Source organism: Saccharothrix espanaensis DSM 44229 (genome assembly GCF_000328705.1).
In the GTDB taxonomy this organism is placed as follows: Bacteria; Actinomycetota; Actinomycetes; order Mycobacteriales; family Pseudonocardiaceae; genus Actinosynnema; species Actinosynnema espanaense.
In genome coordinates, this window is the sequence record NC_019673.1 from 3,889,543 (window position 1) to 3,947,213 (window position 57,671).

Genomic DNA, 57,671 nt, shown 5'->3' on the forward strand with positions numbered 1-57,671 from the left:
CCGGCGGATCACCTCGGCGGCCACCGCCGAGACCCACCCGACCTGGCACCCGGACGGGCGTTCGATCGCCTACGTGCAGGGCAATGCGGTGGAAAGCGTCGACCTGGCGACCGGGGCCGTGCGCACGGTCGTGCCCGCCGGGCCGGGGTTCGTCGGCGCGCCCTCGTGGTCGCCGGACGGCAAGCGCCTCGCGTTCCTGCGCGGGGGACAGGGCGGCCGGACGCTCCAGGTCTCGGAGGCAGGCGTGGTCCGCCAGGTCGGCGACTACCGCGACGTGTTCCCGTTCCCGCCGCGCTGGCGTGACGCCGACGAACTCGTCTACGGCGCGAACGGCCACATCGCGGTCACCAGGGTGAGCACCGGGGCGTCCCGCGAGATCCCGTTCAGCGCGACCTTCCAGCTCAAGCGCGACCGCTACGAGCGCAAGGCCCACGACTTCGACAGCAGGCGGCCCAAGCCGGTGCGCGGCATCGCCGGACCGGCGCTGTCCCCGGACGGCGGGTCCGTGGTGTTCAAGGCGCTCAACGACCTGTGGCTGCTGCCGGTCGGCGGTCGGCCGGAGCAGCTCACCCGCGACGGGTTCCACGAGTCCGACCCCGCGTGGTCGCGGGACGGCACCCGGATCGCCTACGCCTCGGACAAGGCCGGCAGCATCGACCTGTACGCGCTGGACGTCGCCACCCGCCGGGAACAGCGGCTGACGTCGTCGCCCGGCGCGGAGGTCGCGCCCGCCTGGTCGCCGGACGGCAAGGCGCTGGCGTTCCAGGACCAGAACGCCCAGACCCTGACCCTCGACCTCGCCTCCGGGGCGGGCACCCGGGTGCTCGGGCCGTTGAACGCGCCCGGCCGGCCGAGCTGGTCGCCCGACGGCAGGACCCTCGCGCTGGCCGTGTCGGCGGCCGACCGCAACCAGATCCTGCTCGCCGACCTGGCCACCGGCACCACCCGGACCGTCGAGCCGGGGCCGTTCGCGTCGCTGTCCACCCGCGGCGACGACGGCCCGGTCTGGTCGCCGGACGGCCGGGCGCTGGCGTTCTCGATGGACAGCACCATCCACGTGCTGCCGGTCGACCCGTCCGGCACGCCCACCGGCCCGGCCCGCCAGGTCACCGGCGAGGCGAGCGACGCGCCGACGTGGGGACCCGGGAACACCCTGCTGTACCTGAACAACGGCCGGTTGAAGAAGACGACGGCCACCGGCGGGCACCCCACCGACGTGCCGGTCGGGCTCACCTACACCCGCGACAAGCCCGACAGCCGGGTGGTCGTCCGGGCCGGGCGGTTGTGGGACGGCAAGAACGCCGTGCCGCGCACCGACGTGGACATCATCGTGGTGGACAACCGGATCCGGAGCATCGAGCCGCACCGGCCGGACCGGCCCCTGGCGGGCTGGCGGTACGTCGACGCGAGCGCGCTGACCGTCACGCCGGGCCTGGTCGACATGCACGTCCACCAGGAGATGCGGGCCAAGTACGTGGGTGACCGGCTGGGCCGGCTGCTGCTGTCCTACGGCATCACCACCACCCGGTCGACCGGAGACCCGGTGTACCGGGCGGTGGAGGACCGCGAGGCGCTCGACGCCGGCGCGCGCACCGGCCCCCGGTTCTTCATGACCGGCGAGATGCTCGAAGGCTCGCGCGTCGGCTGGGAGTTCGCCCGGCCGGTGCGCAGCGAACGGCAGCTCGGCCTGGAGCTCTCGCGGGTCCGCGAACTGGACTACGACCTGGTCAAGACCTACGAGCGGTTCCCGTTCGACTGGCAGGCCCGGGTCGCGGACCGGGCGCACGGGCTGGGCGTGCCGATCACCTCGCACTACCTGTACCCGGGCATCGCGCACGGCGTGGACATGAAGGAGCACCTCGCCGGGCCGACCAAGTGGGGCTTCGCGTTCGCCCGCGACGCGTCGGCCGGCGGCGTGTACGACGACGTCGTGCAGTTGGCGGCGCGCGGGGGGATGCCGTTCAGCACCACGCTGTTCAGCTCCGGCTCGATGCTCGCCGACGACCCGGGGATGGAAAACGACCCGAGGATCCGCGCCCTGTACACCCCGCAGGAGCGGCAGACCCTGCACGCGAAGGTGCTGTGCGCGCAGGGGCTCGGGCCGTGCGGGTTCCTCGACGGCAACGCCGAGCAGGCCCGTCGCGAGGTCGGCGTGGTCAAGCGGCTGCTGGCCGCCGGCGGGACGGTGCTCGCGGGCACCGACGCGCCGCTGGACACCATGGCGGTCAGCCTGCACCTGAACCTGCGGGCGATGGGCAAGTACGGTGTCGACCCGTTCGCGGTGCTGCAGAGCGCGACCCTGCTGTCCGCGCGGCAGCTCGGCGTCGAGCGGGACCTGGGCAGCGTCGAGGAGGGCAAGCTGGCCGACCTGGTGTTCACCGGCGGCGACGCCTCGCGCGACCTGGCGAAGCTGGCCGACGTGCGGATGGTGATGAAGAACGGGCGGCTGTCCACTGTGGACGAACTGCTGGCGCCGTTCACCGGCTTGGCCACGCGCGCCGAGTAGCCGAGCACCTGCGCCGTTGACACGGTCGCCCGCACGGGCGGCGGCGTCAACGGCGCGGTGGCCGTGGGAGGGGGTGCACGGCATGAGCGCCGAGCCGGCCGCAGGGTGGTCGTCTGGTGCGCGGATGATCATCGCTGTCCTTTCCGCGCGGTTCGCCCGGATCGACCGGTGACCGGGGGTGCTCATCGGCCTGATCGGCTTTCAGTGGAAGACCTGGTGCAGGAGGTGTTCCTGCGGGCGCGGCGGGCGTACGGCGACTTCGAGCGCCGGGCCTCGGTGCGCGCCTGGCTGTACCGGATCGCGACCGGCGTGTGCCTCGACGCGGTGGAGGGCCGGGCCCGCCGCCCGCTGCCGACGGGGCTGGGTCCGGCCGCCGACCCGTCCGCCGAGGTGGCCGGGGTCGACCTGCCGTGGCTCGAACCGGTGCCCGACGCGCTGGTCGGCGTGGACCCGCGCACCGTTGTCACCACGAGGGAATCGGTCCGACTGACGTTCGTCGCCGCGTTGCAGCACCTGTCGCCGCGCCAGCGCGCGGTGCTGGTGCTGCGCGAAGTCCTGCAGTGGCCCGCCGTCGACGTGGCGCGGATGCTCGACACCAGCACCGCCGCGGTGAACAGCCTGTTGCAGCGCGCCCGGGGCCAACTCGACCGGGTCGCGCCGCGCCGGGACGAGGTGGTCGAGCCCGCTGCGGCGAACCGCCGGCCGGCGGAGTACGTGGCGGCGTGGGAGCGCGCGGACGTGGCCGCGATCGTCGCCGTGCTCACCGTCGACGCCTCCTGGGAGATGCCACCGCTGGACGCCTGGTACCGCGGCCGGGACGACATCGTGCACCACCTGCGGCACCACTGCCCGGTGCGACCCGGCCAGGCCCGGCTGGTACCGGTCGCGGCCAACGGCCAACCGGCGTTCGCGACCTACGCGCCGGATGGCGACGGGTGCCGCCGCGCGGCTTTTCTGCAAGTGCTCACGCTCGCCGACACGGGTATCCGAACGGTGCACGCGTTTCTCGACGTCCGTCATTTCGCGTCGTTCGGACTGCCGCCGGTACTGCCCTGAGCCGGGCCTTTCCGGCTGGCGGGTTCCCGTTCGCGCGGGTGTCGGTGGCCGTTCGCGCGGGTGGCGGTCACGGCGGTTTGTTCGGGTTGCGCGGTCATTACGCTGTAGTGCCGTGGCGGACGGTGGCGGACAGGGCAAACCCGTGGACGGGCGGGCCGCCCGGTGGGCGGGTCAACGCGAGAAGCGGCGCGCCGAGGTCGTGACGGCGGCGCTGGCGGCCATCGGCGAGCACGGTCCCTGGGTGTCCACCGAGCGGATCGCCGAGCGCGCCGGGATCTCCCGCCCCCGGCTCTACCGCCACTTCGACGACGCCGACGACGTCTACGGCGCGGTCGGCCGGCGGATCTCGGAGCTGATCATCGCCGAGATGGTGCCGGTGCTGACCGGGCCGAGCGGCAGCGCGCGCGAGATCATCACCCGGATCGTGCGGACGTTCGTGGTGTGGATGACCGAGAACGTCTCGCTCTACCACTACGTCGTGTCCCGCTCGGTGGAAGCGGACCCGGACCGGCGGCTGTGGGCGGTCGACATCCGGGCCCGGATCAGCGGCCTGCTGGGCAAGGTGATCGGCGGCTACCTGGCGCTGCTCGGCCTGGACGCCCGGCTGGCCGACCCGCTGTCGTTCGGGCTGGTCGGCATGGTCGAGGCGACCACCGCCCGGTGGTCGGTCGAGCCCGGCGAACTGGACCGCGCCGAACTGGTCGAGCGGTTGTCGGACTGGGCCTGGGGCGTGCTGGACGACGTGCTGCGCGCCGCCGGGCTGGAACTGGACCCCGACCTGCCGCTGCCGCCGCTGACGATCCCGGAGTAGCCCGGACACCGAGCAGTGCTCACTCTGAGCACTCGGATTGGCACTCTGCGCATCCTTGCTGGTACGTTCATGTAACCCTTACTTTGGTGTACCGCTCACTTGCGAGGCTGACTCGTGACCACATCGGGAGTTGTCGCGCGAGGGCACTACTCGGCGGCGAACGACGACCGGCTGATGGCGTTGGTGCGGGCCGGCACCGTGTCCGCCTTCAGCCCCCTCTACGAACGGCACCTCGCGGTCGCCCGCGCGCGGGCCCGGCACCTGGTGCCCCGCTGCCCGGCCGAGGCCGACGAGGTCGTGTCGGAGGGCTTCCTGCGGGTGCTGGAGGTCTTGCTGGTGGGCGGCGGGCCGACCCGGTCGTTCCGGGCCTACCTGCTGACCACGATCACCCGCACCGCGCTGGCCCGCAAGCGCCGCGAGGCGCAGGAGCGGCTGACCGGCGACCCGGCGGCCGACGAGGCGGCGCACACGCGCGTCGACCCGCAGCCGTACCACGAGCGCGCCGTCGAAGGAGCGCTGGAACGCAGCTTCGCGCTGCGCGCGTTCGACCGGCTGTCCCCGTCCGCCCGCGAGGTCCTGCTCTACACCGAGGTGCTGGGCCTGTCGCCGGCCGGCGCCGCGCCGCTGCTGGACATCTCGCCCAACGCGGTGTCCTCGCGCGCCCACCGCGCCCGCGAGGCGCTGCGGGCCGCCTACCTCGACGCCCACGTCACCCGGCGGCCGCTGCCACCGGGCTGCGCGCACGTGGTGGGTGAGCTGGGCACCTGGGCCCGCCGGGCGCTGCGCCCCCGGCGCAGGTCCATCGTGGACGAACACCTGGGCAGGTGCGGGGGCTGTCGCGGGCTGGCCGACGAGCTGTCGTCGCTGAACACCATGCGGGGCGCGGAACCGCCGCCGGGGTTGCTGACCACCGGGTAGGTCAGCCGGCCCGGAACGCCGCCCGGTAGGCGTTCGGGCTGGTGCCCACGACCCGGCGGAACCGGTCGCGGAACGCCGTGGGTGAGCCGAACCCGGCCCGCGCGCCGATCAGGTCCACCGGGTGGTCGGTGTTCTCCAGCAGGTGCTGGGCCTGCCGGACCCGGGCCCGCAGCAGCCACTGCACCGGCGTGTCGCCGGTCTGCTCGCGGAACCGGCGGTTGAGCGTCCGGGTGCTGGTGCCGGCCCGGCGCGCCAGGTCGGCCAGGGTGAGGTCGCGGGCCGCGTTCTCCCGCATCCAGACCAGCAGCGGCTCCAGCGCCGAACCGCGCGGCACCGGCGGCGGGTCGTGCACGATGAACTGGGCCTGGCCGCCCTCGCGCTCCAGCGGCATCACCGACAGCCGGGCGGCGTCGGCGGCCACCGCCGAGCCGTAGTCGCGCCGGATCAGGTGCAGGCACAGGTCGAGCCCGGCCGCCGCGCCCGCCGAGGTGAGGAAGCGGCCGTTGTCGACGTAGAGCACGTCGGGGTCCACCTCGACCGCCGGGTACCGGGCGGCGAGCAGGTCCGCGCCCGCCCAGTGGGTGGTGGCGCGCAGCCCGTCGAGCAGGCCGGTGGCCGCGAGGACGAACGCCCCGGAGCAGATGGACGCGATCCTGGCGTTGCGCGCGGCGGCAGCGAGCAGCGCGTCGAGCACGGCCGGCGGCACCGGCGCGGTGGGGTCGGCGGTGCCCGGCAGGATGATCGTGTCGGCGTCCGCGAGGGCCTCCAGCCCCCACGGTGCCTGCACGGCGAACGCGCCCGCGTCCACGGTCGGCGTCACGCCGCAGACCCGCAGGCGGTAGGCGGGGCGGCCGTCGGGCAGGCGGGTTCTGGTGAACACCTCGATCGGCGTCGACAGGTCGAACGGGACGACCTTGTCGAGCGCGAGGACCGCCACCGTGTGCATGGCGACAACGTAGTTTGGCCGCCGTTCCACGCCAAGTCTTTGACCTGGCTGTCTGGATGTTTGTGCAGGTAGAGGCGTTGGCGAGAATCAGGTGGGATGTGGCAGTCCAGCCAGTTCCGGACGTTCGGAGCCGTCGTTAGCGTCGGTGTCGCCGTCAACCGAGGGAGGACTGATCCGGCGATGCTCGCGCAGATCGTGTTGTTCGACGGGTTCGACCCGCTGGACGTGACCGCGCCGTACGCGGTGCTGGCCGCCGGCGGTATGACTGCGGAACTCGTTTCCGCCGAGGGCGCCCGCGAGGTGCCGAGCGGGCTGGGACCCCTGACCCTGCGCGCCACCGGGCCGCTGGACCCGCGCCGCGCGGACCTGGTGGTCGTGCCGGGGGCGACCGGGCCGGCCGAGGTCGTCACGGCGGTGCTGGGCCGCGCGCTGGACACCGGGCTGCCCGCGCTGCTCGGGGAGTCCCTGGCCCGGCCGGGCGTCACCACGGCCGCCGTGTGCGGCGGGTCGGTGCTGCTCGCACTGGCCGGCCTGATCACCGGCCGCCCGGCCACCACCCACCACCTCGGCCTGGACACGCTGGCACGGGCGGGCGCGACGCCGGTCCGGGCCCGGGTCGTCGACGACGGCGACCTGGTCACCGCGGCCGGCGTGACCTCCGGCCTGGACCTGGGGCTGTACCTGCTGGAACGGGAGATCGACCCGGCGGCGGCACTGGTCGTGGAGGACCTGTTCGAGTACGAGCGCCGGGGCACGGTGTGGCGCGCGGCCGACCGGGTGGGCGCGTGACCAAGCTCCTGCTCTCGCTGCACGTGCTCGCCGCCATCGTCGCCATCGGGCCGGTGACGGTCGCGGCGAGCGCGTTCCCGGCCACCGCGCGCCGCGCCTTCGCCGCACCCGACCACGACCTCGGCCCGGTGCGCACGCTGCACCGGATCCGGGGTTGACCGCGGTCGCGGCCGGGGTGCTGGTGCTGATCGTCCGGCCGGGGTCCACCACCGGGGCGTGATCGCTTGACAGCCGCTGGCCGCGATTGCCAAGGTCTGCCAATGGTTTTCCCCGCTCCCGGCGCGGAAGTGGCGCACCGGCGCGCGTTGCGGCTGGACGAGAACGCCCGGTCCATCACCGACCGGTTCGGGTGGAGCGCGCTCGTGCTCGGTGACGACTCCGCGGTGGGCCGGAAATTCCCGGAGCGCTACGGCGACGAGCTCACCGCGCGCTCGGCGGGGCCGGTCCGAATCGCGTTCTTCGCCGGTCGGCCGGCCGCGGAATCGGTGGCCGGGCCGGAACTGGCCCGGCGGCTGGGCCTTTCCGACCACCTCCCGTGCCTGGTGGTGGTCGCCGAGGCCGGCGTGCACGTGCTGCCCTTCCGGGAGCGTTCCGCCGCCGACGTGCACCGGGTGCTCACGGGCTGGATGGAGGAGTTCCACCGGGCCAACGTTGGGCTGGTGGCCCGGTGGACGGCCGTGGAGCGCGAGATTCACCGGCTGGTGGCGGAGCTGTCGGGCTCGCTGTGGGCGGCGCGCGAACGATCCGCGCGGGTGCGTGCCGAGCGGGAGTCGTTACAACGGCTCGAATCGCTGGGTGCGGCACCGCTCGACTTGGACGCGGTCCTGGCGGACCGGGCGGGTCTGCCGTGGGCGCTGACGACCGCGCTGTACGCGTGCCGGGACCGCCTGCGGGAACTGGACGCCGTCGAAGCGGCGGGGGAGCGGATGGCCGCCGCCGCACGGGACCTGTCCGGGTCCGACGACCGCCGGGCGCTGTGCCGCGTGCTCGGCCGGCTCACCGAGGACACCGCGCTGCGCCGGCTGCTCACCCCGGACGGCGCGGCGGCGCTCACGGCGGCGCGGGCCGCGTTCGGCCGGGACGACGACGCCGACGTGCGCGAGTGGCGTGCGGACAACGGGAAACTGTTCACGCTTCCGGTGTTCACCGCCGCCCGCCAAGCGTGGCGGTGGATCGCCGACCAGGGCCGGCTGCCCCGCGAATCGCCCGCGCGGCACCGCGAGCGCGACTTCGACGCGTTCACCCGCGCCTTGGCGGCCCAACCGCTCGGCCCGGCGGCGGCCGACGGCGTGCTGGCCGCGCTCGCCGCCCACCACGGCGTGACGGACGAGGTGGAGTGGACCGCCGCGACGGCCGGCTTCCGCGCCTACCTGCTCGACGCGGTCGACCGGCTGCGCGCCACCGCGCCCGCCGGCTTCACGGCGGTGGGCCACTGCCTGCCGACCTTCGCCCCGCCGGTCCGGCCGCTGACCGACGACCTCCGCGACCGGCGCGACGCCCTGGTCCGCGCGCTGCGGCGGGACGTGCCCGGCGCGGTGGCGGACGACCGGCGGACGGTGCTCGCCGCCGTGCCCGTGCTCGTGGAGGAGCACCGGGCGCGGGTGGCGGCGACCCTCGCCGGGCCGGCGCCGGAACCGACCGGCGAAGCCCAGGCGCGTCGGCTGGCGGAACTGGTGGACCTGCTGGGCTCCTACGACGCCGCAGTACGTTCGGCCGTCCACCCGCACCTGTCCGAATCAGGGGTGGTCGCCGTGGAGGTCGCCACGAGCCCGGCGGACGCGCTGGGCGTGCCGCCGGGGGAGGACCCCGCCGAAGTGCTGCGCCGGGTCGCCGCGCGGACCGTCGCCGAGCACCGCGGCACCCATGCCTGACCGTTGATCTTCACGATGGTGTCAGTGTGGAATAAAAGATCAGTACCAGGTCCGCCGCCGGCGGGCCGGCCCCCGCTCGGCCGGGATACGAAGACCTGATGGCCAAGAGGCCATTCGGCAGATATCGGCCGTGGGCTGTTTTCCCTTCCGGTCATCAGCCGCCGGTCGGGCCGGAAAACGCGCGGTGACGCTCGGTGGTCGGGTGGTACGGATTCGTATCGCCCACCCCGGGTAGGTCCTGGCCGCAGTCCGGTCCCGCACATTTCCGGACCGCTGTCAACCCGCCGCTCGGTCGCCGCTCGGAACGGTATTCGGGGACCTTTGCGGTACCCATTCCGGTTTGTGGGGAATAGGTTGAGCCGGCCCGGCCCGACGTGTATATATCTGCGGAGGCGCTGCGGTTAATACCCGGGCGAGAAATGGCGGCGCAGTATGGCGGGTCTCCTACCAGCGATGACGCCGGCCCGGCGGATCGGCGGAGGCATCGGTTTTTCGAATGGCTCCGACCACCCTGCGCACAATCGCTGTACCGCCGTCGGCGCGCAGGGCGCGGGCGGCCACCCGGCCGGGCCGGTAGTCCGCAGGCCGGTCCAGGTCTCAAAAGGGGAGAGGGTTGGGATGAACACCAGGAATCCGCAGAACGTGGTCGTGGTGGGTGGAGGAACCGCGGGCTGGATGACCGCCTCGTACCTCAAGGCCGCATTCGGCGACCGGATCTCGGTCACCCTCGTGGAGTCCGGGCGGATCGGCACCATCGGTGTCGGCGAGGCCACGTTCAGCGACATCCGGCATTTCTTCCAGTTCCTCGACCTCAAGGAGGAGGACTGGATGCCGGCCTGCAACGCCACCTACAAGCTGGCCGTCCGGTTCGAGGACTGGCGGGAACCGGGGCACCACTTCTACCACCCGTTCGAGCAGATGCGGTCGGTCGGCGGGTTCCCGCTCACCGACTGGTGGCTGCAGAACGGCCTGACCGACCGGTTCGACAAGGACTGCTTCGTGATCGCGTCGCTGTGCGACGCCGGCCGCAGCCCCCGGCACCTGGACGGCCGGCTGTTCGAGCAGGACTACGTCGAGGGCGGCGAGGAGCCCGTCGGCCTGACCATGTCCGAGCACCAGGGCAAGACGCAGTTCCCGTACGCCTACCACTTCGAGGCCGCGCTGCTGGCCAAGTACCTCACCAAGTACTCGGTGGACCGGGGCGTGCGGCACATCGTCGACGAGGTGCAGGACGTCCGGCTCGACGAGCGCGGCTGGATCGACCACGTCGTCACCAAGGAGCACGGCGAGCTGCACGGCGACCTGTTCGTGGACTGCACCGGGTTCCGCGGCCTGCTGATCAACAAGGCGCTCGGCGTCCCGTTCCAGTCCTACCAGGACACCCTGCCCAACGACAGCGCGGTGGCGCTCCAGGTGCCGCTGGACATGCAGGCCCGCGGCCTGCGGCCGTGCACGACGGCGACCGCGCAGGAGGCGGGCTGGATCTGGACGATCCCGCTGTTCGGCCGGATCGGCACCGGGTACGTCTACGCCAAGGACTACTGCTCGCCCGAGGAGGCCGAGCGGACGCTGCGCGAGTTCGTCGGGCCGGGTGCCGAGGACGTGGAGGCCAACCACATCCGGATGCGGATCGGGCGCAGCCGCGAGTCGTGGGCCAACAACTGCGTGGCGATCGGCCTGTCCAGCGGGTTCGTGGAGCCGCTGGAGTCGACCGGGATCTTCTTCATCCACCACGCGATCGAGCAGCTGGTGAAGTTCTTCCCGGCCGCGGACTGGCACCCGAAGCTGCGCGACATGTACAACTCGGCGATCGCGAACGTGATGGACGGCGTCCGGGAGTTCCTGGTGCTGCACTACATCGGGGCGAAGCGCGACGACACGCAGTACTGGAAGGACACCAAGACCCGGGCGATCCCGGACGGCCTGGCCGAGCGGTTGGAGCGGTGGAAGGTCCAGCTGCCCGACTCGGAGAACATCTTCCCGTACTACCACGGGCTGCCGCCGTACTCGTACATGTGCATCCTGCTCGGCGGCGGCGCGATCCCGCTGCGCCCGTCGCCGTCGTTGGCGCTGTCCGACGACACCGCGGCGCGCAAGGAGTTCGCCGCCATCCGGGACAAGGCCCGGCACCTGGTCGAGCGGCTGCCCGCCCAGTACGAGTACCACGCCCGGCTGCACTGATCCGGCGGACCCGGCCGGACCGATGACCGAGCCCAGTACGCGATCGGCCGCCCTGCCGGACGGGTTCCGCGCGATGATGCGCGGTTTCCCGTCCGGGGTGGCCGTCGTGACCACGACCGACCTCGCCGGCCACCCGTGGGGGATGACCTGCTCGTCGGTGTGCAGCGTCGACCTCGACCCGCCGACGCTGCTGGTCTGCCTGCGTTCCACGGGGCCGACCCTGGCGGCGATCCTGGTGCGCGGCGGGTTCGCGGTGAACCTGCTGCACGAGGACGCGCGGCCGACCGCGGAGGTGTTCGCCTCCGGCGACCCGGACCGCTTCGACCGGGTGGCGTGGCGACTGGACCAGGAGGCGGCGGGCCCGCACCTGGAGGCGGACGCGCACGCCGTGGCCGATTGCCGGGTGGGCCCCACCCAGGTGGTCGGCAACCACGTGGTGGTGTTCGGGGAGGTGCTCCGGATCACCCGGCGACCCGACCGCCACCCGCTGCTGTACGGCCAGGGCGGTTATCGCCGCTGGTCCACCGACCTGCCCGGCTGACCTCGTGAGTCACCACCGCGTTCGTCGCCGCCGTGTTTCCGCCGCCGGTTGTCCCGGTGACGGCGGAAACGTGGTGGTGCGCGGATCGTCGTCGCCGACGATTCCGGCCATGTCCGAGGTGTGCACCGGGCGGCGGATTTAGTCGACGACACTGGCGCGGGCCCATGCGGCGGGTGCGCGCCATGCGCGGTTTCGCGGCGGACGTGCTCGCTGAGGTCGGCGACACCCTGCCGAGCGTGGTCGTGGTGGACGTGGACCTACCGCTCGGACCCGGACCCGCCGCCGAGGTCGCACCGCGCGACCGGCTGTTCGTGCGCCCGCCGGTCGTGAGCCGGTCGGTGTGAGCGGGCCGTGACCGCGCGGTCCGTGAATACTGTTCGCGATTTTCGCCGGTGGCATTCCCGGGCGGGTATTCACCCTTGTCGGCCGCGTTTCCGTGCGGTGCGGAATTGTTGCGGATAAAGGGTTTGTGCACCGGTGCGGCGTTCTGGATAAACTGGTGGAGTCGTGTCGGAACGTCTCGCGCGACGCGCTCGATGCCGGGGGGTGGAGCGACCGAACAGCGTGGAATCCCGCCGTGCCGCTGATCTTGGTCGTGGCGCGGCGGAGAGCGCACAGCGAAGCGATTCGCCGTGTCCGGCAAGGTGTTGCCGCAGGGGGAAGTGCGTTGACGCAAACCGTGGTGGTCCACCGTCGCCGTGCCCGCGGCGGCGGTGGCCACCGCTCCGTCCGATGTGGACCCCGTGTGGGGCCTCTGTGGACTCTGTCGAGGTCAGGTCCGATGGGCTGTCGGGATGCCGGTGGGCGCGGTCGTGAGGCCCGATGCGGTGCGGTGCATCAGATCGGGTTGCACTGGGCCTGGTGGGTCGCCACGTACCGGGAGGTGCGGCCCCAGTTCTCGGTGGACCCGTCGCAGAACTTGGTGGACCCGCCGACGACGGTCGTGCGGGTGTTGTCCTCGTAGTAGATCCGGTCGCACTGGTACCCGGCCTTGCACACCGGGATGGCCTGCGCGGGCGCGGCGGCGAGCAGTGCCGCGGCGGACAGCGCCGTGACGAGCACGGCCGAGCCGATGGTACGGCGGATCATGGGCACCCCCAGGGTATGTGACTCCATTTCACGTTAGGGCCCGCGCCGGTCGCGGGAAATCGACCATCCGGCCTGTCGTCGGCGGCCGGTGGGACGCCGTCCCGGGTCCGCGTCGAGTCGACGGCGCCCACGGTTCGAAGCCCACCGTTCGGCGCCAACGGTTCAGCGTCCACGGTTCGGCGCCAACGGTTCAGCGCCTGTGGTTCAGCGGCGGGCGACCAGCAAGGGGACCAGCTGCTCGGCGGGCGTGAGCGAGCCGTGGTGACCGGTGAACGTGCTGACGAACGGTTCCGCCGCGGACCGGACGACGGCCAGCGAGCCCCGGCCCGCGACCACAGGTCGCCGATCCTCGGCCGGACGTGCTCGGCCACCACCGGGCCGAACCACCCAGCGGCGATCGCCTCCTCGCGCGACGCGATCCAGGCGCGGTCGCCGAGCACCTCCGTCCACGCGGCGCGCACGTCCGCCGCCGCGCCCTCCCGCGCGTAGACGTGCCGGGCGCGCGCCTCGCCGCCGAGTTGGCGGACCCCGGCGCGCAGCCGGTCGTCGTTGTCGAAGTCCACCCGGTCCGGGTCGGCCACCGCGACCATGCCGTGGTCGGCGGTCACCACCAGCGCGGCGTCCGGCGGCAGTTCCGCGGCCAGGGTCTCGGCCAACCGGTCCACGAACGCCAGTTGCCGCCGCCACGGGGCGCTGCCCGGCCCGTAGACGTGCCCCAAGGCGTCGAGGTCGGCGTGGTAGGCGTAGACGAACACCCGTCCCGGTTCGTGCAGCGCCTCCAGGGTGCGCTCGACCAGGTCGCCCAACGCGAACGCGCCGCGCACCCGGCCGCCGCGCAGCACCGCGCGGGTCAGCCCGCTGCCGTCGTGCTCGCGCGGCACGACCAAGCGGACCGAGACCCCGGCGTCGGCCGCCCGCTCGAACGCGGTCCTGGTCGGCTGCACCCGCTCGGGCACCAGCGCCCGCCGCAGGTCGACCTGTTCGGTCACGCCGTGCCGGTGCCAGGACAGCGCGTTGAGCAGCTCGCCCTCCGCCGCGAAGGTCCACCCGACGACGCCGTGCTCGCCGGTCGGCCTGCCGGTGCCCAGCGCGGCGACGCTCGCGGCGGTGGTGGCGGGGAACCCGGCGGTGATCGTGCGCGGCGGCAGCGAGGACAGGAAGGGCGCGTCCGCCGCGTACGCCGCGAGCAGTTCCTGACCCATGCCGTCGACCAGCAGCAGGCACACCCGGGAGGGTCCGGCCAGGCCGAGCACGTCCGCCGTGCCGGGCACGTCCAGACCGGCGAGCAGGGACGGGACGACATCGGCGAGCGAGCCGGAACCGTACCGGGGTGTCAACGGGTCCACGCCGCCGATGGTAGCGGCGCGCCACGCGCTGCCGTGGTCACCTGTTCGGCGGGCGGTTTCCGGGACTGCGATTTCCGGGCGTGCGCCTAATACCACGGGCCGCGCTCGGGGGCGCGGCCGGCCCAATTCCGGCGGCCGGCCGTTCGGCATCGGCCCGGACCCGGGTTTGTGAATTCCGGGAGGACGCCACGCCGGCCGCGGCCGGTCCGGATTCCGCGGAATCAGACATCTCGGCCGGGTTCGCGCGGCGGACGCGCCCGGTGGTGTCGCCCCGGACGGTCCCACCCGGTGGTCGCCGCATTCGGCGTGGTCGGGAGCGTCCACCGGGGCCGGGGTGACCGGGGTGGGAGAGGACAAAGCGGTCCGAACGGCTGCACCGGTTACGCCCGAATCGGCCATAACATCTGTTGAATACCCGGCGGTGATGGCGCTTGTGAGCTGGGTCGTCGTTTCTCCCGGGGTTTCCGGCGGCGGTCTGTCCGCCAGGTGTGCCCGGGTGCGCTCTGGCGTTGTCGGACCCGCGCCCCTATGCTTCGTCCGAACAGCGCGGATCATGCTGCCGTGATGTGTGTTTTGCGGATATCCACCGCTGATCCGCCGAAAGTGAATGCGGCGACGCACCGGGCGTGGCGGGAGTTCCGGGGCGGCGTCGGGTGCGCGAACCGGCGTGGGTGAAAGGCGACTCGTGAACCCCACCGTGGTGCCGGGCCTGGTCTCGGTCGTCATGCTCGTCCGCAACCGCCTGGAGTACACCCGGCTGGCGGTCGGGTCGCTCGCCCGCGCGTCCGGTGACCTGGAGTTCGTCATCGTGGACAACGCCTCCCAGGACGGCACCGCCGACTACCTCGACGAACTCGCGGGCACCTGCGAACGCCCGGTCACCGTGCTGCGGTTCGCCGACGACCGGGGCGGCGCGGAACGCCGCAACGCGGGCGCGGAGGCGGCCCGCGGCGAGTTCCTGTTCTTCGTCGACAACGACGTGGTCGCCGACGACCCGGGCGTGGTCGAGGCGCTGGCCGGCGAACTCGCGGCCGACCAGGCGGTGGCCGCGGTGTCGCCGCTGCTGCTGTTCCCCGGTGACGACGGGCTGGTGCAGTGCGCGGGCGGCGGCTCCACCGGCGACGGTCGGATCGGGCTGGTCGGCCGCGGCCGACCGGTGGCCGACACCGACCGGGTGCGCCGCGCGCAGACCTGGGCCCCGACCGCGGCGCTGATGGTCCGCCGCACCTCCTTCCGCCGCGCCGGCGGCTTCGACGTGGCGTTCGACCCGGTGTCGCTGTGCGAGGACGTCGACCTGTGCTGCCGGCTGGGCGCGGCGGGCGAACGGGTGCTCTACGCCGGCACGGTCGCGATGCGGCACTTCGAGGGCACCACGATCAACCACGTGGGGCACGACAAGCTGCGCGTCTGGAAGCGGCACATGCGGGTGCTGCGCGCCCGCTGGTCGGAGGTGTTCGCGGCCGGGCCCCGGCACCCCGCCGCCGACCTGGACTGGACGCCGGTCGGCAAGGACTACCGCGACCTGTCCCGACCCCGGGTGTGGCCGCTGGTCCAGGCCGCCGACCGGGGGTTCTTCACCAGCGACCGGGCGCTGGCCCTGCCCGGCCCCCAGGACGTGCGGGTGCTCGCCGTCGACTGCGGGCCCGCCACCCACCTCGCGCTGCGCACCGTGCCGGGCATGCGCCTGGTCGGGGTCGCCGACCGGGACCCGACGGCGCTGCTGGCCGCCGTGCGCGCGCACGACGTGCCGTGGGCGATGCGGGACGCGGCGCGCCTGGTCGACACCGTGCCGTGCGAGGGCGTGGTGATCGGCTCGCACCGGCCGGACCTGGCCGTCGTCGCGCTGCGCCGCGGGCTGCACGTGCTGCTGGAGCCCGCCGCGATCTCCGACGACGCGGAGCTGGTCGATGCCGCGCGGTCCTCCGAGGGGCGGTGCGCGGTCGTCCGGCCGTGGGCGGACCACCCGGAGCTGGCGGCGCTGGGCCGGGCGGTCGCGGCCGGCCGGATCGGCGCGCCGACCCGGTTCACCGCGCGGCTGGAGCACACCGACCGCGAGGGCCTGCCGCACCTGCTCGACGCCGTCGAGCGGGTGCTCGGCGGCAACGTCGGCACCCTGGTCAAGACCGTGTCGGCGCACCGGGTCCGGGCGACGGTCGCGGTGGCCGGGGTGCGCGGGGCGATCGAGACCACCGCGGCGGCCGCGCGGTCGCGGCTGCGGGTGACGGTGTTCGGCGACGGCGAGCTGTCGATCGACATCGGGCCGACGGCCCGGCCGTACGCGGACTTCGTGGAGGCCGCCCGCGGCGGGCTGGTCCGGTGGGCCGGTCTCGGTCCCGCCGTCGCCCGGCTCGTGCGGTGGCGTGATGAGGCGGCGGCGACCACCGCCGCCGGTTGACGGTGACCACCGAGGAGGCGCACGTGATGAGCAACAGGTCGGCGGGGAACTTACGCTGCCGGTACGACCCACCCGCGGACGTCCTCGAGATCGACGTGCGCGACCTGCCCGGCAGGCTGCGCGCGTTGCTGCTGCTCGACGGCACGCTGACCACCGCGCTGGAGGCGTACCGGCTGGCCCCCGTGGTGGTCGAGGTGCTGTCGCTGGACCTGGTCGCGCTCGACGCGGACACCGGGCGCTGGCTGGACGCCACGCCCGGCGCGCCGGCGCTGTCCCGGCGGACCGCGCTCTACGACGCCCACACCAACGAACTGCTGGTGGAAGCCGACACCGTGATGCTGCCCGAGCGGCTGCCACCGGCGTTCTCCGACGCGGTGCGCCGCACCGAGCCCGGCATCGGCGACGCGCTGGTCCGGCTGCGCGTCGCGCACCGCCGGGAACTGCTCTGGTACGGCCGCGACCCGGTCGGGCTGGTCCGCTGCCACCGCCTGGTGCACGCGGCGCACCCGGTCGCCTGCGTCCGCGAGTCCTTCCCCGGTGTGGACGCCGGGCCGAGCGGCCCCCGGTGAGAGCGAACCTGGTCGGCGTGCTGCGGGACCGCGCGCGGGCCGGCGGCTGGCTGCACCGCCCGGCGTACGAGGGGGCGGGCGCGGTCACCCACGCCGAGGTGTACGCGGGCGCGGCCCGGGTAGCGGGCGGCCTGCGCGCCGGCGGCGTCCAGGCGGGTGACCGCGTGGTGCTGCTGCTCGACGACGGCCCGGACTTCGTGTCGGTGTTCCTGGGCGCGGCGACCATCGGGGCCGTCGCGACCCCGGTCAACCCCCGGCTGCACCCCGACGAGCTGCGCGCCGCCGTCGTGCTCGCCGATCCCGCGCTGGTCGTCTGCCGGCCGGCGGACCTCGCCGCGCTGCACGGGTTCCCGGTGCCGGTGCTCGTCGGGCCGCCGGTCGGCGACCCGGTCGACCCGGTGCCGTGCGGGCTCGACGTCCCGGCGTTCGCGCTGCTCACCTCGGGCACGACCGGTGCGCCGAGGCTGTGCCCGCACCACCACGCCGACCCGCTGGTCTACCACCGCGCGTTCGGCGGGCCGGTGCTCGGGCTCACGCCGCAGGACGTCGTGCACTCGGTGTCCAAGATGCACTTCGCCTACGGGCTGGGGAACTCGCTGTTCTACCCGTTGCTCAGCGGCTGCCGCGCGGTGCTCGACGCCGAACCGGCCACTCCCGACGACGTGCTGCGGATCCTCGACGAGCACGGCGTCACCACGTTGTTCTCGGTGCCGACGTTCTACGCGCGGCTGCTCGCCCACCCGCGGGGCGACCGGCTCGGAGCGCTGCGGCTGGCGGTGACCGCCGGCGAGGTCCTGCCGCCGGCGTTGGAGGAGCGGCTGGTGGCGCTGCTGGGGGACCGGCTGCTCAACGGCATCGGCACCACCGAGGTCGGCCAGGCGTTCACCTCCAACGCGCCGCAAGGGTGGCGGGCGGGCACGGTCGGCCGCGCGCTGCCGCCCTACGAGGTGCGCGTGGTGGACGAGGCCGGCGCGCCGGTCGGACCGGAGGTGCCGGGCCGGCTGGAGGTGCGCGGCCCGACCGTGACCCTCGGGATGCGCGCGGACGGCTCCCCGCAACGGACTTCGGGCTGGTCGGCGACCGGTGATCTGGCCACTGTGGACGGTGCCGGGTACGTGCGGGTGTCCGGTCGGGCGGACGACGTGGAGAACGTCGGCGGCATCAAGGTGCACCCGGTCGCGGTGGAGCACCTGCTCGCGGCGCACCCGCTCGTGCGCGAGGCGGTGGTGTGCGCGGAGACCTCCGGCGGGCTGCTCGCCTACGTCGTGCGCGGCGAGGGCGACGAGTCCGACGACGACCTGACCTCGGCGCTGCTGGCCGCGTGCCGCGAACGGCTGACCGCGTACAAGGTGCCCCGGACCGTGGTGTACGTGCCCGCGCTGCCGCGCACCGGCTCGGGCAAGCTGCGCCGCCACGTCGTGCGGACGTGGGAGTCCACCGGCCTGGCCGCACCGATGTGACCACCGGCGAGCCCCCGCGCTGACGGCTCGCCCACCCCGGTCACCGGACCGGTGACCGGGTGCCACCAGCACAGATGACCGGGTGCCACCAGGACCCGGCCGCCCGGCCCGGTGGTCCGTCCGCCGGCGGTGGTGATCACCTGGCCGGGGGTTCGTCGGTGGTGGTCGCCTTGCCGGTGGTCGGGAGGCGTGGCTAGCGTCGGTCGGGTGAGCAGAGCGTTGACGCCCAAGGGCGAGGCGACGAAGGCGCGGATCGTGGCCGGCGCGGCGCGGCTGCTGCGTGACCGCAACGTCGCCGACACCACGCTGGACGACATCCGCGCCGAGACCGGCACCAGCAAGAGCCAGCTCTTCCACTACTTCCCGGACGGCAAGGACGAGCTGCTGCTGGCCGTCGCCCGCCACGAGGCCGACCAGGTGATCGACGACCAGCAGCCGCGCCTGGGCGACCTGTCGACGTGGGCCGCCTGGGACGAGTGGCGCGACATCGTGGTGCGGCGGTACCGGGACCTGGGCGACAACTGCCCGCTCGGCTCGTTGTTCCTCCAGGTCGGCCGGTCCGGCACGGGGGCGAGGTCCGTTGTGGACGGTCTGCTGCGGCGGTGGGAGGGCTACCTCGCGGACGGGATGCGGGCGTTGCAGGCCGGTGGGCGGCTCGACCCGGCGTTCGACGTGCCGACCGCCGCGCGGGCGTTGCTCACCGGCCTTCAGGGCGGGGTGACCATCATGCTGTCCACCGGCTCCGCCGACCACCTCGAAGCCGCGATCGACTGGAGCATCGCGCGGATGCGCGAGTCGGCGCTCGGTGGGGATGCGCTCAGCCGTGGTACCAGTGACCGTCGAACCGCAGGGTCACCCCGGTGAGGAAGTCGGCCACCGGGCTCGCCAGGTAGGCGACCGCGCCGGCGACCTCCTCCGGCCGGGCGACCCGGCCGATGTCGTTGGGCGCCAGCAGGCGCACCGCCGCCGGCTCGACCTCCTCCCACGTCCCGGTGACGCCGTTGGCCGCCGCGACGGCGGTGAACCGCTCGCGGGACCGCTCGGTGAGGATGCCGCCCGGCGCGACGAGGTTCGACGTCACGCCGGATTCGCGCAGCTCCCGGGCCAGCGACCGGGTCAGGTTCTCGCGCGCGGAGTTGGTGGCGTTGTAGTGCGGCTGCTGCGCGATCGGGTGCGCGGCGGTGGCGCTGCCGATCTGGACCACCCGGCCCCAGCGGCGTTCCCGCATCGCGGGCACCAGGCGGCGGATCAGCCGGACGCCGGCGACCACGTTGGTGTTGTAGATGGCCAGCCACTCGTCGGGCGTGGTGCTCCACCAGTCCCGGCTCAGGTCGAAGTACCCGGCGTTGTTGACCAGGACGTCGACCGGTCCGGCCTGGTCGGCCACGGCGTCGGCCGCGGTGTCGGAGTCCAGCGGGCCGACGACGTGGTCGGCGGTGCCGCCCGCGTCGCGGATCCGGGCCGCCACGGCGGCGGTCCGGTCGGCGTCGCGCCCGTGCACGACCACAGTCGCGCCCTCGGCGGCGAGCAGCGCGGCGATCGCCGCGCCCAACCCCGAACTGGAGCCGGTCACGAGCGCGCGTTTGCCGGTCAGGTGCAGGTCCATCGGTGTTCTCCCCGGAGGTGTCGAAGGGCGGGTCGAACCCCACCGTGCCCGCGAAAAAATGGACCAGCAAGTCCAGAAATGTCCCGGACCCGGGGCGGTCAGCACGGCGCGCTGCCCCCGCCGGAACGCCCAGGGGAATGCGACGCCGTACCAGGCCGGCGCACCCCCTGCGCGTTCCTCGGCATCCCGTTCGGCGAGCCGGCGGTGACCGACTGCGGCGACGTCGTCGGCGACCGGGTCGCCCAGGTGGGCCTGCGGCCAGGTCGGCAGCGCCCGGCCCGCCGACCTGGCCGACGCCCGCGCGCGGCGGGCAACCACCTGGTCACGGCGTGGGACCTGCCCGAGCGCGGCGCGGGGGCGGTGCCGGGCCGCCTGACCTACCCGCAGATCCGGACGTTGGTCGGCGGCTTGGCCCGGGACCGGCTGTTGCTGAACATCGTCGGCCTGCAACGAAACCCGTGAACGGCGGGTCATGTGAGCGCGACCAGTTCCCGGTACTCGTCGTTCCACAGGCGTTCGTCGCCGTCCGGCAGCAGGAGCACCTTGCCCGGCCGCAGCGCGTCGATCGCCTCGACGTCGTGGGTGACCATGACGATCGCGCCGGGGTAGCGGTCGATCGCGGTGAGCACCTCGGTCCGTGACGCCGGGTCTTCTCGCCACCGGACAGCACGCGCGCGGGCTTCTCCACGTCGCGCCCGGTGAACAGGAACATGCCCAGCACGTGCCGCACCTCGTCGTCGGCCAGGTGCGGCGCGGCGTCGGCGAGGTTGCGGCGGACCGTGCGCTCCGGGTCCAGGGTGTCGTGCTCCTGGGCGAAGTAGCCCAGACGTGCGCCGTGGCCGGGCACCACGCGCCCGGCGTCGGGACGCTCCCGCCCGGCCAGGACCCGCAGCAGGGTCGTCTTGCCCGCTCCGTTGTAGCCGAGCACGACCAGCCGGCTGCCCCGCTCCACGGCGAGGTCCACGCCGCGCAGCACGTCGTGCCCGCCGTAGGACTTGGCCAGGCCGATCGCGGCGAGCGGGGTCCGGCCGCACGGCACCGGCTCGGGCAGCCGGATGCGGGCGACCTTGTCCGCGCGGCGCACGGGTTCGAGGTCGGCCGGCATCCGGTCGGCGCGGCGGGCCATGTTCCGGGCGCTCACGGCGGTGGACACCCGGGCCCGCATCCGGTCCGCGTGCAGCGCGGAGGCCTTGCGCTCGGCGTTGACGCGCTCCCTGGTGCGGCGGCGGTCCTCGGCGTCGCGCTGCGCCAGATAGGCCGCCCAGCCGGTGTTGTGGATCTCGACGGCGGCGCGCCGCGCGTCGATGTGGAAGACCCGGTTGACCACCTCGGCCAGCAGCCCGGTGTCGTGGCTGACCACCACCAGCCCGCCGGCGTGGCCGCGCAGGAAACCCCGCAGCCACCCGGCGGAGTCGGCGTCGAGGTGGTTGGTCGGCTCGTCGAGCAGCAACGTCCGGTCGGGGCCGCTGAACAGGATGCGGGCCAGTTCCACGCGCCGCCGCTGACCGCCCGACAGCTCGCCCAACGGCTGGTCCAGCACCCGCGCGGGCAGGCCGAGACCGGCCGCGACCCGGGCCGCCTCGGCCTGCGCCGCGTACCCGCCGCCGGCCAGGAACACCGCCTCCGCACGGGAGTAGTCCGCCGGCGCCTGGTCCAGCGAACCCGCCGGATGGGCCATCGCCTCGGCCGCCACGCGCGGGTCGCGCAGCGCCTCGGCCAGGCCGCGGGCGGAGAGCAGGTGGTCGGTGACGGTCACCGACTGGTCGCCCGCGCGGGCGTCCTGCGGCAGGCAGCCCGGCGTGCCGGTGGCGGTGGCCGTCCCGGCGGCCGGCCTGGTCTGCCCGGCCAGGGCGGCGAGCAGGGTCGTCTTGCCGGCGCCGTTGCGGCCGACGAGGCCGACGCGGTCGCCGGGGGAGACGGTGCAGGAGAGGTCGGACACGAGCGGGCGGGCACCCGCGCGCAGCACGAGACCACGTGTGGTGATCATGGGGATGACACTCCGGAGTCGGCTGGAGACGCACTTCTGGTGGGGAAGCGGGTCCTCGGCTAGGAGACTCGGGGCGTCGACATGGTTCTCAGGCCAGCCCGCGCGGCACGGCCTTGTCGTGCCGATAAAAACGGGCCGGCGCGCACTGGGTGTGCGCGCCGGCCCGGTGGCGTGCTCCGCTACACGCCCGCCAACGCCGCAGCGTCGAAGATCGTGCTGTCGTCCGGCCGCTCGCCGGACCCGGTACCGGACAGGCCGGGCCGGGCGGCCCAGAACCGCTGGACGGCGGCGAGTTCCTGCGCGTTCGGCTGCGCGTTGTCGCACCGGCCGCCGGCCATCACCTTGTCGCAGTTGCCGATGTCCTGCGGGTGGTTCAAGCCCAGGATGTGCCCGAACTCGTGCACCACCACGCGCAGCGGACCCGCGCCCGAGGACTTGATCTGGTTGCGGTAGAAGGTGATCGTGCCCCGGGTGCAGCCGACGCAGCTGGCCATGCCCGGCGCGGCCCCGTTCTGCGCGGTCGACGCGGTGATCCCGCCCGACCCCTTGACCAGCTTGACGCTGGTGACGCCGGCGTTCCAGATCTGCGCGGCCTGGTCGACCAGCGGCGCGAGCTCGGCCGCCCGGCTGGAGTCGTAGTAGATGGTGCGCACCGCGACCCGGGACGCGTCCTGGGGCGCGGCGACGGCGGTCGGCGTGCCGACCAGGGCGACCGCGACCACCCCGACGATCGCCGCCACAAGTTTCGCTCGGAACAACGCAGGCTCCTTCGTTCGACGCGTGCTTCCCGAACACCGACCCGGCGCCGTGGCGGTTGCGGCGGCGGTGTCGATCTGTCCCGAAGGTAGCGCCACCGACCTGGGCCGGAGGCATAGCACCTGGCCATAACGCCGCTCTTGCTGCGCGAACACCCCCGGGAGTCCACGGTGGACGGCCGCCGCGCTTGCTCCGTTCGCCCGCGTCGGACCGTTCGCGGCCGGGAGAGAATGTCTGCCTGCCAGGGGACTCCCGAGGGGGATCGATGATCGTTGTGCGCGTGGCGGCGGCGGTGTGCGCCGCGGTGTGCGGGGCCGCCCTGGTGGCCGGCTGCGTCGGCGACGGGACCACGCCGCCCGCGCCGCCGTCCACCGCGCCGAACGTCGTGGCCCGGCTGGAGCAGGCCCTCGCACCGCTGGAACGGCAGGGGTTCCGCGGCGTGGTCGAGGTGCGCCGGGACGACCGGGTGCTGGTCTCCCGGGCGTTCGGCCCCGCCGACGTCGCCGCCGGCCGGCCGAACACCCCGGCCACCCGGTTCCGGGTCGCGTCGGTGACCAAGCAGTTCACCGCGGTCGGCATCCTGCTGCTCCAGGAACAGGGCCGGCTCAAGGCGACCGACGCGGCGTGCGCGCACCTGCCGGCCTGCCCGCCGGCGTGGTCCGCGGTCACCATCGAGCAGTTGATCACGCACACCGCCGGCGTGGTCCGCAACGTCGTGGACACGCCGCAGGAGCGGGCGGCGCTGCTGGCCACCCGGCCGTCGCACCTCGACCTGGCCGCCCGGATCCTGGCCCGGCCGCTGGGCGCGCCCGGCACGTGGGCCTACAGCAACGCCGGCTACGACCTGCTGGGCGCGGTGATCGAGCACGTGTCCGGGCGGACCTACGGCGCGTTCCTGCGCGCCTCCGTGCTCGACCCGCTGGGCATGGGCGACTCCGGCATCGACTGGCCCGCGGCCGAGCCGTCGACCCGCGCGGTGGGCTACGTCGGGCCGGCCACGCCGGCACCGTCGGTGGACGACGAGTTCCAAGCGGCCGGCGCGCTCTACGCCACGACCGGCGACCTGGCCCGGTGGAACACCTTCCTGCTCACCGGCACCCCGCCGCTGCTCACCCCGGCGACCAGGGACCTCGTCCTCGCGCCGACCGTGCCGGTGCCCGGGATGAGCGTCCGCTACGGCTACGGGGTGCAGACCTGGCGGGACGGCAAGGACCTGGCCATCGAGCACAACGGCGGGATGCCGGGCTTCCGCACCTACAACGGCATCCACCCCGGCACGAGGACGTCGGTCACCGTCGTCACCAACCTCGACACGTTCGACCCGTCGACCTCGGGGCACACCCTGATGGACATCGCGGTCCGCTACGACTGACCGCGAACCCGGTGTTACGGTGCCCGGACGTCCGCGCAGCGAGGAGTGGCATGGCCGCCGAGGAAGAACCCGGGACCGAGTTCCCGCACCGGATCGGGAAGACCGCCCGGCGCGTGCTGTTCCTCAACGGCTACACCCGCTACGACCACCTGACCGCCACCACGGCGAAGGAACTGCTGAAGCTGCACGGCATGGGCAAGAAGGGGATCACGATCCTGCGCGAGGAACTCGCCGAACGCGGCCTGGCGTTCGCCGACGAGTCCTGACCGCCGGATCCCCGGTACGGCGAGCCCGGACCGACCTCTCACCCCTCGCACGCCGCACAGCACGCACACCGCCGGCACCACCCCGATCCGCCCGACGCCGCCTCCTCCGCTGTTCCCTCGCCTGGCGCGCGCGACTCCGGTGGCTGCTCGTCCGCGTGATCACGGCCCTGGTCGCCGCGTTCACGCCCTCGCGGCCCTGACCTCCGGCGAGCTGTTCTCGCGGTAGTGGTCCCAGCTCGCCTTGCACGCCAGGGCGAGTTCGGTCACCCGCGCCGGGTCGGGGTCCGGCCAGTCGGTGCCGGGCGACATCAGGTGTGCGGCACCGGCCGGGCCCAGCAGGTACTCGCGGCGGAACTCCGCCTGCACCGCCTCGACGCCCGGGAACCGCGCGCCGGTGTGGATGATCTCGTTGCTGCCCAGGTAGGGCTGGTTGAGCGCCACGTCGCCCGGCTCGGCCGCGAACCCGACCCGGTGCGCGTCGGCCAGCGCGCGCAGCAGGTCCGGGCGCATGGTGACCGGGTTGTCGCCCCGCCGCTCGCCGTGCGCGTCGCCCCGGTTGGACAGGGCGACGACCGGCGGCAGGCGGTCGGCTTCCGGGCGCGGCACGTCCACCGCGCCGTCCGGCCTGGTCGTGTGGTTCATGGTGTCGTGGAACGACAGGAACGTCACGCCGCGCCCGGCGCGGGCGACCAGGTCGTCCCGGGTGCGCTCGTAGACGTCGACGCCGACCGCCGCGACCTCGGCCAGCGCGTCCGCCAGCTCGTCGGGGCTGCCGACGAAGACCGGCATGAACGAGAACGTCACCGGGCGCACCGCGTCGCAGCCGGACAGGTCGACGCGCGCGCCCGGCCCGGCGGCCCGGACCCGCTCGAACGCCTCCCGCAGGCCCGCCGCCAGGTCGTCCGGCCGGGCCCGGTTCGGGTCCCGGACCAGCCGGGGGTGCGGGTTCTGCACGGCGACGACCCGGGGGTCCAGCTCGGCCCACCGCCGCACGACGGGCGCGGTCGAGCAGTCGGTGAAGTCGTACTGGAGCCGCCGGGTCAGCGCCGGCGACAGGAACCCCGCCAGTTCCGCCGGGATCGCCGCGCCGGCGTGCGGGCAGCTCACCACCAGGTCGGCGGCGGCCAGCGCCTCGGCCAGCGGGCGCCGGTCCCGGTCGGCGTAGAAGGTGATGTCCTCGGCGGTGAAGCGGGTCCCGCGCGGGATGAGCACCGGGGCGGACATGGGTCCTCCGATCCTGCGGGGGTCACCCCCCGATCAGCAGCCCGATCAGGGCACCGAACACGGCCGTGGTCACGGCCAGCACCACGGCCGGCACGAAGAACGAGTGGTCGACCAGCTTGCTGCCCAGCTTGGTGCTGCCGGTCTGGTCGAAGTTCGCGGCGGCGATCTGCGAACCGTTGGTGGGCAGCACGTAGATGCCCGCGAACGCGCCGCCCCACATGCCGGCGAGCATCCCCGGCGCGAGCCCGGCGGCCAGGCCGATCGGCACGATGGTCCGGGTCGCGGTGGACTGGCTGGTGGTCGCCACGCACACCAGGAACACGCCCAGCGCGAAGATCCACGGCGCGGCGTCCACCCACCGGCCGACCGTGTCGACCACGAGCGCCTGGTGGGCGGAGATGAACGTGTCGGTCAGCCACGCCAGGCCGAACAGCGCGATCGCCGACACCATGCCCGCGCGGAACACCGAGGCCATCGGCACGTCGGCCACCTTGGGCCGGGCGATGACCAGGATGACCGTGCCGACGGCGAACATCACCATCTCGATGATCGGCGTCATGCCCAGTTCGGCCCCGCGCGCGTCCTCCGGCCGCAGGTCCTTGAACAGCCCCAGCACCACGATCACCAGCACGCCGGACAGGAACACCAGCGCCGCCGCCCGTCCCGTCGGGGTCGCCTCGGGCAGGCCCCGGGTCGAGCCGGGCGAGGCCGGCGGCAGTTCGCCGGAAGCCACCCTGGCCTGGATCTCCGGATCGTCGGCGACGTCCTTGCCCAACCGCCGCACGACGAAGAACGACGCCACGATGCCGAGCACGGCGGCGGGCAGCGTCACCTTGACGATGTCGATCAGCTCGAACCGGTACGGGTCCACGTCGGTCAGCGTCACCATGGCGGCCATCGCCGCGCTGACCGGGCTGCACGCCAGCGCGACACCGGTCGCCACCACCGACAGCGACAGCGGGCGCGACGGGCGCTCGCCGTTGCGGTAGGCGACGTCGCTGATCACCGGCAGCAGCGGGTAGAGGATGTTGGAGGTGCCCGCGCCGACCGAGAACAGGAACGTCACCAGCGGCGCGATCAGCGTGATCTGCCTCGGGTAGCGGGAGATCACCCGGGCGGCGATCCGCACCATCCAGTCGATCCCGCCCGCGACCTGCATCATCGACGCGGCCAGCACCACGGCCAGCACGATCAGCAGCGCGTCCACGGGGGGCGTGCCGGCCGGTTCCCGGAACACGAACACCAGCACCCCGACGCCGAGCCCGCCCCACAGCCCGAGGGCCACGCCGCTGGACCGGGTGCCCATCACGATCGCCCCGAGCACCACGAGCAGTTCGAGCGAGATGATCAGCGCATCCATGTCCTGCCGGCGTCCCTCGCGCTCGTGGAGAGCCGGACGGCTCCCGGACCGCCAGTATCAGCGAGTCGCCCCGGCCCCGCCCGAACGGGACCGGCCCCTTCACCCCAACGAGCGTCACCCCGCCGCGCCGCCCGGAACATCACCCGACGGGGTGTTCGGGCCGGCTGCTCGACCCGTCGCCCGGCCGACTCCGCCGAGACCGGCCGCGCGTGGGGGACGGGGGTCAGACGACGGAGAGCCGCAGCTCCGCGCCGTGGTGGGCGGCGAGCCGGCGGGCGGCGCGGTCCAGCGAGTCGCGGTGGGCGTGCGCGAGGGTGGTCAGCAGGTCGAGTTCGACCGACAGCGTCCGGTGGGTCAGGGTGCCGCGCCAGGTGCCGTGCACGACGCCGTCGACCAGCACCACCTGCACGCCCGACGCGCCCTCGGCCCGCCCGGTGTGGTGCCGGCGCAGCAGTGGTTTCACCTCGTCCGGCACGATCGTCTCGCGCTGGCCCGAACCCAGCACCCAGGCGTCGTAGCGGGGCAGCAGCCACGCCCCGGTGACCGGTTCCGGCCGGGTGTCGGCGTCCTCGGCCAGCACGTGCGAGCCGTTGAGCACGTCCACCACGTCCTGCGCGTGCAGCAGTTCGTGCGCGGCGGGGATCGTGACGCCGAGCCAGCGGGAGAGGTCGCGCGGCGCCACCGGGCCGTAGTTGCGCACGTACCGGCGCACGACCTCGTGCAGCGCCGCGTCCTCGTCCACCTCATCGGGGGTCACCCGGACGAAGGTCTCCTTGCCGTCCTGGTGCGGGCCGAAGGCGAGCACGCCCGCGTGCGCGGCCAGGACCGTGAACTCGGCGAGCGTCTCGTCCACCTCGGCGGTGCCGCTGAGCCGCTTGAGCCGGGCCACCAGGTCGGCGCGGGGCAGCGGCCCGTCGGCGAGCGCTTCGGTGGCGGCGTCGAGCAGCCTGCGCTCGGCGTCGGACGCCGTCGTCGGGGTGGCCTTGCGCACGGCGGCCAGGTAGAGGCCCAGGTCCTGGGCGGCCAGCAGGTGCGCGGTGCCGCGCATGGCGTACGTGCGCACGAGCGTGCCGTCGGCGACGAGCGCGTGGAACGCGTCCCGGCCCAGGCGGGTCGACCGCACGGCCAGCCCCAGTTCCGCGGCCAGCGGGGCCTGCGCCTGGAACGCGCACACGTCGCCGGTCACGGTGGCGGGCCCGGCCGCGGACGGCTGGGCGAGGTGGTTGCGGCGGAGCCGGTGTGCCAGGGCTGCCGCCGTGCTCCAGTTCGATGCCATGACGCAACCACCCTAGAGCCCCTGTCGCGCAACGCGAAGCCGACGCGCGCCGAGCGGCCGCCGTGCCTGGCGTGCCGGCGGTGGCGGACCGTGCCAGGGTGGGTGCGCCGTGTGATGGTGTGCGGCCGAACGGGGCATTCCGCCGTGCCCGGCGACTGGCACTGTGGTGGAGGTCGTACCGAGCCGCGTTTGGGGGAGCGATGGCAGCGCAGGATTTGTCACGACGGGATCTGCTCGTGCGCACCGGGCAGGTGGCGGCCGTGCTGGGGGTCGCGGGCACCGCCGGTGCAGTGGCCGCCGGGGAAGCGCGGGCCGAGCCGGCCGCGCCCGGTGGCCGGTCGGTGGTGGTGCGGGAGGGCACGAACATCTCCGTGTCGTCGTCACCGGACGGCACGTGGCTGGCCACCGACCTGGCGGCGGCGATCTGGGTGCTGCCGGCCGCCGGCGGCGCGGCGCGCAGGCTGACCGGGGACCTCCAGGACGCCACGCTGCCGACGTGGTCGCCGGACGGCCGGTCGCTGGTCTTCCAGTCCTACCGGGACGGCAACTTCCACCTGTACCGGGTCGACGCCGCCGGCGGCGAGCCCCGGCAGCTCACCACGGGCCGCCACGACCACCGGGAACCGGTGTTCTCGCCGGACGGCCGGCGGATCGCCTTCACCGGCGACCGGGGCGGGCACTACGGGGTCTGGGTGCTCGACGTCGCCTCCGGCGAGGTCACCGCGATCACCGGACCGCCCGACGAGGCCGCCGCGCCCCGGTGGTCGCCGGACGGCGCGCGGATCGTGTTCACCGCCAACGAGACGGCCGTCGACGTGGTCACGGTCGCGACCGGCGAACGGGTCCGCGTGGTCACCGCGCCGGCCGGCGGCCGGGTGTACGGCGCGAGCTTCGGCCCCGACGGCACCCCGTCGTACACGCTGGTCCGGGGCGCTCGGGCGGACCTGGTGCTGGGCGGGCGGGAACTGACCGCCGGGCAGGACGTGTTCGGGTTCGCCGCCACGTGGACCGGCGGCACCGCGCTCTACACGGCCGACGGCCGGATCCGCAGGCGGGCCGCGGACGGGACCGTCGTCGACGTCCCGTTCGAGGCCACCCTGCCGGTCGCCGCCCGCGCCGAGGTCCGGCAGCGGCCCGACCAGGCCGGTTCCGGGGACGTGCGGGGCATCGCCGGTCCGGTGGTGTCGCCGGACGGCGCGCGGATCGCGTTCCGCGCGCTCAACGCCGTGCACCTGGTGTCCGCGCTCGGCGGCCGGCCGCGCCGGCTCACCGACGGCGCGTGGTTCGACTCCGACCCGGACTTCTCGCCCGACGGCCGGTCGATCGTGTACTCCAGCGACCGGACCGGCGTGCCCGCGCTGCGCCTGCGCGACCTGGTCACCGGCGCGGACCGGGCGCTGCCCGCCGGGCCGGGCGCGCAGACCGCGCCCCGGTTCGCGCCGGACGGCGACCGGATCGCCTACGTCGACCACGACGGCGCGGTGTGGGTGCTCGACGTGCCCGCCGGGACCCGCCGGCAGGTCACCCCCGCGCTGTTCATGCCGGGCCGGCCGACCTGGTCGGCGGACGGCCGGGTGCTCGCGCTGGCCGCGGTGAAGCCGTTCTCCCGCCGGTTCCGCGAGGGCACCAGCCAGGTCCTCACCGTCGACCTGGTCGGCGGCGGGCTGCGCTACGCCGAACCGATGCCGTTCCGGTCGATCGCGACCCGCGGCGACGACGGTCCGGTGTGGTCGCCGGACGGCCGGCACCTGGCGTTCGTGGTGGAGAGCGTCGCCTGGGTGGTGCCCGTCGACGCGGCCGGCCGGTTCCTCGGCGACCCGCGCCAGGTCACCGACGAGGTGACCGACTCGCCCGCGTGGAGCGGTTCGGACGCGCTGGTCTACCTGTGCAACGGCAAGCTGCGCCGGGTCGCGCTGTCCGGCGGCGGGCCGCGCACGATCCGGCTGGACTTCACCTGGCGCCGGCCGAAAGCCCCGGACCGCACGATCGTGCACGTCGGCGCGGTGTGGGACGGCGAGTCCGACGGCCTGCGGCACGACGTGGACGTCGTGGTCGAGCAGGGCCGGGTGCGGGAGATCCGCCCGCACCGCGCGTCGGCGGGGGACCGGGTGGTCGACGCGCGCGACCAGGTCGCGATCCCCGGCCTGATCGACGCGCACAACCACTGGCACCTGCGCGGCCGGCAGTGGGGCGCGCGGCAGGGCCGGGCGTGGCTGGCCTACGGCATCACCACCACCCGGTCGCCGGGCGACCCGGCGTACCAGATGGTGGAGACCCGCGAGGCGCTCGCCGCCGGAACCCTGGTGGGGCCCCGGTTCTACGGCACCGGCGAGGCGATCGACGGCTCCCGGGTCTACTACAACTTCATGCGGCCCACGCTCTCGCGCGAGCAGCTCGACCTGGAGCTCAAGCGGGCGCTGGAACTCGACTACGACATGATCAAGACCTACGTACGGCTCCCGGTGGAACTCCAGCGGGAGGCCGTGGCGGCGGCGCACCGGAGCGGGCTGCGGCTCTCGTCGCACTACCTGTACCCGGCGGCGAACATCGGCATGGACGGCATGGAGCACGTCGGCGCGACCAACCGGCTGGGCTACTCGCACACGATCAGCCGCACCGGCCGCGCGTACCAGGACGTGGTGGAGCTGTTCGCGAAGTCCGGCATGTCGGTCACGCCGACCCTGTTCCAGGCCCGCGCGCTCTACGCCGACGACAAGTCCCTTGTGGACGATGAGCGCACCCGGGTGCTGTTCCCGCCGTGGGAGTACGAGCGGTACGTGGCTGACGCGGCGGCGGCCGGCACCCCGGCGTCCCCGTGGTCGAAGGACGTGCTGGCGGGCTGGGTGGACGTGCTGCTGCGGATCCAGCGCGCCGGCGGGTTGGTGATCTGCGGGACCGACACGCCGTTGGACACCATCGCCACCGCGACCCACCAGAACCTGCGGGCGCTGGTGGCGGGCGGGTTCACCCCGCTGGAGGCGCTGCGCACCGCGACCCGCAACCCGGCGACGTGGCTGGGGCTGACCGGGCGGATCGGCACCCTGCGGCCGGGCGCGCACGCGGACGTGGCGTTCGTCTCGGGCAACCCGCTCGCCGACATCCGGGCCGCCGCGGCGGTGCGCCGGGTGATGGTCGGGGGAGTGCTGCACGAGGTCTCGGACCTGCTCGACCCGTACCGCGCGGCACGGGTGGCCGCGCACGCCGAACCGTTGCCGCCCTTGCCCTCCGCCGCCCACGACCACACCCACTGGTGGCACGAGCCGGAGTGGTCCGCGCACGTGTGCTGCGGCGAGTTCTGACCGCTCGGCAGGACCTCCGGGTGCGGGCGCGGACCCGCACCCGGAGGACCCGTCACCGGCTCGCGCCTCCACCGCGCCGGCCCGGTGCTGCTGCGCGGGGTTCCCGCCGGCTGGTGTCGTGCGCGCGTTCTCCCTCCTCTTCGACCTGGCCGTGGACAGAAGGCGCGGCGCAAGGTCGCTCGCCCTCCCGGCCGGGCGCGGCGCCGACCGGTGCGGGCGGCTCGACGGGCTGGGGGCCGGCGGGTCCGCGATGCCCGCCTTCGGCACCGCCACCGACGACGAGCGCCGGGTGGTGCGCGCGGCGATGTCGTCGGCGATCCGCGCCTACCCCGCCCGGGAGTCGTCATCCGCCGCCCGGAAATCGCGTGAAGCGCGTCACACCGTTCAATGTCGGGGGTGGGTTCCGGGGTTTCCGGGGCGTGGACGACAGTTCGGCAGAGAGGAACGACGTGCCCGACGGCTACGACCGGTTCGTCGCCGATCGCCTCGATCGGCTCCTGCGCTACGCCACGGCGATGACCTGCGACAAGTACCTGGCCCAGGACATCGTGCAGGACGTGCTGCTGCGCGTGCAGGACCGCTGGACCCGGATCGCGGTGATGGACGCGCCCTACCTCTACGTCAAGCGCATGGTGACCAACGAGTACCTGTCGTGGCGGCGGCGCAGGGCCGCGCGTGACGTCATCGCCTCGCACGCCGCGCTGGACGAGATCGCGCCCACCGTGGCCGATCACGCCGTCCGGCACGCCGAGCGCGACGCGATGCGCTCCCGGATCGCGGTGTTGCCGCGCCGACAACGGGCGGCGATCGTCCTGCGCTACTACGAGGACAGCTCCGACGAGGAGATCGCCGCCGTGCTCGGCTGCACGGTCGGCACCGTGCGCAGCCACATCTCCCGTGCGCTGAAGACGTTGCGGACCAACGAGAACACCCCGGTGGAGGTGCTGCGATGACCGGCCAGGAAGAGCTCATCCGCGAGGCGGTCGCGGCCGAGGCGGCGCAGGCCGTGGACAGCCGGGACGTGCTCGCCGCCCTGCACCGGGGCCGGGCCCGCCGGCGGCGGCCGTGGGGGGTGATCGCCGCCGCGACGGTGGCCACGGCGGCGGTCGCCGTGGTGGTGCCGCTGACGATCTCCCGCTCCGCCGCGCCGACCGACCCCGCCGCGCCGCCGGTCGCGGCGCGCAACGTCCTGCTGGTCGGCTTGGACGAGGGCCCGCGCACCGATTCCGTGGTGCTGGCGCACGTCACGGCGGGCGCGGTGAGCGCGGTGTCGCTGCCGCGTGACGCGTGGGTCGACGTCCCCGGCGGCGGCAAGAGCAAGCTGAACCTGGTCTACGCCAAGGCTTACGAGGCCGCGACCGGTGACCGGGCGCGGGCCGGCGCGGAGGCGTTGGCGGGCACCGTCGGGCAGCTGACGGGCGTGCGCGTCGACCACTACGCCGTCGTGGAGATGGCCGCGCTCGGCCGGCTGGTGGACGCCGTCGGCGGCGTCGAGGTGTGCCTCAAGGCACCGGCGAAGGACGCGCTCTCCGGCGTGGACCTGCCCGCCGGGCGGCAGAAGCTCGGCGGCGACGACGCGATCGCGTTCGTGCGCCAACGCCGCGACGTCCCGGACGGCGACCTGACCCGGGTGGTCCGCCAGCAGGTGGTCCTGCGCGCCCTGGCCGGGAAGTACCTGAGCCCGGACGTCATGGGCGACCCGGCGAGGCTGTCCGCGCTGATCGGCGTGGTCACCGCGCAGACCCGCGGTGACGAGGGCTGGAACGTGCTGGAGCTGGCCAACCGGTTGACCCCCGGCACCCCGGTCCGCACCGCCACCATCCCGGTCGGCGGCTCGGTCGACCAACCGGACGCCGGCCAGGTCCTCCTGGTCGACCCGGCGGCCGTCCGCGCCTTCGTGGCCGACTTCACCGCCGAAACCCCGTCGACCGGCACCCGGTCGACCGAAACCCCGTCGACCGGCACCCCGCAGGAACCCGGCGACGGCTGCGTGGACTGACCCCGGCGACGCCCGAGCCCCCGTCGCGGTGGGGGCTCGGGCGGGCCGCTCCACAGTGGAGCCGGGGCGGGATTCCTCGGTGGTACCGCAGCGACTTTTCCGGTCATGCCGCGCATTGTCGTGGATCAGGTGCCAGTTCCGGCGGTCGCGTTCGCGGTCGGGTTCAGCACGTTCGTGGCGACGCAGGTGGCGCGGCCCGACGGGCTCACGTTCGAGCGGGCCTACACGGGTCCGTCGACCGAGTCGCAGTGTCCACTGTGGATTTTGGCGGCGGCGGGCCCGTGGCCGGCTCGCGTGGACTAGCGTTCGTGGGGTCGAGGGAGGGTCCGATGACCGACTTGCACGGTGTCCTGGAACCGCACGTCTCCTCGGGCGCGCTACCCGGCGCGGTGGCGTTGGTCGCCCGGGGCGACCGGGTCGAGTTCGCCGCGGTGGGCGCGCTCGACGTGGCGGGCACGGCACCGATGACCCGCGAATCCATCTTCCGGTTCGCGTCGATCACCAAGCCGATCACCGCCGCCGCCCTGCTCGCGCTCGTCGACGACGGCCGGGTCGGCCTGCACGACCCGATCGGCCGGTGGCTGCCGGAACTCGCCGCGCCCGCCGTGGTGCGCACGCCGGCGTCCGAGTTGGACGACGTGGTGCCGCTCGCTCGGCCGATCACGGTGTTCGACCTGCTCACCTCCCAGGCCGGCCACGGGTTCGCCTCGGACTTCTCGCTGCCCGCCGTGCGCCGGCTGTTCGCGGTGCAGAAGGACGGCCGCGAACCGCAGGCGTTCCCGGCGACCGACGAGTGGCTCGCCGAGCTGTCCGAGGTGCCGCTGCTCTACCAGCCGGGCGAGTCCTGGCTCTACGACACGTCCTCGGCCGTGCAGGGCGCGCTGATCGCCAGGGCGTCCGGTCGGTCGCTGCCCGAGTTCCTCGCCGAACGGGTGTTCGCGCCCCTCGGGATGACCGACACCGGGTTCGTGGTCCCGCAGGCCGACCGCGGCCGGTGCACCACGTTCTACAAGGCGGAGGACGGCGTCCTGCGCCCGGCCGACGGCCCGGACGGGCAGTGGAGCACGCCGCCCGCGTTCCCGCTGGGCTCCGGCGGCCTGGTCGGCACCGCGGACGACTGGTTCGCCTTCGCCCGGGTGCTGCTCGCCGGCGGGGTCGCCGACGGCCGTCGGGTGCTGTCCGCCGAGGCCGTCCGGCTGATGACCACCGACCACACCACGCCGGCGCACCGGGAGATCGGCGCGCTGTTCCTGGAGGGCCAGGGGTGGGGGATGGGCGGCTCGGTCGACATCGCTGTGACCGACCCGTGGACCGTGCCGGGCCGCTACGGCTGGGTCGGCGGCACCGGGACGTCCGCGCACGTCGTGCCGGCCACCGGGACCGTCGCCATCCTGCTGACCCAGGTCGGCGCGGACAGCCCGGTCGCACCGGAGTGGATGCGGGACTTCTGGCGGTACGCCGCCTGACCCGCGCCCCAGTGCGCGTCGCGCGGCCGACCCCGACCGAACCGGAACACCCGCCCGCGCGGAGCGGCTTCGTGGTGTCCCGGATCTCGTCCCCAGAAGTGTGTGCCCGGAAGTGTGCGGCGAGAGGCGCGCGGGCCCGAGATGGCTCAGTAGGCCATGAAGAGGATCTCGTCGCGCGAGTAGTCGTGGCCCGGGTGGTTCTCCTTCAGGTGCTGCTGGGTCTTCGTCACGAGGTCGTCCTCGTCCTGTCCGGTGATGTGCTCACCGCAGGGGCAGGTGATGTTCTGCTTCATCGCTGTCCTCCTCAAGGATCTCCGGTCACGACTCTACTGACGCCGGCGTGGTTGTCGAACCGGTTCCGCACCTCGTGCGGCGGTGCGGTGCTCAACCGTGGTCGCGCCGGCGGGTGAGCACCCGGTCGACCAGGTCGCCGGACGCGCCGAGGTAGTGTCGCGGGTCCAGCAGGTCGTCCACCTCCGCCGCGTCCAGCTCCGGGACCTCGCGCAGCAGGTCCCCGAACGACCGGTCGCCCGCCGCCGCCTCGCGGGAGATCCGGCCGAGCAGCTCCTTCGCGGCGGCTTTGCCCAGGCGCGGCGCGAGCACCACGGTCAGCCGCTCGGCGACGATCGCCCCGCCGGTCAGCTCCAGGTTCGCCCGCATCCGCGCCGGGAACACCTCCAGCCCGTCCAGCAGCGTCACGGCCGTGCGGGCCGCACCCGCCGTGGTGCGCAGCGCCTCCCGCAGCGGCTGCCACTCCGAGTGCCACGCGCCGGGCGCGCGCTCGTCCTCCGCCAGCATCGCCTGCCCCAGCACCAGGGCTTGCGCGGGCACCGTGCGGGCGGCCGAGACCAGCAGCGTGGCCAGCACGGGGTTGCGCTTCTGCGGCATCGCCGAGGACCCGCCCCGGCCGTCCGCCGGGGGTTCGGCCACCTCGCCGACCTCGGTGCGGGACATGCCCTGCACGTCGAGCCCGATCTTGCCGAGCGCGCCGGTCACGGCGGTCAGCGCCCAGCCCAGGTCGAGCAGCGGGGTCCGCCGGCCGTGCCAGGGCGCGTCCGGCTCGCGCAGCCCGAGCCGGGCGGCGAAGTGCCGGACCAGCCGCACGCCGTGACCGCGTTCGCCCGCGTGCTCCTCGTAGGCCGCCAGGGTGCCGGCCGCGCCGCCGAGCTGCGCCGGGAGGTCGGCGGCGGTGCGCCGGACCCGGTCGGAGGCGTCCAGCACGCCCGCGAGCCACCCGGCGGCTTTGAGCCCGAACGTGATCGGCACGGCGTGCTGGGTGAGCGTGCGGCCCGCCAGCACCGTGCCGCGGTGCCCGTCGGCGAGGTCCGCCAGCGCACGGGCGCACTCGACCAGGTCGGCGTCCACCCGGCGCAGGGTGCGCGCGGCGAGCAGCATCGCGGCCGAGTCGAGGACGTCCTGGCTCGTGCCGCCCCGGTGCACGTGGTCGGCGGCGTCCGGGTCGACCGCGGCGACGGCGGCGGTCAGCTCCCGCACCAGGGCGACGACCGGGTTGGCCGCCTCGCGCGAGCGGATCGCGATGTCCACCACGTCGAGCCGCGCCGAGGCGGCCACGTCGGCGATCACCCGCGCCGCCGCCTCGGGCACCACGCCGAGTTCGGCCTGGGCCCCGGCCAGCGCGGCTTCGACCTCCAGCATCGCGGCGAGCCACGCCTCGTCGGACAGCGGGGCGCCCGTGCCCGCCCACACCGGGGACAACAACGCGGAATCGACGGCTCGACCGGTCACCGGCGTGACGCTACCGGCGTCCGGCGCGGCGCCGCCACCGCAGCTGAACGGGATTGGCCCAAGAACACCTGGGCTGATCGGCCCTCGGTCAGGTGCCAATCGCCGACGTACGGTCCCCTCCTCGACAACGGAAGGAGCCGAGCGTGGTGACGGCGGACCTGTGGTTCGACCCGGTGTGCCCGTGGGCGTGGATCACGTCCCGCTGGCTGATGGAGGTGGAGGGCGTGCGCCCGATGCGCGCCCGGGTCCACGTGTTCAGCCTCGCCCTGCACAACCAAGACCGGGAGGTCGACCCCTGGTACCGCGCCTGGCTCGACCAGCGCTGGGGCCCGGCACGGGTGGTGGCCGCGGCCGAGCGGGCGCACGGCGGCGAGGTCGTGCGAGCCCTCTGCACCGCGTTCGGCACCCGCCTGCACGTCGACAAGCGCCCGGTGGACCGGGAGTTGAGCCTCGACGCGCTGGCCGAGGTCGGCCTGCCCCCGGATCTCGCCGACGCCGCCGGGAGCACCGCGCTGGACGACGTCCTGGCGGCCGGCAACGCCGCCGCGCTCGCCCCGGTCGGCGAGGACCTCGGGGTGCCCGCGCTCCACCTGCCCGGCCCGGACGGCGAGGTGGTCGCGTTCTTCGGCCCGGTGGTCAGCCCGACCCCGCGCGGCGAGGCGGCCGGCCTGCTGTGGGACGGCGTGCGCCTGCTCGCCGGCACCGAGGGCTTCTCCGAGCTCAAACGGGCGCGCTCCCGCCCCGACACCGCTCCAGCAGGAGGCGGACCTCGTCGGCGATCAGCCCGGGTTCGGTGACCACGACGTTGTGCCCGGACTCGTGCGCCGGCACCCACCGGCCGTGCGCGGACCGGTCGGCCCGGAACCGGTGCGACTCGGTGGCGGCCAGCCGGAACGCGCGGGGCATCCCGCTGTCCGCGCGCATGCCCGAGATCGAGGTGACCGGGATGTCGGCGGGCAGCACCGGCGGCCGCTCGCGGAACGCGGTCGTCGCCGCGACCAGCGCGGTGAGCTCCCGGCCCCTGGTGCGCATCGCGGCCGGCGTGAACGCCTCCGCGCGGATCTCGGCGAGCACGTCCGGCGGGAACGCCCGCACCTGCTTGCGGAAGGCGAACCCGAGCAGCCCGACCCGGGCGAGCACCGCGCTGGCCCGTTGCGCCACCCGCTCCGCCCGCCGGAAAGTCCTGTTGAACAACAGGTCGCACGCCTCGTCGGTGGTGTCCACCAGGACGAGCCCGGCCACCCGCTCCGGTCGTGCGGCCGCCGCGACCCGCACGACCGGCCCGCCACCGCTGTGCGCGACCAGCACGAACGGTCCGGGCCCGAGGTGGTCGAGCAGCGCGTTGAGGTCGGCCGCGAGGTGGTCGACGGTGCGCGGCCCGGGATCCGGCGCACTGCGCCCCAACCCGGCCCGGTCGTAGGCCACCGCCCGCGCCCACCGCGCCACGCGCGGCTGCACCAGCGCCCAGAACGACCGGGTCGCCGCCATCCCGGCCTCGAACACCACGGTCGGCGCGGCGGTCCCGTCGGGTCCGGGCAGTTCCACGTAGTACAACTCGCGCCCGCCGCCGACCGGCGCGGTGCCCGGTGTGCCCTGCGTGTGGAGTTTCCCCATGATGCCCCCTCACGGCCCCGAGGGCACCGTAACGGGGAGTCGGCGCACGCGGGTCCCTCTGGCAGCTTTCGGCACCGCCCTGCGCGGCACCCGTCGGCCGACTGGAGTGGGTCAGCTCGTGGGTGGCAGCCAGTCCTCGGTGTCGCGGTGCCGGCCGAGCCCGATCGCGGCCTGCTCGGCCAGGTGGAGGGGGCCCAGGACCACCTCCCCGGCGTCCCACACCACGGCGGACTGCTCGCCGGTCCCGCCGAAGTACTCGGCCTCGACGTAGGCGACCGGGCCGTGCGCCGAACAGGCGGCCAGGGCGCGATCGAACCCGGCGGGCGCTTTCCGGAACCCGGCCGGCCCGGGGCGTTCCGGCGACGGTGACCGCGTCGAAGAACGCGTCGGTCATCGGCAGCAGCGACAAGCGCTCGTCCAACGCGACGACCCGGGCTTGCTCGACGGGGCCTGCCAAGTCGTGGAGAACGCGCTCGGCGGCGATGACGGCTTGCAGGCGGTACACCGCCCCATCCTGCACCCGGCCGCTGGGCGACCGGCCCTCGTCGGGACCGGTCGCCGGCTCGGCGTGATCAGGAGGTGAAGGCGAGGCCGACGATCTCGTGGTGGGCGATGCCGACCAGGCGGGTCCGGCCGGTGTCGAGGTCGATCCGGTAGACCTTGCCGCCGGACGCCGCCAGCGCGGTGCCGGCCGCGGAGATGTCGAAGCCGTTGGTGGTGCCGATCCACGCGGTGGACTTGCCGACGGTGAACAACTGGCCGGTGTTGGGGGAGACCACCGGGGTGACGCCCGCCCGGGTGCCCTGGGTCGCCAGGACGCGGCGGCTGCTGTCGAGGACGTAGAGCGTGGTGCTCGTCGCGCCGGCCACGCTGTTGGTGTACGCGGCGGCGGCGACCTTCGGGGCCTCGCCGGGGGTCGGGTGGGCGAGCGCGCCGTCGGTGCCGGCGACGGCCCCGGTGTCGGGGTGCAGGCGCAGGTTCGTGCCGGACGCGGTGACCACCCGGATGCGGTCCACCACGGGGTTGAAGTCGAAGCCGACCGGGGCCGCGTCGACGGGGGCGGGGGTGCCGACGCCGGTGGCCCGGCCGGTGCGCGGGTCGATCCGGTAGAGCCTGCCGGACCTGCCGATGCCGTAGAGGTCTCCGGTGGCGGGTCGGACGTCGATGCCGGTCAGGCGGTCGCGCGGGTCCAGCCCGCGCACCCGGACGTGGTGGCCGAGCAGCGGCAGCGCGGACGAGCCGGTGACGAGCGTGCCGTCGGTGGTGAGCAGGTGGACGTCGGCGCGTCCGGTGGCCGCGGCGGTCGAGGTGGGGACGAGCGCGGCCGCCGCGGCGAGTGCCGCGGCGAGGACGGTCAGGCGGGTGGTGCGCACGGGGGCGCCTCCTTCTCGTGGACGGTTCGCCCGGTGTTTACGACCGGCGCGCCGGTGCTGTTGAAGGTCACCCGAACGTTTTCCGGCTCCACCGCGTACGTCTGGCGGGAGAAGGGCGGGCGGATGAGCAGACGCCGCGGGGGAGATCTCGGCGCGGAGGACGGCATCCGGGCGGCCTACGCCGCGCACGGCCCGGAGCTGTACCGCTTCGCGTTGCGGCAGTTGGGTGATGACGGGGTGGCGCAGGAGGTGGTGCAGGAGGTGTTCCTGCGCGCGTGGCGGTCGGCGGACCGGTTCGACCGGGAACTGGCGAGCCTGCGCGTGTGGCTGTTCGCCATCGCGCGCAACGTCGTGGTCGACCACGTGCGGCGGTCGCGTCGCGCCCCGTCGCCGCGACCGGCCGAGGTCGTGGTGGACGCGGGGTTCGCCGACGCCGCGCTGGACCGGTGGCTGGTGGAGGAGGCGCTGCGGCGGATCGGCGCCGACCACCGGGTGGCGTTGGTGGAGACCTACCTGCGCGGCAGGCCGTACCCCGAGGTGGCGGCCGAGCTGGGGGTTCCGCAGTCCACCTTGCGCAGCAGGGTGTACTACGGCATCAAGGCGTTGCGGCTGGCGTTGGAGGAGATGGGGGTGCGGCCGTGAGCGACCACCCGTTCCGCGAGTCGTTGGGCGCGTTCGTGCTGGGGCAGTTGTCCGGGCCGGAGCGGGTCGCCGTGCAGGCGCACCTGGACGGCTGCCCGGCCTGCCGGGCCGAGGAGGCCGACCTGCGCCCGGCCGCCGAGCTGCTGGCCCTGGCCGACCCGGACCGGGTGGCCGACCGCGTGGCGGTCCCGGCGGGTCTGGGCGAGTCGGTGCTGGCCGGCATCCGGGCCGAGCGCCGCCGACGGGTGCCCCGGTGGGCGGTGGCCGCCGCCGCGGCGGTGCTGATCGCGGTGGTGGCCGGCGGCGTCGGCTACTTCGCGGGCCGCCCGTCGGTCCCGCTGGAGCCGGTCGCGATCTCCCGGTCGGCGCCGGGTCTGTCCGCGCGGGCCGCGCTGGTCCCGCACACGTGGGGCGTGGAGATCAAGCTCGACGGCACCGGCTTCACCGGCGGCCGCCCGTACCGGGTGGTGATCCGCGACCGCGACGGCCGCGAGAGCCCCGCCGGCGCGTTCGTCGGCACCGGACCGGCCCCGATGTCCTGCAACCTCAGCACGTCCGTGCTCCGCGCCGACGCCGCCGGGTTCACCGTCCTGGACCCCGACGGCGGTGTCGTCCTGCGTTCCGACTTCTAAACCTCCGCGGCCCGGGAAATTCGGCCGGAACAGAGGTTTGAAATTCGATGTGCCGGTTGACCTGGGCGGCGGAAATTCGTCCACTTTCGAGTGAACCAGCCCTATTGGTGGATCGAACCTCCTGGTGACACGAGAGGAGGTGATGACATTGAGTACGACGAACGCGGGATCGCCCGGATTCCCACTACCGACCTTGCGGCGGCTGTTGTTGCTGGTCGGCGCGGTGGTGGGCTTCGGCTTGCTCGCGTTGACGACAGCGGGAGAGGCGCACGCTGACGACGGTTCCAGCCGTGGCGCACCCTCCGATCGTGGACTGCTTTCCGGTGTCGGCGCGATTATCGGGAACGTGCTGGAACCGCTCGCCGAGCCCGTGGGCGACGTGACTCGGCCGTTGGCGGAGGTGACCGGGCCAGTGGTCGGTGATGTGGTCGAAACAGTGGCCGCCGTCGCTGCGCCAGTGGTCACTGCGCCGCCCGCCACCGCGCCGCCGATGATCGCGCCGCCGGTCGCTGTGCCGGTAGCACCGGTGCCTGTCAAAGAACCTGTCGAGACGCCCCCGGCGGTGCAAGAACCCGTCACGGCCGACAGCGCGGTCACGCCACTCGTGGCGCGTCCGGTAGCGCCGTCCGTGCGTCCGGTGGAACCACTTCCGGCGCAACCGGTCGCGGTGGAGCCTCCAGTGGAGGCCCCCGTCGTGACGCCGGGATCGCCAGTGCGGCACGACCCCGTCGCCCCGTCCGGTCCCGACATGCCGGCTGTTGCCGGGACGTCGGGTACGGCGAGTGCGAGCGGTGGCGGTGCCTCCGGCGCGGCTGTCGCCGACCTGCCCGCGCAATCGCGCTTCGACCCCGTGCGGCACGGCTGGGTGGTGGGTTCCGCCCACCACGAACCGGTCGCGTGGTGTTACGTGTTCGGTCGAAGCCATCCGAGCTGAGAACCCCTTTCGGTGCTGAGTTGACCACTGCACGACAAGGGACGAAAGGGTTTGGTTCGGATGCACAGGTACGTACAGCGCGGTCTGCTGGCCGCGGTGTTCTCGGGTGGGGTCATCCTGCTCGGGCAGTCGATGGCGAGCGCGGACACGGCCGACAACGGCCCGTTGGGGCTCGGCGGCGTCGTCGGTTCCGTCGTGGGTGACACCACGTCGGCAGCGACCGGCGGCAACGGCGGCCACTCGGGCAACGGCGGTAACGCCACGAGCAACAACAACGCGGTGAGCGGCAATTCGGGGAACTCCGGTGATTCGGGTTCCACGGGCGGCAACTCCGCGTACGGCGTCTGCGTTCTCGCGCGCTGCGAGACGACCGTCGGTTCGGGCGACTCCGGCAACACCGGTTCCACCGGTGACACCGGCAACGCCTCGAACCACAGCACCACCACGGGCGGCAACTCCGGCCCGGCCGGCGACGGCGGTTCGGCCGCCGGCGTGGCCTCGGGCACGAACGGCGCTTCCGGCAGTGGCCGCCAGTCGGCGCAGGGGGACACCTCGGCGGCGGCGCAGGGTGGCGACGGCGGCGATTCGGGCGACGGCGGTAACGCCTCCAGCAGCAACAACGCGGTGAGCGGCAATTCCGGGAACTCCGGTGATTCGGGTTCCACGGGCGGCAACTCCGCGTACGGCGTGTGCCTGCTGGCCGAGTGCACCACGCACGTGTCTTCGGGCGACTCGGGTAACACCGGTTCGACCGGCAACACGGGCGACGCCACCAACACCAGCACCACCACGGGCGGTCACTCCGGGCCGGCGGGTGACGGCGGCGACGCCACCGCGAAGTCCGAGGGCTCGAACACGACCGGGTCGCACCGGGCGTGGGGCCACGACAACCGGGGCGGCCAGTCCGCGTCGGGCGACAGCTCGGCGATCGCGACCGGCGGCAACGGTGGCGACTCGGGCGACGGCGGCAACGCCTCCAGCTCGAACAGGGCCGTGACCGGCGGTTCGGGTGACTCCGGTGACTCGGGCGCGACCGGCGGCAACACCGCCTACGTCCTTTCCCTCGGCGGCTCGCAGTGGAGCCACCAGGGTTGGGGCGACAAGGGTTGGGGCGACGCCAAGTACACGGCGGTCACCTCCGGCGACTCGGGTGACACCGGCTCGACCGGCGACACCGGCAACGCCACCAATACCAGCACTACGATCGGCGGCAACTCCGGTCCGGCCGGCGACGGCGGCGACGCCACCACGTGGGCCAAGGGCTCGAACAACGCCGCGACCGCCCACAAGTGGTCGCACAGCCGGCACGGGAAGTCCAGTGTGGATGGTGACACCACGGCGATCGCCAATGCCGGCAACGGTGGCGACTCGGGCGAGGGCGGCAACGCCTCCAGCTCGAACAAGGCCGTGACCGGCGGTTCGGGTGACTCCGGTGACTCGGGCGCGACCGGCGGCAACACCGCGGTGACCGGTACCTCACACGGTCACGGCGGGCAGTCGTGCCACCGCGGCCACGACTGGAACCACGGCAAGAAGTGGGGCCACGACAAGTGGAACCACCACGGCTGGACGCCCCGCCACGAGTCGACCACGGTGGTCGGCTCGGGCGACTCCGGGGACACCGGCTCGACCGGTGACACCGGCAACGCGGCCAACCACAGCACCACCACGGGCGGCAACTCCGGTCCGGCGGGCAATGGCGGCGACGCCACGGCCTGGGCCAAGGGCGACAACCACGCCGTCCGCGCGTAACAGCACAACAGCACGCGTGAAGCTCGCCAACGCGTGACAGCACGACCCGACGAGGGGTGGACCGGCCACACAGCCGGCCCACCCCTCGTCGGCGTGCACCGGCTCCGGCCGGGTCGGTTCCCCCGTGTCAACCCCCCAGTTCTCGGGATGCTCCGGAAATCGTCGGCGGGCCATAGTCGACGTCGTGCCGGCCTGAACGGCACAGCCGCAGCGGACGCGACGGCGTGGCCGTGCACCCCGCGGTGGCCGATCCGTCCGACGCCGGCAACGCGTGAGCGCCGGCGACACAGGGGGAGAACGACAAGCATGCAGCTCAGACGAATCATCGCACTGTTGGCCACGTTCGCGGCCGCGCTGCTGGCCGGCGCGACGATCACCACCGCCTCCGCGGCGGCCGAAGGGGTCACCGTCGCCGGGCCGTCCGGTGGCGAGCTCGCGGCACGCGGGACGTTGTTCTACAACATCAGGGCGGCCCACACGAACAAGTGCCTGGACATCTCGGGCGTCTCGCAGGAGACGGGTGCTCGGGCGCACCAGTGGGACTGCCTCGGGTTCGGCCAGCTCAACCAGCAGTTCACGCTGCGGGACGCGGGCGGCGGCGCGGTCTACATCGTCGCCCTGCACAGCGGGAAGTGCCTGGACATCAGCGGCGTGTCGCAGGACGACGGGGCCGACGTGTGGCAGTGGGACTGCATCGCCGGTCAGCCGAACCAGCGGTGGTCCATCGACTACTCGGGCGGCGGCCTGTACACCATCCGGGCCCTGCACAGCGGGAAGTGCCTGGACATCCGCGGCGCCGACGGGGGCAACGGGGCGGCGGCCCAGCAGTGGACCTGCCTGGGCAACACGCAGCTCAACCAGCGGTGGACCCTCGTGACCACCTGACGTCGAACCAGCAGGAGTAGCAACGGATCCCGTTGGGCGGGTGCACCTCGGTGCACCCGCCCAACGGGCTGTCCCTGCTCGCTCGGGCGGGGCCGACCGCGATCCCGGCCGTCGCCACGGCGGCGGACCCACCACCCGAACAGCGTTGCGGTGACGGGGGCAGGCCGATTCAGGGCCGGTGTCAGGGCCGCTGTCAGCGCCAGCCGAGAGCCGGGGCCACGTGGGTGAGGATGTTGTCGAGCACGTGGGTGTTGTAGTCGACGCCGAGCTGGTTGGGCACGGTGACCAGCAGCGTGTCGGCTTCGGCGATCGCCTCGTCCTCGGCCAGCTGCGCCACCAGGGCGTCGGGCTCGGCGGCGTAGGTGCGGCCGAAGACGGCCTTGGTGTCGGCGTCGAGGTAGCCGATCTTGTCGGTGCTGTCGCGGTCGTGGCCGAAGTAGGCGCGGTCGAGGTCCGAGGTGAGCGCGAAGATGCTGCGCGAGACCGAGACGCGCGGTTCGCGCTGCCACCCGGCTTCGGACCAGGCCTTGCGGAACGCGCGGATCTGCTCGGCCTGCTGGACGTGGAACGGCGCGCCGCCCTCGTCGTTCTTCAGCGTCGAGCTCATCAGGTGCATGCCGTGCTCGGCGGCCCAGACGGCGGTGGCGTTGGAGCCCGCGCCCCACCAGATCCGGTCGCGCAGTCCGGGCGAGTGCGGTTCGAGGCGCAGCAGGCCCGGCGGGTTGGGGAACATCGGGTGCGGGTTGGGCTGGGCGAAGCCCTCGCCCGGCAGCACCTTGAGCAGCACCTCGGTGTGCCGGCGGGCCAGGTCGGCGTCGGTCTCGCCCTCGTCGGGCTGGTAGCCGAAGTAGCGCCAGCCGTCGATCACCTGCTCGGGCGACCCCCGGGACAGGCCGAGCTGGAGCCTGCCGCCGGCGATGAGGTCCGCCGCGCCGGCGTCCTCGGCCATGTACATCGGGTTCTCGTAGCGCATGTCGATCACGCCGGTGCCGATCTCGATCCGGTCGGTCTTGGCACCGATCGCGGCCAGCAGCGGGAACGGCGAGCCGAGCTGCCGCGCGAAGTGGTGCACGCGGAAGTGCGCGCCGTCCGCGCCCAGCTCCTCCGCCGCCACGGCGAGGTCGATGGACTGCAACAACGTGTCCGAGGCGGTCCTGGTCCGCGAGTGCGGGCTGTCGGACCAGTGCCCGAAGGACAGGAAACCGATTTTCTTCACACCCGTGGAACGCCCCACCACGCTGATTGATTCCTCAACTACCGTGCTGCCGACCACTCGTGGAAGGGGCCTGCGAGTGCCTTGGACCGGTGTGGCGACCGTGCGCACGGTCGCCGGACCAGCCCGTTTGCCGCACCGGCGCCGTCGCGCGTTGTTAGGGTGGCCACGTGGAGTCAGCCGAGGCCGTGGAGCGCCAGGTGAGGTTCGGCGTGGCGCGGCTCGCACCGGCCCCCTACCACCGCTCGGGCCGGCTGCTCACGGTCGACGGCGCACTCCAGTCCTATGTGGATCTCGCCGACCCGACCTACCTGCACCTGCCGTACGCGACCTGGGCCGCCCGGGTGCTCGACCTGCACTGGCCCGCCGGGCAGCCGGTGTCGGCCATCCAGGTCGGCGGGGGCGGGTTCACGATCGCGAGGTACCTCGCCGCGACCCGTCCGGGGTCGCCCCAAGTGGTCTACGAACTGGACGGCCCCCTGGTCGACCTGGTGCGCTCGCACCTTGCCCTCGACGCGATCGCGGACCTCCACGTGCGCGTCGAGGACGGCGGAGCGGGCGTCGAGCGCACCCCGGACGCCACGGCCGACGTCGTGGTCATGGACGTCTTTCAAGGCGGCACCGTGACGGTGCACCTGGCCGCCGTCGAGTTCCTGCGCGAGATCGCCCGCGTCCTGCGCCCCGGCGGCCTCTACCTGGGCAACATGTGGTCCACGCCGGACATGACCCTGCCGCTGCGCGCCGCGGCGTCCCTCACGGCGGTCTTCCCGCACGTCGTGCTCCTCGCCCAACCGGGCCTGCTGCTGGGGCGGCAGGCCGGGAACGTGGTGCTGGCCGCCTCCGGACGCGAGTTGCCGCACCGGGCGCTGACCACGTGGGCGCGGTCGGCCGGAAACCGCGTGTTCTGCCTGTCCGGCGCCCAGCTGACCGCCGTGCGCGGCTCGGCACCCCCGCTGACCGCCGCCCACCCGGCAGCCGCCCCCACCGTGCCCGACTGGACCCGGTGACCCGGCGGTCGCCTCACACCGGACGGACGCGCAGCACCCCGGTCAGCAGCGGGAGCGTGAACTCGCCGCTCCCGGTCTCCGGCCGGGCGGTGAGGAAGTCGCGGATGCGGCCGAGCGTGGCCCGTCGTCGCTGCTCGGGCAGGACCAGCACCCCGGCGCGGGTCGCGAGCGTGGCGACGAGGGATTCGGCGGTGCGCCGCTGCCCGTGCGGGAACTCGGCCTGCTCCGGCGACCCGAACCGCGCGGCCACGCCGGCGTCGGGCAGGTGCAGGCCGGCCGTCGCGGCCCGCCAGTTGCCGAGCGTGTCCCGCGGCCCGATGGCCGCGCTGCCGGCGACCTGTTCGAGCGCCTCGACCCAGTCGACCCGGTCGTCCAGGACGTTCCACAGACCGGCCAGGACGCCACCGGGCGCGAGGACCCGGGCGATCTCGGGCCCGGCGACGGCCATGTCGAACCAGTGCAGCGCGTTCCCGGCCACCACGACGTCGACGGACGCGTCCGGCAGCGGAATCGCCTCGGCGCTGCCCGCCAGGGCGCGAACCCCCGGCAGCACCCGCCGCAGTTCGGCCACCATCGCCGGATCAGGCTCGACCGCGACGACGTCGACGTCCAGCGCGACCAACGTCCCGGTCAACTTCCCGGTCCCGGCCCCGAGGTCCAGCACCCGCCGCCCGCCACCGGCCTCCAGCGCCCACCGCACCGCCGCCGGCGCGTAGTCCGGCCGGTGCTCGGCATAAGCACTCGCGGCCGAACCGAACGACGACGCCAGAACCGCCCGAGCATCCTGTTCCACGCGAACCACCTTATTCACCCCGGGAACCCGGCCGACGCGCCCCGTTTGACGGATAGTCGCCACGGCGTGCGCGGTCGGAGAATCGGCGGGCACAGTCGTGGCCCGGCGACGCCGGCAGGCGGCCCGTGCGTCTCGAACCCTGTGTCCGGCAAGGCCGAGCGTGGTGAAGGGACCGGCATGACAGGGCGATCGCACGGTCGGCGAAGTCGGACGGCCGCACTCGTGGCGGGTGTCGTCGTGCTGGCGACGCAGATCCTCCCGGTGGGCGTGGCCACCGGCGCCGCAGTGGGTGACCGGGTCGCCCGCTGGGTGGTGGACCTGGACGCCACGAGGTTGGGCGAGCTGTTGGCCGACGGCCGGGTCACCTCGGTCGGGTTGGTCAAGGCCTACCAGGAGCGGATCGACGCCTACGAGCAGTCCTATGCCGGCCAACCCGGTGTCAACGCGGTCATCCGCGAGGATCCCGGCGCGGTCGCCGTCGCGGCCCGGCTCGACGCCGAACGCCGTCGCGGGCACGTGCGCGGCCCGCTGCACGGCATCCCGATCCTGATCAAGGACAACTACGACACCGGCGACCTGCCCACGTCGAACGGCTCGCTGGCGTTGCGGCACTGGCGCCCGGCCGACGACGCCGAGCAGGTGGCGCGGCTGCGGGAGGCCGGCGCGATCGTCGTGGCCAAGACCAACTTGCACGAGTTCGCGAGCGGCATCGAGACCATCAGCTCGCTGGGCGGGCAGACCCGCAACCCGTACGACCAGGCCCGCTACCCGGGCGGCTCCAGCGGCGGCACGGGCGCGGGCCTCGCGGCGGCGTTCGGCGCGGTCGGCCTGGGGTCGGACACCTGCGGTTCGGTACGCAACCCGGCGGCGCACAACAGCCTGGTCGGGTTGCGGCCGAGCCTGGGCCTGTCCAGCCGCGACGGGATCGCACCCCTGTCGGACACCCAGGACGTCGGCGGCCCGATGGCCAAGTCGGTCAGCGACATCGCGCTGGTGCTGGACGCCACCGTCGGCTACGACCCGGACGACCCGTCCACCACGGCGTCGATCGGACGGATACCGCACACCTACAGGGCGGGGCTGCGCGACACGGCGCTGGTCGGTGCCCGCATCGGGGTGCTCACCGACTACCTGGGCACGTCGGCCCCGGAGCAGGTGACGAACGCGCTGGTCCGGGCGGCCACCGGGGACTTGGCGGCGCAGGGCGCGACGGTCGTCGACCTGCCGGCCCAACCCGCGCTGATGGCGGCCGTGGACGCGTCCTGGGTGATCCTCGACGAGCACGAGCGCGACCTCAACCGCTACCTGGCCGCCCCGGGCTCCCGGTTCCCGCGTTCGCTGGCCCGGCTGGAGCCGCCGACGGACCTGGTGACACTGGCCGACATCGTCACCTCCGGCCAGGTCACGCCGACCGTGCTGGAGCGGCTCAAGGCCCGGCTGGGCCGCTCGACCGGCCCGCAGGAGGACTACCACCAGCGGTTGGCGCGCCGGGCGGAGGCGCAGCGACTGCTGCGGGCGCTCATGGTCGACAACGACCTCGACGCGCTGGTCTACCCGACGGTCCCGCAGCGGGCCGCGCTCATCGGGCAGCCGCAGCCGGGCGGCCGGTCCTGCGCCCTCGCCGCCAACACCGGTTTCCCGGCCCTGACCGTCCCGGCCGGCTTCACCCCGGACGGCCTGCCGGTGGGCGTCGAACTGCTGGGCGCGCCGTTCAGCGAACCGACCCTGCTCGGGCTGGCGTTCGACTACGAGCAGGCCACCCACCACCGCCGACCACCGGCCGGCACCCCACCGCTGACCTGACCACCGGCCCGGCCGAGTCGCGCCGACGGCCGGCGGTCCGGTGGCACAGTGGTGTCATGACGTCAGCCGAGAACGCCCGCTACCAGGAGCTCTCGACTTTCCTGGCTGCCTGCGGGGATGCCGGGCTAGCGGCCCTCGTGGACGCGGGGCGCGGCGGCAGCGTCGGTGTCGGTGGCGGGTCGGGGGTGGTCGACGTCGGCGGTGTGCCGGTGTTCGTCAAGCGGATCCCGTTGACCGAACGGGAGTTGGCGGCGCCGGGCTCGACCGCGAACCTGTACGACGTGCCGGTGCACTGCCAGTACGGCGTCGTCAGCCCGGGGTTCAGCGCGTGGCGCGAGCTGGCCGCGAACGAGGTCGTCACCGACGCCGTGCTGGCGGGCGAGACGCGGTCGTTCCCGGTGCTCTACCACTGGCGGGTGCTGCCCGGCCGGTCGCCGGTCGCGGCCGAGCACGCCGACGTCGACGCGGTCGTCACCGCCCTGGGTGGGAGCGCGGCCGTGCGGGCCCGGCTCGAAGCGCTGGTCGCCGCGTCGCACAGCCTGGTGCTGTTCTGCGAGTACGTCCCGCAGCCGGTCACGGACTGGCTGAGCGAAGACCCGGCGGGCAAGGCCGCGGCGGTGGAGCGGCAGTTCGCGGAGATCGTGGCGTTCCTGCGCGATCGGAAGCTGCTGCACATGGACGGGCACCTCGGCAACATGCGCACCGACGGGGAACGGATCTGCCTCACCGATTTCGGGCTGGTGACCTCGCCGCACTTCGACCTGTCGGACGCCGAGCGCGACTTCGCCGAGCGCCACGCCACCCACGACGCCGGCTACGCCGCCATGCGACTGGTGAACTGGCTGGTGACCGACGTCTGCGGGGTGCCGGTACCCGAGACCGGCGGCCCGGTCGCCCGCAACGAGTACGTGCGCCAGTGCGCCGCCGGCCACGTCCCGGACGACGTCCCACCGGTCGTGGCCGCGATCCTGACCCGCCACGCGCCCGCCGCCGCGACGATGAACGCCTTCTACTGGAAGTTGTTCGACGGCGAGATCCACGCGGAATTCCCCGCCTGGTGAGCCTGCGGCAGCGTCGTCCTGGCCCGCGAATCCCAGCGCGGCGGTCGGTTCGTCGGCCGGCGAATCCCCGCGCGCCACGGGCGCTGCCGCGCCGCCCCGAGTACCTGCCGGAGCGATCGAGGACGCCGCCCGGCGCTTGGCACGCGGTGATCGAGAACCACCGGGAGGCCGACACGCGGACGAGCGGCTTCCCGCGTGGGAAGCCGCTCGTCGACCCCGGTCGGCGAGTTGATCGCCAGGGGCCGCGTCAGTGGGAGCGGTCAGTCGTCGTCGCCGTCGTGGTCGCCGTGGCCGTGACCGTGGCCGTGGCCGTGGTTGTGCTCGGTCCACTCGACGTCCACTGTCTCGATGTTGTTGAACGAGTCGTCGATCCAAACGAGGGTGTTGTTCGTGTGCGTGTTGGTGACGGTGTTGTCGTCGCCGAAGACGACGGCGTCGTCGGTTCCGGCCTGGGCGACGGCTCCGGACAACGCGACGGCCGCGAGGGAAGCCGGGATGATCAACAGGGCCCGTCGGATGATCGACATTCTGTGCTCCTCATTGGATAAGGGCGCTCCATCGGCACCTGACTTCGACGTTAGGCCGATGTTCGATCACCATCAGGTAGTCTGCGCCCCACGGACAGGGATCACCCGGAGTCGTCGCCGACCCCACCGCGAAAGCCCCGAACAGGTCGGAAAGTGTCACACCGGCTCCGCGTCCAGGGTGGTTCCCGCCATCACGCGACCTGCGATTCGGCCTCACGCCCAGGCGTGGGTTCCGCACCCGCCGCCGGCGGTCGCAAGTCGCGGCTCGACACCGGTCCGGCTCTTTCGCCGGCGTTTAAACGCAAGTCGGGCACTTCCCCGCTCGCAGGTGAGCGACGCCGAAATTCCGGACACGCACGGTAGTCGCGAGTCCTCCAGGCCCTCTCGCCGAAGCCCGTGCCGACCGCTGCTCCGGAAGTGCGCGGAAGGCCGGCACCCCACGCCGGACGTGTCCCGGGCGGTGATCAACTGGTGGTGGGGCGCATGGCTCCTCACGCACCTCTTCGGTCTGACGTCCGCCGCCGTGGAGAGTGGGCAAGCGGAGACGGCGATCAGGACGCCGCCGATGAGTACCACCGATACGTCCTGCCATTGATCATGGCGCGGACGGCGAGCAGGCGGTTGCCGTGGCGGTGACGCAGACGCTCCCTCCGCGTGCGAGCCGGTCCGGCCCGACGAGATCGAGCACGACGACTAGGCCGGACAGGATCTGCAGGAGCTTCCCGGCGCGCGCCCACCACAGGATGCGGATGCCGCCCCAGGGCGTGCGCCTTGACCTCGTCGCCGTCCAATTACCTGCGCCACGCCTCGCAGTAGTCGAGGACTTCCAACGAGGTTCCCTTCCGCGCGACCTTGCCCGGAACTCCGTTCTCGTCCCCAACCGGCATCACGCACGCGCCGCAGTGGCGCCGCGCGCTATGCGCTGCCGTTGCCTTCGCGCAGGGAGCGGATCATGCCCGCACACCGTCGTCTTCGAGACGAAACTGATCGCGTTCGCCCTGCGCGACGTCGTGCCGGGCACCGACCTCGCCTCCGCCGACCGGCCCGGCATCGGTGCCGCGATCTGGCTGCACGCCACCGACGTCCAGGCCATTCACGACGCCCTGGTCGCCGACGGCCACACCGTCGTCGCCGCGCCCATCGACGGCCCGTTCGGTCGGACGTTCACCTTCGCCGACCCCGACGGCTACCACGTCACCCTCCACGACCGCGCCTGACCGGGAACCCCCCCGGGGAGTGCCGCGCCCCCGAGGGCTTCACCCGCCGATCAGGCCCACCACGATCGGGCCGGTCAGCGGGAGCAGGATGCTGGAGATCGCGTAGGTCACGGTGTAGCCGATCAGGGGGACGGAGTTGCCGGTCACGCCGGTCACCGCGGAGATCGCCGGCGTGCTGCACTGCTGGCCCGCGATCGCGCCCACCAGGATCGGCGGTTCGATCTTGAGCAGCCGCCGGCCCAGGTAGAGCGACAGCAGCGCGGGGATCAGCACCATGCCGATGCCGGCGAACGGCAGGAGCGCCCCGTACTGCTTGAGCAGCGGCCCGGCCTGCGGTGCGGCGGCCAGCCCGGTGGCGGCGATGAACGTGGCCAGGCCGAGGTCCTTGGTCAGGGTGGCCGCCGCGGGCGGGAAGCTGCCGACGGCGCGGTGGCGGGAGCGGAACCAGCCGAACACCAGGCCGGACAGCAGGGCGCCGCCGCCCGTCCCCAGCGAGAGCGGCACCGAGCCCAGGTGGAGGGTGAGCTTGCCGATCAGCATGCCCAGCGTGACGCCCAGCCCCAGGTAGACGAAGTCGGTGGTGATCGTGCGCGGGACGGCGTAGCCGATGCGCTTGGTCGCGTCCTCGACGTCCGACGGGCTGCCGACGACGGTCAGCACGTCACCGCGCTTCACCGGGGTCGAGTCGGTCAGCGGCATGCGGTGTTCGCTGCGGGACAACGAGGTCAGGAACACGCCGTGGCTGCGCAGCGCCTTCAGCGGCTGTTCCGGCGCGGTCATCACGACCTCGCGGGTCTCCAGCGCGGCCTTGTTCTCCGGGAGGGTCCGCTCCACGCCGATCACGTTCTCCGCCTCGACCAGCGCCGCGCGCTCGCCGACCACCACGATCACGTCGCCGGCCGCCAGGACCAGGTCGGGGCCGGGGGTGGGGTCGCTGCCGTCCCGGCTCACCCGCTGCACGGTGGCCTGTCCGGGCAGCGACCGCTCGACCTCGGCGACGGTCCGCCCGGCCGCCTGGTCGACCTGGTAGGCACGCCCGACCAGGCCCGGCAGGGCGGGGGTGGTGTTCTCGTCGGCGTCGTCCCCGCCGAGCTTGTGCAGCAGGGCGCGCGACGAGTCGCGCAGGTTCACCTTCATCAGCGCGGGTGCCAGGCCGCTGGTGAACAGGACGATGGTGATCAGCCCGAACAGGTAGCAGACGGTGTACGCGGTGGCCACGTTGCCCTGCAACGCCGCCGCGGTCTGGCTGGGCAGGTCGAGCTTGCCGATGGCCTCGGTGGCCGTGCCGACCACGGCGGACTCGGTGGCGGCACCGGCGAGGATGCCGGTCGCCGTGCCGACGTCGAGGTCCAGCGCGGAGGCCAGCGTCAGCACCAGGGCCACCACGGTGACCGCCTCGACCAGCGACAGCACCCCGAGCTTGAGCCCGGACCGGTTGAGGTTGGCGAAGAACTGCGGGCCGCCGCTGAACCCGAGGGCGAAGATGAACAGCGCGAACGCGATGGTCCGCACCTGGTCGTTGAGCGACACCCCCAACAACCCGACCACGAGCGCCACGATCAACGTGCCGCAGATGCCACCCAGCTGGATCGGCCCGACCCGCAGCTTGCCCACCAGGTAGCCCAAGGCCAGGCAGACGAACAACGCGATCTCCGGTGTCGCCTGCAAGAGGTCCCGCACCCAGTCCATGTCCCCGCCCTCACCCCGAGAGTTCCGGCCGCGGCCCGTCGCTGGTCGGGCCGCCCGCCACCCGTGCCGCTCCGGTGCCCGGCTCGGGCGGGTCGCCGCGCGCCGGGGCGGGCTCCTCCCGGGCTCGCGGCGGGTTCCGCCGGGAGCCGCACCACATCCGGCCGCGCGTCCGCCCGGCCGGAGCGACGACCGCGCGGGCGACGTCCCGGCGCACCCGTGCGCACGGGCCGAGGGCGTGCGCGGTCGCCACGTCGCCGGACCGCTCCGGTGTGCCCACACGCACCTCCCGGTCGGACTATGCCCCCACCGGGCGTGGCACGCCGGAGGAGCGCCCCGGCCGTTCACCTGTCCGTGGGACGTCCCGCGCGGATGCGGCCGGCTCGACCTAGCCTCCGGGAGGCGTCCTCTGTAGACGAACGGCGGAGGGACCTTGAGCTTTCTCCGGGACGAGATCTTCCGGCCCTACCCCGAGCTGCTGGTGTTCCTGACCGTCGCGCTCGGCTTCCTGCTGGGCCGGATCCGGCGCCGGGCGATCGCGCTGGGCTCGGTCACCGGCTGCCTGCTCGCCGGGCTGGCGCTGGGGTGGCTGTTCGAGGTGCCGGTCAACGGCACGGTGAAGTCGCTGTTCTTCATCATGTTCCTGTTCGCCCTGGGTTACCGCGTGGGCCCGCAGTTCTTCCGGGGCCTGCGCAAGGACGGCCTGCCGCAGGTGCTGCTCGCGGTCGTGGTGTGCGTGGCGGGCCTGCTGGTGTGCTGGCTGTTCGCCGTGCTGCTCGGTTACGGGCCGGGTCTGAGCGCGGGCCTGCTCGGCGGCGCGCTGACCCAGTCGGCGGTGATCGGCGTGGCGGGCGACGCGATCGGCAGCCTGCCGGGCCTGTCCCACGACCAGGTCACCGAGCAGCAGAACCTGGTGGCCATCGGCTACGCGGTCACCTACCCGCTGGGCACGATCCTGTGCGCGATCCTGCTGGCCAACGTCCTGCCCCGGCTGGTCGGGCGGGACCTGGCGAAGGACAGCGCCGAGCTGGCCCGGGAGCTGGACGCGGGCACCGACGACCCGGACGTGGGGGAGGGGTACTACGAGGTGGTGCTGCGGGCGCACACCGTCGCGCACCCGGCCGTGGTCGGCCAGAGCATCGAGGCGTTCGAACGGGCGCAGGCCGAGCGGGGCCGGCGGATCTACCTCACCCGGGTCCGGCGTGACGGCAGGATCCTGCCGCAGGAGCAGGGGATCGTGCTCGCCGAGGGCGACGTGGTCGCGGTCAGCGCGATCCGGGGCGACATCGTCGCCTACGACCCGGAACGCGAGATCGGGCCGGAGGCCGACGACGTCGAGCTGCTCGGCTACCGGACCGAGACCCTGCACGTCGTGGCCGGCGCGAAGGCGCACCTCGGGCAGAGCCTCGCCGAGCTGCGCCGTGAACCGTTCATGGTCGGCGTGTACGTCACCGAGCTGCACCGGTCGGGCGCGAAGTTCCCGCTCCGGCTGTCCACGACGATCGAACGCGGCGACACCCTGCTGCTCACCGGCCCGCAACGGCTCGTCGGGCCGGCCGCCGAGCAGCTCGGCAAGCCGGTGCCGACCAGCTTCGCCACCGACATGACCTGGGTCGGCCTGGGCATCTTCCTGGGCGGCTGCATCGGCATCCCGGCCCTGCACGCGGGCGGCGTGCCGATCAGCCTGTCCACCTCCGGCGGCGCGCTGATCACGGGCCTGGTGTTCGGCTGGTTGCGCGCGAAGCACCCGACCTTCGGCAACGTGCCGGGCGGCGCGCAGTGGTTCATGGACACCCTGGGCCTGTGCCTGTTCGTCGCGGTCGTCGGCATCAACGCCGGGCCGAGCTTCACCAACGGCCTGGCCCAGGCCGGGTGGGGCCTGCTGCTGCTCGGCGCGGTCGCCACGGTCGTGCCGCTGCTGGTCGGGTTCGCGGTCGGGCACTGGGTGCTCGGGATGCGGATGCCGATCCTGGTGGGCGTGCTCGCGGGCGCGCAGACCACCACCGCCGCGATCGGCGCCATCAACGAGTCCGCCAAGAGCCAGATCCCCACGATCGGGTACACGATCCCGTACGCGGTCGGCAACGTGCTGCTGACCATCTGGGGCGCCGTGATCGTCCTGCTGCACCACTGAGATCCCACCCTGAGAACCGAGCCGCACCCGTCGGGGCACAGAGAGGCCGTCGCCATGCCGAAGTCGTCCGTCACCCGGGCCGAGATGCGGGAGCTGGCCGGGCTGAGCCCGTTCGAGCTCAAGGGCGAGTTCATCCGCCTGGCCGAGCACCACCACGACGACCAGCGGGCCCGCTCCGCGCTGCTGATGCTCAACGCCGGGCGCGGCAACCCGAACTGGATCGCCACCGGGCCGCGCGAGGCGTTCTACGCGCTGGGCCACTTCTCGCTGACCGAGAGCCGGCGCGTCTGGACGGCGGACAACCTGGGCGGGATGCCGGCGAAGGCCGGGATCGCCGACCGGTTCGCCGCGTTCGTCAAGGCCCACCCCGACCTGCCCGGCATCGACCTGCTGGAGCGCTCGGTGCGGCTGGGGACCGAGCGGTTCGGCTTCGACCCGGACTCCTGGGTGCACGAGCTGACCGACGGCATCACCGCCGACAACTACCCGACCCCGGACCGGATGCTGGCGCTCACCGAGCAGGTCGCCCGCGCCTACCTGCACCAGGAGCTGTTCGACGGGCGGCCCGCCGACACCGGGCTGAAGCTGTTCGCCACCGAGGGCGGCACCGCCGCCATGTGCTACATCTTCGACTCGCTGATCGCGAACGGCGTGCTGCGCAAGGGCGACCGGATCGCGCTGATGGTGCCGATCTTCACCCCGTACATCGAGATCCCCGACCTGGACGAGTACCAGTTCGACGTGGAGCTGGTGCACGCCGACCTGTTCGTGGAGCAGGGGGTGCGGCAGTGGCGCTACCCGACCGAGGAGGTCGCCAAGCTCGCCGACCCGTCGATCCGGTTGGTGTGCCTGGTGAACCCGAGCAACCCGCCGTCGCTGGCGCTGTCGGACCGGGTGCGCGACCAGATCTCCGGGATCATCGCCAACGACAACCCGGACCTGATCGTGGTGACCGACGACGTCTACGGCACGTTCGTCAACGGCTTCCGCACCATCGCCGCCGACCTGCCGCGCAACAGCCTGCTGGTCTACTCCTACTCCAAGCACTACGGCGCGACCGGCTGGCGGCTGGGCCTGATCGGCCTGCACGACGACAACGTGATCGACGACCTGATCACCCGCCTGCCCGAGGAGGAGCAGGACCGGCTGCGCGCCCGCTACGGCACGTTGTCGCTGCGGCCCGACAAGATCCCGTTCATCGACCGCCTGGTCGCGGACTCCCGGCGGGTCGCGCTCAACCACACCGCCGGGCTCAGCCTGCCCCAACAGGTCCAGCTCGGGCTGTTCTCGCTGTTCGCGATGCAGGACGAGGGCAAGGCGTACAAGGCGCGCGTGCAGGAGATCGTGCGGACCAGGTTGGAGCTGCTGGTCGAGGGCGCGGGCATGAAGATCGCCGACGACCCGCAGCGCGCCGGGTACTACCTGGAGCTGGACCTGCTGGCGGAGGCCGAACGCGTGTACGGCGCGGAGTTCGCGCGGCACCTGGAGGCGACCTACGAGCCGATCGACCCGTTGTTCCGGCTGGCCGAGCACGCCTCCGTGGTGCTGCTCAACGGCGGCGGG

At 73.7% G+C, this 57,671-nt stretch carries 50 protein-coding genes and 2 pseudogenes (2 of these 52 only partly in view); 34 read left to right on the plus strand and 18 right to left on the minus strand.

Annotation, left to right across the window (positions count from 1 at the left end):
• The 4 genes from BN6_RS17335 to BN6_RS17350 all read left to right on the plus strand — a co-directional run.
• On the plus strand, positions 1-2,506 hold the 3' portion of the coding sequence (locus tag BN6_RS17335) for an amidohydrolase family protein (protein WP_015100986.1). It extends 509 nt beyond the left edge of the window; only the last 2,506 of its 3,015 coding nucleotides appear in the window; its start codon lies off the left edge, out of view; its stop codon occupies positions 2,504-2,506.
• A gap of 168 nt (positions 2,507-2,674) precedes the next feature.
• The gene (locus BN6_RS17340; RefSeq protein WP_269454340.1) at positions 2,675-3,562 is read left to right on the plus strand and encodes an RNA polymerase subunit sigma-70; all 888 of its coding nucleotides are present in this window, start codon (positions 2,675-2,677) and stop codon (positions 3,560-3,562) included.
• A gap of 112 nt (positions 3,563-3,674) precedes the next feature.
• Positions 3,675-4,373 (plus strand): TetR/AcrR family transcriptional regulator, encoded by a 699-nt coding sequence (locus BN6_RS17345; protein WP_015100988.1) that lies wholly within the window; start codon positions 3,675-3,677, stop codon positions 4,371-4,373.
• A 114-nt stretch (positions 4,374-4,487) separates the two neighbouring features.
• Positions 4,488-5,291 (plus strand): RNA polymerase sigma factor, encoded by an 804-nt coding sequence (locus tag BN6_RS17350; protein ID WP_015100989.1) that lies wholly within the window; start codon positions 4,488-4,490, stop codon positions 5,289-5,291.
• Between the two features lies 1 nt (position 5,292).
• Here BN6_RS17350 and BN6_RS17355 read toward each other — a convergent pair whose 3' ends face one another.
• Positions 5,293-6,237 (minus strand): GlxA family transcriptional regulator, encoded by a 945-nt coding sequence (locus BN6_RS17355; protein WP_015100990.1) that lies wholly within the window; start codon positions 6,235-6,237, stop codon positions 5,293-5,295.
• Between the two features lie 180 nt (positions 6,238-6,417).
• Here BN6_RS17355 and BN6_RS17360 point away from each other — a divergent pair, with 180 nt between their 5' ends.
• From BN6_RS17360 to BN6_RS46735, 6 genes are all read left to right on the plus strand, one after another.
• Positions 6,418-7,026 (plus strand): DJ-1/PfpI family protein, encoded by a 609-nt coding sequence (locus BN6_RS17360; RefSeq protein ID WP_015100991.1) that lies wholly within the window; start codon positions 6,418-6,420, stop codon positions 7,024-7,026.
• Complete coding sequence (locus BN6_RS46730; protein ID WP_158509398.1) at positions 7,023-7,184, plus strand: hypothetical protein; 162 nt, start codon at positions 7,023-7,025, stop codon at positions 7,182-7,184. Before BN6_RS17360 ends, BN6_RS46730 begins: the two co-directional genes overlap by 4 nt.
• A gap of 102 nt (positions 7,185-7,286) precedes the next feature.
• The gene (locus BN6_RS17370) at positions 7,287-8,897 is read left to right on the plus strand and encodes a hypothetical protein (RefSeq protein WP_015100993.1); all 1,611 of its coding nucleotides are present in this window, start codon (positions 7,287-7,289) and stop codon (positions 8,895-8,897) included.
• A gap of 618 nt (positions 8,898-9,515) precedes the next feature.
• Entirely contained in the window at positions 9,516-11,078 is a 1,563-nt protein-coding gene (locus BN6_RS17375) for a tryptophan halogenase family protein (RefSeq protein ID WP_015100994.1), read from the plus strand.
• A 22-nt stretch (positions 11,079-11,100) separates the two neighbouring features.
• Complete coding sequence (locus tag BN6_RS17380; RefSeq protein ID WP_015100995.1) at positions 11,101-11,619, plus strand: flavin reductase family protein; 519 nt, start codon at positions 11,101-11,103, stop codon at positions 11,617-11,619.
• 182 nt (positions 11,620-11,801) lie between these two features.
• Positions 11,802-11,963 (plus strand): hypothetical protein, encoded by a 162-nt coding sequence (locus tag BN6_RS46735; protein ID WP_158509399.1) that lies wholly within the window; start codon positions 11,802-11,804, stop codon positions 11,961-11,963.
• 493 nt (positions 11,964-12,456) lie between these two features.
• On the opposite strand, the gene BN6_RS17390 is transcribed toward BN6_RS46735, so the two are convergent.
• Complete coding sequence (locus tag BN6_RS17390; protein WP_015100997.1) at positions 12,457-12,708, minus strand: DUF6289 family protein; 252 nt, start codon at positions 12,706-12,708, stop codon at positions 12,457-12,459.
• A 204-nt stretch (positions 12,709-12,912) separates the two neighbouring features.
• Positions 12,913-14,054 (minus strand): annotated as a pseudogene (locus BN6_RS17395) (alkaline phosphatase family protein).
• Between the two features lie 685 nt (positions 14,055-14,739).
• On the opposite strand from BN6_RS17395, the gene BN6_RS17400 reads away from it, so the two are divergent.
• The 4 genes from BN6_RS17400 to BN6_RS17415 all read left to right on the plus strand — a co-directional run bounded on the left by BN6_RS17400 (position 14,740) and on the right by BN6_RS17415 (position 19,342).
• Positions 14,740-16,449 carry a glycosyltransferase gene (locus tag BN6_RS17400; RefSeq protein ID WP_041313045.1) on the plus strand — a complete coding sequence of 570 codons (1,710 nt, stop codon included), beginning with the start codon at positions 14,740-14,742 and terminating at the stop codon, positions 16,447-16,449.
• Positions 16,446-17,018 carry a hypothetical protein gene (locus BN6_RS47885; protein WP_197540283.1) on the plus strand — a complete coding sequence of 191 codons (573 nt, stop codon included), beginning with the start codon at positions 16,446-16,448 and terminating at the stop codon, positions 17,016-17,018. The genes BN6_RS17400 and BN6_RS47885 overlap by 4 nt, the downstream gene beginning before the upstream one ends.
• The gene (locus BN6_RS17410) at positions 17,015-18,478 is read left to right on the plus strand and encodes an AMP-binding protein (RefSeq protein ID WP_015101001.1); all 1,464 of its coding nucleotides are present in this window, start codon (positions 17,015-17,017) and stop codon (positions 18,476-18,478) included. Before BN6_RS47885 ends, BN6_RS17410 begins: the two co-directional genes overlap by 4 nt.
• A gap of 207 nt (positions 18,479-18,685) precedes the next feature.
• Entirely contained in the window at positions 18,686-19,342 is a 657-nt protein-coding gene (locus tag BN6_RS17415) for a TetR/AcrR family transcriptional regulator (protein WP_051075620.1), read from the plus strand.
• Here the strand turns inward: BN6_RS17415 and BN6_RS17420 are convergent.
• Entirely contained in the window at positions 19,296-20,084 is a 789-nt protein-coding gene (locus tag BN6_RS17420) for an SDR family NAD(P)-dependent oxidoreductase (protein ID WP_015101003.1), read from the minus strand. The two genes, BN6_RS17415 and BN6_RS17420, sit on opposite strands and share 47 nt — an antisense overlap.
• A 78-nt stretch (positions 20,085-20,162) precedes the next feature.
• On the opposite strand from BN6_RS17420, the gene BN6_RS17425 reads away from it, so the two are divergent.
• Positions 20,163-20,546: a hypothetical protein gene (locus BN6_RS17425; protein ID WP_148302905.1), complete on the plus strand. Its 384-nt coding sequence runs from the start codon at positions 20,163-20,165 to the stop codon at positions 20,544-20,546.
• A gap of 8 nt (positions 20,547-20,554) precedes the next feature.
• On the opposite strand, the pseudogene BN6_RS17430 reads toward BN6_RS17425, so the two are convergent.
• Both BN6_RS17430 and BN6_RS46740 read right to left on the minus strand, forming a co-directional pair.
• A pseudogene (locus tag BN6_RS17430) lies at positions 20,555-22,071 on the minus strand (ABC-F family ATP-binding cassette domain-containing protein).
• A 179-nt stretch (positions 22,072-22,250) separates the two neighbouring features.
• Positions 22,251-22,829 (minus strand): snapalysin family zinc-dependent metalloprotease, encoded by a 579-nt coding sequence (locus BN6_RS46740; RefSeq protein ID WP_158509400.1) that lies wholly within the window; start codon positions 22,827-22,829, stop codon positions 22,251-22,253.
• A gap of 263 nt (positions 22,830-23,092) precedes the next feature.
• On the opposite strand from BN6_RS46740, the gene BN6_RS42065 reads away from it, so the two are divergent.
• Positions 23,093-24,199, plus strand: coding sequence for a serine hydrolase domain-containing protein (locus BN6_RS42065; RefSeq protein ID WP_015101007.1), 1,107 nt, complete (start codon positions 23,093-23,095; stop codon positions 24,197-24,199).
• Between the two features lie 50 nt (positions 24,200-24,249).
• Positions 24,250-24,465, plus strand: coding sequence for a helix-hairpin-helix domain-containing protein (locus BN6_RS17445; RefSeq protein WP_015101008.1), 216 nt, complete (start codon positions 24,250-24,252; stop codon positions 24,463-24,465).
• 180 nt (positions 24,466-24,645) lie between these two features.
• Here BN6_RS17445 and BN6_RS17450 read toward each other — a convergent pair whose 3' ends face one another.
• The 3 genes from BN6_RS17450 to BN6_RS17460 all read right to left on the minus strand — a co-directional run bounded on the left by BN6_RS17450 (position 24,646) and on the right by BN6_RS17460 (position 28,325).
• Complete coding sequence (locus BN6_RS17450; protein ID WP_015101009.1) at positions 24,646-25,689, minus strand: N-formylglutamate amidohydrolase; 1,044 nt, start codon at positions 25,687-25,689, stop codon at positions 24,646-24,648.
• 22 nt (positions 25,690-25,711) lie between these two features.
• Positions 25,712-27,049 (minus strand): anaerobic C4-dicarboxylate transporter, encoded by a 1,338-nt coding sequence (locus BN6_RS17455; protein WP_015101010.1) that lies wholly within the window; start codon positions 27,047-27,049, stop codon positions 25,712-25,714.
• A 223-nt stretch (positions 27,050-27,272) separates the two neighbouring features.
• Positions 27,273-28,325: a DNA glycosylase AlkZ-like family protein gene (locus tag BN6_RS17460; RefSeq protein ID WP_015101011.1), complete on the minus strand. Its 1,053-nt coding sequence runs from the start codon at positions 28,323-28,325 to the stop codon at positions 27,273-27,275.
• A 200-nt stretch (positions 28,326-28,525) separates the two neighbouring features.
• Here BN6_RS17460 and BN6_RS17465 point away from each other — a divergent pair, with 200 nt between their 5' ends.
• From BN6_RS17465 to BN6_RS17485, 5 genes are all read left to right on the plus strand, one after another.
• Entirely contained in the window at positions 28,526-31,624 is a 3,099-nt protein-coding gene (locus tag BN6_RS17465; protein ID WP_015101012.1) for an amidohydrolase family protein, read from the plus strand.
• 449 nt (positions 31,625-32,073) lie between these two features.
• A complete protein-coding gene (locus BN6_RS17470; protein ID WP_041313055.1) occupies positions 32,074-32,577 on the plus strand; it encodes a SigE family RNA polymerase sigma factor in 504 nt (167 codons plus the stop codon).
• The gene (locus tag BN6_RS17475) at positions 32,574-33,623 is read left to right on the plus strand and encodes an LCP family protein (protein ID WP_015101014.1); all 1,050 of its coding nucleotides are present in this window, start codon (positions 32,574-32,576) and stop codon (positions 33,621-33,623) included. Before BN6_RS17470 ends, BN6_RS17475 begins: the two co-directional genes overlap by 4 nt.
• Before the next feature lie 129 nt (positions 33,624-33,752).
• On the plus strand, positions 33,753-33,926 hold the full coding sequence (locus BN6_RS46745) for a hypothetical protein (RefSeq protein WP_158509401.1): 174 nt from the start codon (positions 33,753-33,755) through the stop codon (positions 33,924-33,926).
• A gap of 26 nt (positions 33,927-33,952) precedes the next feature.
• A complete protein-coding gene (locus BN6_RS17485) occupies positions 33,953-35,089 on the plus strand; it encodes a serine hydrolase domain-containing protein (protein WP_015101015.1) in 1,137 nt (378 codons plus the stop codon).
• 146 nt (positions 35,090-35,235) lie between these two features.
• Here BN6_RS17485 and BN6_RS42975 read toward each other — a convergent pair whose 3' ends face one another.
• Both BN6_RS42975 and BN6_RS17490 read right to left on the minus strand, forming a co-directional pair.
• A complete protein-coding gene (locus BN6_RS42975; protein ID WP_015101016.1) occupies positions 35,236-35,382 on the minus strand; it encodes a DUF1059 domain-containing protein in 147 nt (48 codons plus the stop codon).
• Between the two features lie 91 nt (positions 35,383-35,473).
• Complete coding sequence (locus BN6_RS17490; RefSeq protein WP_015101017.1) at positions 35,474-36,835, minus strand: class-II fumarase/aspartase family protein; 1,362 nt, start codon at positions 36,833-36,835, stop codon at positions 35,474-35,476.
• A 143-nt stretch (positions 36,836-36,978) separates the two neighbouring features.
• Here BN6_RS17490 and BN6_RS17495 point away from each other — a divergent pair, with 143 nt between their 5' ends.
• Complete coding sequence (locus BN6_RS17495; RefSeq protein ID WP_015101018.1) at positions 36,979-37,632, plus strand: mycothiol-dependent nitroreductase Rv2466c family protein; 654 nt, start codon at positions 36,979-36,981, stop codon at positions 37,630-37,632.
• On the opposite strand, the gene BN6_RS17500 is transcribed toward BN6_RS17495, so the two are convergent.
• Both BN6_RS17500 and BN6_RS17505 read right to left on the minus strand, forming a co-directional pair.
• Entirely contained in the window at positions 37,556-38,449 is an 894-nt protein-coding gene (locus tag BN6_RS17500) for an alpha/beta fold hydrolase (protein WP_015101019.1), read from the minus strand. The two genes, BN6_RS17495 and BN6_RS17500, sit on opposite strands and share 77 nt — an antisense overlap.
• A gap of 572 nt (positions 38,450-39,021) precedes the next feature.
• Positions 39,022-39,822, minus strand: coding sequence for a DUF4394 domain-containing protein (locus BN6_RS17505; protein ID WP_015101021.1), 801 nt, complete (start codon positions 39,820-39,822; stop codon positions 39,022-39,024).
• 33 nt (positions 39,823-39,855) lie between these two features.
• Between BN6_RS17505 and BN6_RS17510 the strand changes: the two genes are divergently transcribed.
• The 5 genes from BN6_RS17510 to BN6_RS17525 all read left to right on the plus strand — a co-directional run bounded on the left by BN6_RS17510 (position 39,856) and on the right by BN6_RS17525 (position 44,667).
• Positions 39,856-40,464: a sigma-70 family RNA polymerase sigma factor gene (locus BN6_RS17510; protein ID WP_231905322.1), complete on the plus strand. Its 609-nt coding sequence runs from the start codon at positions 39,856-39,858 to the stop codon at positions 40,462-40,464.
• Positions 40,461-41,096, plus strand: a complete 636-nt coding sequence (locus BN6_RS17515) for an anti-sigma factor family protein (RefSeq protein WP_015101023.1) — start codon at positions 40,461-40,463, stop codon at positions 41,094-41,096. The genes BN6_RS17510 and BN6_RS17515 overlap by 4 nt, the downstream gene beginning before the upstream one ends.
• Positions 41,097-41,220: 124 nt before the next feature.
• Entirely contained in the window at positions 41,221-42,030 is an 810-nt protein-coding gene (locus BN6_RS45725; RefSeq protein ID WP_148302906.1) for a hypothetical protein, read from the plus strand.
• Positions 42,031-42,090: 60 nt separating this feature from the next.
• Complete coding sequence (locus BN6_RS17520; RefSeq protein WP_015101024.1) at positions 42,091-43,782, plus strand: hypothetical protein; 1,692 nt, start codon at positions 42,091-42,093, stop codon at positions 43,780-43,782.
• A gap of 306 nt (positions 43,783-44,088) precedes the next feature.
• Positions 44,089-44,667 (plus strand): RICIN domain-containing protein, encoded by a 579-nt coding sequence (locus BN6_RS17525; RefSeq protein ID WP_015101025.1) that lies wholly within the window; start codon positions 44,089-44,091, stop codon positions 44,665-44,667.
• 193 nt (positions 44,668-44,860) lie between these two features.
• On the opposite strand, the gene BN6_RS17530 is transcribed toward BN6_RS17525, so the two are convergent.
• Positions 44,861-45,883, minus strand: a complete 1,023-nt coding sequence (locus BN6_RS17530; RefSeq protein WP_041313059.1) for an LLM class flavin-dependent oxidoreductase — start codon at positions 45,881-45,883, stop codon at positions 44,861-44,863.
• 167 nt (positions 45,884-46,050) lie between these two features.
• Between BN6_RS17530 and BN6_RS17535 the strand changes: the two genes are divergently transcribed.
• Positions 46,051-46,887 carry a spermidine synthase gene (locus BN6_RS17535; protein ID WP_015101027.1) on the plus strand — a complete coding sequence of 279 codons (837 nt, stop codon included), beginning with the start codon at positions 46,051-46,053 and terminating at the stop codon, positions 46,885-46,887.
• 13 nt (positions 46,888-46,900) lie between these two features.
• Here the strand turns inward: BN6_RS17535 and BN6_RS17540 are convergent, their stop codons facing one another.
• The gene (locus BN6_RS17540) at positions 46,901-47,680 is read right to left on the minus strand and encodes a class I SAM-dependent methyltransferase (protein WP_041313063.1); all 780 of its coding nucleotides are present in this window, start codon (positions 47,678-47,680) and stop codon (positions 46,901-46,903) included.
• A gap of 222 nt (positions 47,681-47,902) precedes the next feature.
• Here BN6_RS17540 and BN6_RS17545 point away from each other — a divergent pair, with 222 nt between their 5' ends.
• Entirely contained in the window at positions 47,903-49,483 is a 1,581-nt protein-coding gene (locus tag BN6_RS17545) for an amidase (protein ID WP_231905323.1), read from the plus strand.
• A 56-nt stretch (positions 49,484-49,539) separates the two neighbouring features.
• Positions 49,540-50,544, plus strand: coding sequence for a BUD32 family EKC/KEOPS complex subunit (locus BN6_RS17550; protein WP_015101030.1), 1,005 nt, complete (start codon positions 49,540-49,542; stop codon positions 50,542-50,544).
• A gap of 260 nt (positions 50,545-50,804) precedes the next feature.
• Here BN6_RS17550 and BN6_RS17555 read toward each other — a convergent pair whose 3' ends face one another.
• Positions 50,805-51,071, minus strand: coding sequence for a hypothetical protein (locus tag BN6_RS17555; RefSeq protein WP_015101031.1), 267 nt, complete (start codon positions 51,069-51,071; stop codon positions 50,805-50,807).
• A gap of 749 nt (positions 51,072-51,820) precedes the next feature.
• Here BN6_RS17555 and BN6_RS50035 point away from each other — a divergent pair.
• A complete protein-coding gene (locus tag BN6_RS50035; RefSeq protein WP_015101033.1) occupies positions 51,821-52,288 on the plus strand; it encodes a VOC family protein in 468 nt (155 codons plus the stop codon).
• A 39-nt stretch (positions 52,289-52,327) separates the two neighbouring features.
• On the opposite strand, the gene aspT (BN6_RS17565) is transcribed toward BN6_RS50035, so the two are convergent.
• Positions 52,328-53,977 (minus strand): aspartate-alanine antiporter, encoded by a 1,650-nt coding sequence (gene aspT / locus BN6_RS17565; RefSeq protein WP_015101034.1) that lies wholly within the window; start codon positions 53,975-53,977, stop codon positions 52,328-52,330.
• Positions 53,978-53,987: 10 nt separating this feature from the next.
• Complete coding sequence (locus tag BN6_RS17570; protein ID WP_041313069.1) at positions 53,988-54,254, minus strand: hypothetical protein; 267 nt, start codon at positions 54,252-54,254, stop codon at positions 53,988-53,990.
• 153 nt (positions 54,255-54,407) lie between these two features.
• Here BN6_RS17570 and aspT (BN6_RS17575) point away from each other — a divergent pair, with 153 nt between their 5' ends.
• Together aspT (BN6_RS17575) and BN6_RS17580 are read left to right on the plus strand one after the other, a co-directional pair.
• Positions 54,408-56,108, plus strand: a complete 1,701-nt coding sequence (gene aspT / locus BN6_RS17575; RefSeq protein WP_015101035.1) for an aspartate-alanine antiporter — start codon at positions 54,408-54,410, stop codon at positions 56,106-56,108.
• A 54-nt stretch (positions 56,109-56,162) separates the two neighbouring features.
• On the plus strand, positions 56,163-57,671 hold the 5' portion of the coding sequence (locus BN6_RS17580) for a bifunctional aspartate transaminase/aspartate 4-decarboxylase (protein ID WP_015101036.1). It continues 126 nt past the right edge of the window; 1,509 of the gene's 1,635 nt are visible here — the first part of the coding sequence; it begins with the start codon at positions 56,163-56,165; its stop codon lies beyond the right edge, outside the window.

Excerpts from the sequence above, each read along its gene's own strand:
- BN6_RS17500 (WP_015101019.1), bottom strand. The coding sequence starts at position 38,449 with ATGGGGAAACTCCACACGCAGGGCACACCGGGCACCGCGCCGGTCGGC.
- BN6_RS17380 (WP_015100995.1), top strand. The coding sequence starts at position 11,101 with ATGACCGAGCCCAGTACGCGATCGGCCGCCCTGCCGGACGGGTTCCGC.
- aspT (WP_015101034.1), bottom strand. The coding sequence starts at position 53,977 with ATGGACTGGGTGCGGGACCTCTTGCAGGCGACACCGGAGATCGCGTTG.
- BN6_RS17420 (WP_015101003.1), bottom strand. The coding sequence starts at position 20,084 with ATGGACCTGCACCTGACCGGCAAACGCGCGCTCGTGACCGGCTCCAGT.
- BN6_RS42065 (WP_015101007.1), top strand. The coding sequence starts at position 23,093 with ATGATCGTTGTGCGCGTGGCGGCGGCGGTGTGCGCCGCGGTGTGCGGG.
- BN6_RS50035 (WP_015101033.1), top strand. The coding sequence starts at position 51,821 with ATGCCGCCCCAGGGCGTGCGCCTTGACCTCGTCGCCGTCCAATTACCT.
- BN6_RS17375 (WP_015100994.1), top strand. The coding sequence starts at position 9,516 with ATGAACACCAGGAATCCGCAGAACGTGGTCGTGGTGGGTGGAGGAACC.
- BN6_RS46735 (WP_158509399.1), top strand. The coding sequence starts at position 11,802 with ATGCGCGGTTTCGCGGCGGACGTGCTCGCTGAGGTCGGCGACACCCTG.
- BN6_RS17465 (WP_015101012.1), top strand. The coding sequence starts at position 28,526 with ATGGCAGCGCAGGATTTGTCACGACGGGATCTGCTCGTGCGCACCGGG.
- BN6_RS17525 (WP_015101025.1), top strand. The coding sequence starts at position 44,089 with ATGCAGCTCAGACGAATCATCGCACTGTTGGCCACGTTCGCGGCCGCG.
- BN6_RS17450 (WP_015101009.1), bottom strand. The coding sequence starts at position 25,689 with ATGTCCGCCCCGGTGCTCATCCCGCGCGGGACCCGCTTCACCGCCGAG.
- BN6_RS17475 (WP_015101014.1), top strand. The coding sequence starts at position 32,574 with ATGACCGGCCAGGAAGAGCTCATCCGCGAGGCGGTCGCGGCCGAGGCG.
- BN6_RS17425 (WP_148302905.1), top strand. The coding sequence starts at position 20,163 with ATGTCCCGGACCCGGGGCGGTCAGCACGGCGCGCTGCCCCCGCCGGAA.
- BN6_RS17555 (WP_015101031.1), bottom strand. The coding sequence starts at position 51,071 with ATGTCGATCATCCGACGGGCCCTGTTGATCATCCCGGCTTCCCTCGCG.
- BN6_RS17520 (WP_015101024.1), top strand. The coding sequence starts at position 42,091 with ATGCACAGGTACGTACAGCGCGGTCTGCTGGCCGCGGTGTTCTCGGGT.
- BN6_RS17360 (WP_015100991.1), top strand. The coding sequence starts at position 6,418 with ATGCTCGCGCAGATCGTGTTGTTCGACGGGTTCGACCCGCTGGACGTG.
- BN6_RS17485 (WP_015101015.1), top strand. The coding sequence starts at position 33,953 with ATGACCGACTTGCACGGTGTCCTGGAACCGCACGTCTCCTCGGGCGCG.
- BN6_RS17550 (WP_015101030.1), top strand. The coding sequence starts at position 49,540 with ATGACGTCAGCCGAGAACGCCCGCTACCAGGAGCTCTCGACTTTCCTG.
- BN6_RS17390 (WP_015100997.1), bottom strand. The coding sequence starts at position 12,708 with ATGATCCGCCGTACCATCGGCTCGGCCGTGCTCGTCACGGCGCTGTCC.
- BN6_RS17445 (WP_015101008.1), top strand. The coding sequence starts at position 24,250 with ATGGCCGCCGAGGAAGAACCCGGGACCGAGTTCCCGCACCGGATCGGG.
- BN6_RS17355 (WP_015100990.1), bottom strand. The coding sequence starts at position 6,237 with ATGCACACGGTGGCGGTCCTCGCGCTCGACAAGGTCGTCCCGTTCGAC.
- BN6_RS17455 (WP_015101010.1), bottom strand. The coding sequence starts at position 27,049 with ATGGATGCGCTGATCATCTCGCTCGAACTGCTCGTGGTGCTCGGGGCG.
- BN6_RS42975 (WP_015101016.1), bottom strand. The coding sequence starts at position 35,382 with ATGAAGCAGAACATCACCTGCCCCTGCGGTGAGCACATCACCGGACAG.
- BN6_RS17370 (WP_015100993.1), top strand. The coding sequence starts at position 7,287 with ATGGTTTTCCCCGCTCCCGGCGCGGAAGTGGCGCACCGGCGCGCGTTG.
- BN6_RS17460 (WP_015101011.1), bottom strand. The coding sequence starts at position 28,325 with ATGGCATCGAACTGGAGCACGGCGGCAGCCCTGGCACACCGGCTCCGC.